Source organism: Streptosporangium sp. NPDC048886 (genome assembly GCF_055586905.1).
In genome coordinates this window covers 29538-86642 of record NZ_JBVJHH010000010.1, presented here as the reverse complement: position 1 = coordinate 86642, position 57105 = coordinate 29538, and the positions used below count along the sequence as shown (strand labels likewise).

45 protein-coding genes, 1 pseudogene and 2 CRISPR repeat arrays (1 of these 48 cut by a window edge) are annotated in these 57105 nt (G+C 72.3%); of the genes and pseudogenes, 11 read left to right on the top strand and 35 right to left on the bottom strand.

The window, feature by feature from the left end; genetic code table 11:
* The 10 genes from ACZ6R6_RS14265 to ACZ6R6_RS14220 form a co-directional block, all read right to left on the bottom strand.
* Positions 1-662, bottom strand: the 5' portion of a protein-coding gene (locus ACZ6R6_RS14265; RefSeq protein WP_470093341.1) for a glycoside hydrolase family 16 protein. The gene continues 364 nt to the left of window position 1, outside the view; the window shows 662 of its 1026 coding nt (coding positions 1-662); it begins with the start codon at positions 660-662; its stop codon lies beyond the left edge, outside the window.
* Entirely contained in the window at positions 659-2032 is a 1374-nt protein-coding gene (locus tag ACZ6R6_RS14260) for a hypothetical protein (RefSeq protein ID WP_470093339.1), read from the bottom strand. Before ACZ6R6_RS14260 ends, ACZ6R6_RS14265 begins: the two co-directional genes overlap by 4 nt.
* A gap of 15 nt (positions 2033-2047) precedes the next feature.
* On the bottom strand, positions 2048-2779 hold the full coding sequence (locus tag ACZ6R6_RS14255; RefSeq protein ID WP_470093337.1) for a hypothetical protein: 732 nt from the start codon (positions 2777-2779) through the stop codon (positions 2048-2050).
* A 23-nt stretch (positions 2780-2802) separates the two neighbouring features.
* Entirely contained in the window at positions 2803-3795 is a 993-nt protein-coding gene (locus tag ACZ6R6_RS14250; RefSeq protein ID WP_470093335.1) for a MinD/ParA family ATP-binding protein, read from the bottom strand.
* Between the two features lie 49 nt (positions 3796-3844).
* Positions 3845-5881, bottom strand: coding sequence for a hypothetical protein (locus ACZ6R6_RS14245; RefSeq protein ID WP_470093333.1), 2037 nt, complete (start codon positions 5879-5881; stop codon positions 3845-3847).
* Positions 5878-7479 (bottom strand): hypothetical protein, encoded by a 1602-nt coding sequence (locus ACZ6R6_RS14240; RefSeq protein WP_470093331.1) that lies wholly within the window; start codon positions 7477-7479, stop codon positions 5878-5880. Before ACZ6R6_RS14240 ends, ACZ6R6_RS14245 begins: the two co-directional genes overlap by 4 nt.
* A 90-nt stretch (positions 7480-7569) precedes the next feature.
* A complete protein-coding gene (locus ACZ6R6_RS14235; RefSeq protein WP_470093329.1) occupies positions 7570-8496 on the bottom strand; it encodes a DUF8094 domain-containing protein in 927 nt (308 codons plus the stop codon).
* Positions 8497-9762: 1266 nt separating this feature from the next.
* Complete coding sequence (locus ACZ6R6_RS14230; RefSeq protein ID WP_470093327.1) at positions 9763-10569, bottom strand: DUF2267 domain-containing protein; 807 nt, start codon at positions 10567-10569, stop codon at positions 9763-9765.
* 336 nt (positions 10570-10905) lie between these two features.
* The gene (locus ACZ6R6_RS14225; protein ID WP_306861283.1) at positions 10906-11178 is read right to left on the bottom strand and encodes a GlsB/YeaQ/YmgE family stress response membrane protein; all 273 of its coding nucleotides are present in this window, start codon (positions 11176-11178) and stop codon (positions 10906-10908) included.
* An 89-nt stretch (positions 11179-11267) separates the two neighbouring features.
* Complete coding sequence (locus ACZ6R6_RS14220; protein ID WP_470093325.1) at positions 11268-12392, bottom strand: epoxide hydrolase family protein; 1125 nt, start codon at positions 12390-12392, stop codon at positions 11268-11270.
* Positions 12393-12629: 237 nt separating this feature from the next.
* On the opposite strand from ACZ6R6_RS14220, the gene ACZ6R6_RS14215 reads away from it, so the two are divergent.
* A complete protein-coding gene (locus ACZ6R6_RS14215; RefSeq protein ID WP_470093323.1) occupies positions 12630-13916 on the top strand; it encodes a hypothetical protein in 1287 nt (428 codons plus the stop codon).
* A 160-nt stretch (positions 13917-14076) separates the two neighbouring features.
* Here ACZ6R6_RS14215 and ACZ6R6_RS14210 read toward each other — a convergent pair whose 3' ends face one another.
* The 8 genes from ACZ6R6_RS14210 to ACZ6R6_RS14175 form a co-directional block, all read right to left on the bottom strand.
* Entirely contained in the window at positions 14077-14916 is an 840-nt protein-coding gene (locus ACZ6R6_RS14210) for a GNAT family N-acetyltransferase (protein ID WP_470093321.1), read from the bottom strand.
* Positions 14913-15704, bottom strand: a complete 792-nt coding sequence (locus ACZ6R6_RS14205; protein ID WP_470093319.1) for a methyltransferase domain-containing protein — start codon at positions 15702-15704, stop codon at positions 14913-14915. Before ACZ6R6_RS14205 ends, ACZ6R6_RS14210 begins: the two co-directional genes overlap by 4 nt.
* A gap of 73 nt (positions 15705-15777) precedes the next feature.
* Positions 15778-16749, bottom strand: coding sequence for a 3-oxoacyl-ACP synthase III family protein (locus ACZ6R6_RS14200; RefSeq protein ID WP_470093317.1), 972 nt, complete (start codon positions 16747-16749; stop codon positions 15778-15780).
* Positions 16737-17591, bottom strand: a complete 855-nt coding sequence (locus tag ACZ6R6_RS14195) for a TauD/TfdA dioxygenase family protein (RefSeq protein WP_470093315.1) — start codon at positions 17589-17591, stop codon at positions 16737-16739. Before ACZ6R6_RS14195 ends, ACZ6R6_RS14200 begins: the two co-directional genes overlap by 13 nt.
* A 15-nt stretch (positions 17592-17606) precedes the next feature.
* Entirely contained in the window at positions 17607-18809 is a 1203-nt protein-coding gene (hemA, locus tag ACZ6R6_RS14190) for a 5-aminolevulinate synthase (protein WP_470093313.1), read from the bottom strand.
* Positions 18810-18950: 141 nt separating this feature from the next.
* Positions 18951-20147 carry an MFS transporter gene (locus tag ACZ6R6_RS14185; RefSeq protein ID WP_470093311.1) on the bottom strand — a complete coding sequence of 399 codons (1197 nt, stop codon included), beginning with the start codon at positions 20145-20147 and terminating at the stop codon, positions 18951-18953.
* Positions 20148-20423: 276 nt separating this feature from the next.
* Entirely contained in the window at positions 20424-20855 is a 432-nt protein-coding gene (locus tag ACZ6R6_RS14180; RefSeq protein ID WP_470093309.1) for a glycosyltransferase, read from the bottom strand.
* A gap of 29 nt (positions 20856-20884) precedes the next feature.
* The gene (locus ACZ6R6_RS14175) at positions 20885-22192 is read right to left on the bottom strand and encodes an FAD-binding oxidoreductase (protein WP_470093307.1); all 1308 of its coding nucleotides are present in this window, start codon (positions 22190-22192) and stop codon (positions 20885-20887) included.
* Positions 22193-22288: 96 nt separating this feature from the next.
* Here ACZ6R6_RS14175 and ACZ6R6_RS14170 point away from each other — a divergent pair, with 96 nt between their 5' ends.
* Complete coding sequence (locus ACZ6R6_RS14170; protein ID WP_470093305.1) at positions 22289-25642, top strand: BTAD domain-containing putative transcriptional regulator; 3354 nt, start codon at positions 22289-22291, stop codon at positions 25640-25642.
* Positions 25643-25805: 163 nt separating this feature from the next.
* The gene (locus tag ACZ6R6_RS14165) at positions 25806-27941 is read left to right on the top strand and encodes a sensor histidine kinase (protein ID WP_470093303.1); all 2136 of its coding nucleotides are present in this window, start codon (positions 25806-25808) and stop codon (positions 27939-27941) included.
* Here the strand turns inward: ACZ6R6_RS14165 and ACZ6R6_RS14160 are convergent.
* A complete protein-coding gene (locus ACZ6R6_RS14160; RefSeq protein ID WP_470093301.1) occupies positions 27883-28491 on the bottom strand; it encodes a response regulator transcription factor in 609 nt (202 codons plus the stop codon). The two genes, ACZ6R6_RS14165 and ACZ6R6_RS14160, sit on opposite strands and share 59 nt — an antisense overlap.
* 98 nt (positions 28492-28589) lie before the next feature.
* On the opposite strand from ACZ6R6_RS14160, the gene ACZ6R6_RS14155 reads away from it, so the two are divergent.
* The 3 genes from ACZ6R6_RS14155 (at position 28590) to ACZ6R6_RS14145 (ending at position 32422) form a co-directional block, all read left to right on the top strand.
* Complete coding sequence (locus ACZ6R6_RS14155; RefSeq protein WP_451932621.1) at positions 28590-29321, top strand: ABC transporter ATP-binding protein; 732 nt, start codon at positions 28590-28592, stop codon at positions 29319-29321.
* The gene (locus ACZ6R6_RS14150) at positions 29321-31753 is read left to right on the top strand and encodes an ABC transporter permease (protein WP_470093656.1); all 2433 of its coding nucleotides are present in this window, start codon (positions 29321-29323) and stop codon (positions 31751-31753) included. The genes ACZ6R6_RS14155 and ACZ6R6_RS14150 overlap by 1 nt, the downstream gene beginning before the upstream one ends.
* A gap of 63 nt (positions 31754-31816) precedes the next feature.
* Positions 31817-32422 carry an NAD(P)H-dependent oxidoreductase gene (locus ACZ6R6_RS14145; RefSeq protein WP_470093299.1) on the top strand — a complete coding sequence of 202 codons (606 nt, stop codon included), beginning with the start codon at positions 31817-31819 and terminating at the stop codon, positions 32420-32422.
* A gap of 251 nt (positions 32423-32673) precedes the next feature.
* On the opposite strand, the gene ACZ6R6_RS14140 is transcribed toward ACZ6R6_RS14145, so the two are convergent.
* Together ACZ6R6_RS14140 and ACZ6R6_RS14135 are read right to left on the bottom strand one after the other, a co-directional pair.
* Positions 32674-32871: a hypothetical protein gene (locus tag ACZ6R6_RS14140; RefSeq protein WP_470093297.1), complete on the bottom strand. Its 198-nt coding sequence runs from the start codon at positions 32869-32871 to the stop codon at positions 32674-32676.
* A gap of 213 nt (positions 32872-33084) precedes the next feature.
* A complete protein-coding gene (locus ACZ6R6_RS14135; protein WP_470093654.1) occupies positions 33085-33564 on the bottom strand; it encodes a MarR family winged helix-turn-helix transcriptional regulator in 480 nt (159 codons plus the stop codon).
* Between the two features lie 92 nt (positions 33565-33656).
* On the opposite strand from ACZ6R6_RS14135, the gene ACZ6R6_RS14130 reads away from it, so the two are divergent.
* Both ACZ6R6_RS14130 and ACZ6R6_RS14125 read left to right on the top strand, forming a co-directional pair.
* Complete coding sequence (locus ACZ6R6_RS14130; RefSeq protein ID WP_470093295.1) at positions 33657-33950, top strand: antibiotic biosynthesis monooxygenase; 294 nt, start codon at positions 33657-33659, stop codon at positions 33948-33950.
* Between the two features lie 125 nt (positions 33951-34075).
* Entirely contained in the window at positions 34076-34927 is an 852-nt protein-coding gene (locus ACZ6R6_RS14125) for an SDR family oxidoreductase (RefSeq protein ID WP_470093293.1), read from the top strand.
* Between the two features lie 11 nt (positions 34928-34938).
* On the opposite strand, the gene ACZ6R6_RS14120 is transcribed toward ACZ6R6_RS14125, so the two are convergent.
* Positions 34939-37104, bottom strand: coding sequence for an MMPL family transporter (locus ACZ6R6_RS14120; protein WP_470093291.1), 2166 nt, complete (start codon positions 37102-37104; stop codon positions 34939-34941).
* A 474-nt stretch (positions 37105-37578) separates the two neighbouring features.
* On the opposite strand from ACZ6R6_RS14120, the gene ACZ6R6_RS14115 reads away from it, so the two are divergent.
* On the top strand, positions 37579-38235 hold the full coding sequence (locus ACZ6R6_RS14115) for a lysoplasmalogenase (RefSeq protein WP_470093289.1): 657 nt from the start codon (positions 37579-37581) through the stop codon (positions 38233-38235).
* On the top strand, positions 38232-38396 hold the full coding sequence (locus tag ACZ6R6_RS14110; protein WP_470093287.1) for a hypothetical protein: 165 nt from the start codon (positions 38232-38234) through the stop codon (positions 38394-38396). The genes ACZ6R6_RS14115 and ACZ6R6_RS14110 overlap by 4 nt, the downstream gene beginning before the upstream one ends.
* Before the next feature lie 119 nt (positions 38397-38515).
* Here the strand turns inward: ACZ6R6_RS14110 and ACZ6R6_RS14105 are convergent, their stop codons facing one another.
* The 5 genes from ACZ6R6_RS14105 to ACZ6R6_RS14085 all read right to left on the bottom strand — a co-directional run bounded on the left by ACZ6R6_RS14105 (position 38516) and on the right by ACZ6R6_RS14085 (position 42711).
* Positions 38516-39175, bottom strand: a complete 660-nt coding sequence (locus tag ACZ6R6_RS14105; protein WP_470093285.1) for an HNH endonuclease family protein — start codon at positions 39173-39175, stop codon at positions 38516-38518.
* Positions 39163-39954, bottom strand: coding sequence for a hypothetical protein (locus ACZ6R6_RS14100; protein WP_470093283.1), 792 nt, complete (start codon positions 39952-39954; stop codon positions 39163-39165). Before ACZ6R6_RS14100 ends, ACZ6R6_RS14105 begins: the two co-directional genes overlap by 13 nt.
* 354 nt (positions 39955-40308) lie before the next feature.
* Positions 40309-41082, bottom strand: a complete 774-nt coding sequence (locus ACZ6R6_RS14095) for an ABC transporter permease (RefSeq protein WP_470093281.1) — start codon at positions 41080-41082, stop codon at positions 40309-40311.
* Entirely contained in the window at positions 41079-42017 is a 939-nt protein-coding gene (locus ACZ6R6_RS14090) for an ATP-binding cassette domain-containing protein (RefSeq protein WP_470093280.1), read from the bottom strand. Before ACZ6R6_RS14090 ends, ACZ6R6_RS14095 begins: the two co-directional genes overlap by 4 nt.
* A gap of 25 nt (positions 42018-42042) precedes the next feature.
* On the bottom strand, positions 42043-42711 hold the full coding sequence (locus ACZ6R6_RS14085; protein ID WP_470093278.1) for a DUF4097 family beta strand repeat-containing protein: 669 nt from the start codon (positions 42709-42711) through the stop codon (positions 42043-42045).
* Between the two features lie 223 nt (positions 42712-42934).
* Between ACZ6R6_RS14085 and ACZ6R6_RS14080 the strand changes: the two are divergent.
* A pseudogene (locus ACZ6R6_RS14080) lies at positions 42935-43054 on the top strand (MarR family transcriptional regulator); the annotation flags it as partial.
* 803 nt (positions 43055-43857) lie between these two features.
* Positions 43858-46146: direct repeats of the CRISPR family, unit length 28 nt; unit sequence GGACCATCCCCGCGGGCGCGGGGCCGAC.
* An 18-nt stretch (positions 46147-46164) separates the two neighbouring features.
* Here ACZ6R6_RS14080 and cas2e read toward each other — a convergent pair.
* The 8 genes from cas2e to cas3 all read right to left on the bottom strand — a co-directional run bounded on the left by cas2e (position 46165) and on the right by cas3 (position 55735).
* Positions 46165-46443 (bottom strand): type I-E CRISPR-associated endoribonuclease Cas2e, encoded by a 279-nt coding sequence (gene cas2e / locus ACZ6R6_RS14075; RefSeq protein ID WP_470093276.1) that lies wholly within the window; start codon positions 46441-46443, stop codon positions 46165-46167.
* Positions 46440-47489: a type I-E CRISPR-associated endonuclease Cas1e gene (gene cas1e / locus ACZ6R6_RS14070; RefSeq protein ID WP_470093274.1), complete on the bottom strand. Its 1050-nt coding sequence runs from the start codon at positions 47487-47489 to the stop codon at positions 46440-46442. The genes cas2e and cas1e overlap by 4 nt, the downstream gene beginning before the upstream one ends.
* Entirely contained in the window at positions 47489-48283 is a 795-nt protein-coding gene (gene cas6e, locus ACZ6R6_RS14065; protein WP_470093272.1) for a type I-E CRISPR-associated protein Cas6/Cse3/CasE, read from the bottom strand. Before cas6e ends, cas1e begins: the two co-directional genes overlap by 1 nt.
* Before the next feature lie 5 nt (positions 48284-48288).
* Positions 48289-49074 (bottom strand): type I-E CRISPR-associated protein Cas5/CasD, encoded by a 786-nt coding sequence (gene cas5e, locus ACZ6R6_RS14060; protein WP_470093270.1) that lies wholly within the window; start codon positions 49072-49074, stop codon positions 48289-48291.
* Entirely contained in the window at positions 49071-50222 is a 1152-nt protein-coding gene (gene cas7e / locus ACZ6R6_RS14055) for a type I-E CRISPR-associated protein Cas7/Cse4/CasC (protein WP_470093268.1), read from the bottom strand. Before cas7e ends, cas5e begins: the two co-directional genes overlap by 4 nt.
* A 60-nt stretch (positions 50223-50282) precedes the next feature.
* Entirely contained in the window at positions 50283-50900 is a 618-nt protein-coding gene (gene casB / locus ACZ6R6_RS14050) for a type I-E CRISPR-associated protein Cse2/CasB (protein WP_470093266.1), read from the bottom strand.
* Between the two features lie 14 nt (positions 50901-50914).
* Positions 50915-52591 carry a type I-E CRISPR-associated protein Cse1/CasA gene (casA, locus tag ACZ6R6_RS14045; RefSeq protein WP_470093264.1) on the bottom strand — a complete coding sequence of 559 codons (1677 nt, stop codon included), beginning with the start codon at positions 52589-52591 and terminating at the stop codon, positions 50915-50917.
* Positions 52592-52861: 270 nt separating this feature from the next.
* Positions 52862-55735, bottom strand: coding sequence for a CRISPR-associated helicase Cas3' (gene cas3, locus ACZ6R6_RS14040; protein WP_470093262.1), 2874 nt, complete (start codon positions 55733-55735; stop codon positions 52862-52864).
* Between the two features lie 207 nt (positions 55736-55942).
* Positions 55943-57068: a CRISPR direct-repeat array (repeat unit 28 nt; unit sequence GTCGGCCCCGCACCCGCGGGGATGGTCC).
* Positions 57069-57105: the final 37 nt, after the last annotated feature.

Genomic DNA, 57105 nt, shown 5'->3' with positions numbered 1-57105 from the left:
CACAGCAGGGCGATGGGGTGGTAGGAGTCCGCCCCCTCGTACATCCGGACGCGGGTCTCCCATCGCCCGTACGCCGCGCTGTGCCGGCGGCCCAGCCCGGCCGTGGTGCCGTCGGCGCGGCCGTACAGGTAGAGCGATCCGTTCCCGATGAAGAGCTGGTCGGGAGAGCGGCGGCCCTTGTTGTCGTGTCCGGGCGAGTCGTAGATCACCCAGTCGGCCGGATCGAGGTAGTCGTCGAACTCCGCGCACCAGGCCGGTGCCCCCCAGCCGTGGACCGCGGCGGCGCTGGAATCGCCGGCCGAGCCGGCCGAGCCGGTGGGATCGGCCGAGCCGGGGGACTCGGTGGAACCGGTCGAGTCGGTCGAGCCCGCGGGATCGGTGGAGTCGGTGGAACCGGCCGAGTCGGTCGAGTCGGTGAAGTCGGTCCAACTGGTGGAGTCGGAGGGACCGACCGAGTCGGCCGAGGTGGTGGGGTCGGCCGAGTCGGTGGAGTCGGTCCAGCTGGTTGAGCCGGTGGGGTCGGTGGGGCCGGTCGAGGGAGCGCACGGAGCCGCCTCGGCCGTGCCGGAGACCACCTCGCCCTGGGCGGAGCCGAGGGCGCTCACCGTCAGCATGGCCACCATGCTGAACACGGCCAGCCGCACGTGCGATCGAGTGATCATGACTGCTGCTCCCAGGATTTCGCGCAGAGCGCCGAGGGGGTGAAACTCCAGCAGCCGGCCCTGACGGGGGCCGGGGCCCACGGGGCGGAGACGCCCGGCGCGGAGGCGAGGGAGAAGGGCGGCGGCGCGAAGGCCCACAGGGGGGCCGCCTGCCGCCTGGCGGTCAGCGGGTTGCCGGGCAGTTCCCAGGTGCGGCCGCGCCAGGGCGCGAGGCTCCAGCACGAGGCGTCCTGGGGACGGCAGAAATCCGTGGCGGAGGTGCGCGCCAGCGGTGGCAGCGGGAGGACGGCCCGGAGCGGCAGGGGCGAGGTCGGCGCCACGAGAGGCCGACGGTCTCCGGGTCCCCCGGTCGCCTCCTCGGCGGGGGTGTCCGGGACGAAGGAGGTCGTCGGGCTGGCCACCGGCTCGGCCGTCCGTGCCGGCGGGACCGGTTCCGGAGCGGTGGGCTGCTGAGCCGTCGAGGTGGCGCGGGGCGCCGAGGTGGCCGTGGTGCCGGTCGTCGGGCTCGGCGTGGACCTGGCCTTCTCCCTCTCCCTCTCCTCCCCCTTCCCCTTCGGCGGGGCCGGTCTGGAGGTGGGGCGTGCGGTGGCCGGCCGGGAGGTCGTGGGCTTCGCGCTGGCGGCCGGCTCCGGCGCGGGCTTGGCGGGCCTGTCCGGCGGGTCCGGTCGGGTGGTCCGGCCCGGCCCGGCCGTATGCGCGGAGGTGGGTTCGGCGGTGGCGCCCGGTCCGGGCGTGCCGCCGGGCTCGGCCGTGGTGGCCGGGCTCGACGTAGGGGCGGGCTCGGCAGACCCGCCGCCGGGCCTGTCGCTCCTGTCCGGGGCCGGCGCGCCGTTCTTGGCCGGAGCCGGTGACGCGCCGGCTTCGGGGAGTTTCGCCAGGTACATCTCCGGGTCGGTGCCCTTCGAACGCGCTGAGGCGCTCCCGCTCCCGCTCCGGGGACGCCTGTGTGCCGGCGGCTCCGAGGAGCGTGCGGCCTCGCGGTCCGGTGGCCTGCTGGAGGCGTGCGGCGCGGGCGCTTGCCCGCCGTCCGGCGTGGGGTCCTCCCCGCCGTCCGGCGCGGGGTCTCCGGTGTCCTCCGAGGGGGGGTCCTCCGTGCCGTCCGGCGTCCCTCCCCCAGGACCGGAGGGTTCGATCTCGGACGGGCTCTCCGTCTCCGCGGACGGCGGCTCCGGCTCCGGCTGCGGGGGCTGCCCGGCGGCGACGGGAGGGTCGACCACCGGCGCCGTCGTCGGTGGCGCGGCGGCGGACCCGCCGGGAGCCGCCATGGCGGACCACGGCTGGGCGACGACCGCGCCGGCCGTCGCGGACACCCCTGCCAGGAGGAGGCCGGAGACCAAGGTGACGCGCCGAGACGAGTTACGTGGGGGCATGGGTGCCTCCTCGGTCTATGAGGTGGGCTCGGGGCCGGAGATGGGTTTCCAGCCCGCGGCGGTGAACTCGGGGGTGCCCGGCAGGGCGACCTCGGGCACCGCGGTGGAGACGGGATCGGGGATGTTGACCCAGTCGCCCCGGCCCCGCATGCCGGGATGCCACGCCATGAGCAGGCTCATGGCGTACGGGCTGGAGTAGGTCGGGTCGGTGTCCTGGGCGCCCTTGGTCGCGGTCACCTGGACCAGGACGGACACCTGGATCTGGTCCTTGGCACGGGCCCGCCACTGGACCCCGATCGTCCTCGTCCGCATGGCGGCCCCGTCGGGGAGCTTGCCGGCCTTGGGGAGGCCGAGGGTCTCGCGCCATCCGGCGACGGCGGCCCGCGCGCCGGCCCGGGCCGCCTCCTGCTGCTCCGGCGGGGCGTACAGGACCGCCGCCTGCTCGGCCTGCTCGATGTCCAGCGTCCACGCCGCCTCCAACGTGGCGGCCGCCGCCGAGACCGCCCCCAGCTCGGTGTGGGGGAACCCGACGGGATAGCCGGCGTCGCCCTCGTAGCCGGAGGGCGGGGCGAGCGCGACGGTGCCGGCGGCGGCCGGGCCCGCGGTCCGGGCCGTCGAGGTGACGGGCTCGGGCCGCAGGAACTGCCACGCGCCGACCATCAGCAGGATCGCCCCCACGATGGAGACGACCACGACGACCATCCGCCGGGAGTTGTGGGGCGGGGGGCCCAGATCCCAGTCGAGCACGGGGTCCTCGGCGGCTGGCCCCACTACTTGCCCCGATCGGGACGCTGGCCGAACGCCTGGCCGGCGGCGGCGGCCAGGCGCAGGTAGGCGCCCCGGGTGGTGGGCCGGAGGCGGGCCAGGTCGACCTCGGCGCCCTCCTTGAGGTGCGGGTCGTAGGGGACGCGGATGACGGTGCGGCAGCGGGAGCCGAAATGGCGTTCCAGCAGCTCCACGTCCACGTCGGACTTGGGCTCCACGGCGTTCAGCACGACGATGGCGTTCTTGACCAGGTCCGCGTACCCGTGGGCGGTGAGCCAGTCCAGTGTCGCGGCGGCCGAGCTCGCCCCGTCCACCGCGACCAGGCTGACCAGCACGATCTGGTCGGCCAGCTCCAGCGTCGCCCCCATGGCCCCGTGGAGCAGCCCGGTCCCGCAGTCGGTGATGCAGATCGAGTAGTAGCGCTCGATGAGCCCGGCGACCGTGCGGTAGTCCTCGGCGTTGAACGCCTCGCTCACGGCGGGATCGGTGTCGGAGGCGAGGACCTCCAGCCGGGCGGTCGACTGGGAGGTGAAGGCGCGCGCGTCGGCGTAGCGGACGATGTGGGGGGCTTCGGCGAGCAGCGTGCGGATGGTCGCCGCCGTCTCGGACTTGACCTTGATCCCGAGGGTCCCCCGGTCGGGGTTGGCGTCGATCGCGATGACCCGGTCTCCCCGCAGGGAGGCCAGGGTGTTGCCCAGGGCGGCGGTCGTCGTGGTCTTGCCGACCCCGCCCTTGAGGCTCATGACCGCGATCCGGTGGTGCCCGCTCGCCACGGGGGTCTGGGCCTGGGCTATCAGCGTGCGACGCTCCACCTCCGTGGCCGACTCCGCCGGAATGATCTTCCCGCCGGAGAGCTGCCAGATGAGACGCCGCCACCCGCCGGTGGGCTCGGGACGCCGGTTGATGAGCAGGTGTTCGGCGGTGAGGGGGACCGTCTCCTGGAACTGCTCCGCCGGAGCGGACGGCGAGCCCTGGATCCGGGGGGACGTCTCCGTCATGGCCAAGGTCCTTTCAGAGAACTTTCGCAGAGCAGGTGGGACGGGGCTGTCAGCAGGTGAGCCAGCGCACCGTCGTGGTGATCGAGTCGTCGGGTCCGTGGACGGTCAGGGGGGCGGTGACGGAGGAGGGGACGCCGCACCATTGGCGGATCCGATGGGCGCGCAGCGTGATCACACTGGTCCGTCCCTGCTCCAGGGTGCCGTTGGACGGGCTCACGGCCAGCCCGGGCGCCGTTATCCGCCAGTCGAGGGCGGCCCCGGAGATGGCGAGGACCAGGCTGCCCTGGCCGAACTCGTCCAGGGTCACCACGGGGGGGATCCGCAGCCGTGCGGCGAGCCCGCTCCGGGGGGCGGGGGCGGCGCCGGCCGTGGTGTCCTGGACGGCGGAGGACTGCAGGGAGCCGGCGGGCCGCTCGGTCCCGATGGCGGGCCCGAGGAGGTTCATGCCCGTCAGGGTGCCCGCAGCCCCGGCGACCACGATGATGACGATCTTGATGGTGGTGCTCCGGACCCGTTCCCCCGCCCATGCGAGCGCCTCCACGAACCGGACGCCGGGGCCGAAGCGCACTCCCTCGGGCTCACCGGTCGCTCGGGCGTAGGCCCGGACCGCCGGCGCCCGCCTGTCGCCGGACCTGCCGGCGGCCGACTGGCCGGTGATGGCGGGGATGGCGGGGTTGGTGGCGGTCATGTCGTTCTCGCGCACCCGCGTCTGCGAGAGCAGCGCGTCGTACAGGGGGGTGTCCTGTGAGGACGGAGACGGAGACGGGGACGGGGGCGGGGACAGGGCGGAGCGCGGCCGGGTCGGGCGGGCCTGCAGCGCCGGCAGGGACGGAAGGGTGGGGCGCTCCGGCAGCACGGGAAGGTACGGAAGCGTGGAGCGGTCCGAACGGCCCGCGCGGTCCCCCCGGTCCGAACGGTCCGCGTGCTCCACCTGGCCCACCCGGCCCGCGTGGTCCCCCCGGTCCGCCCGGTCCATCCGGTCCGCCTGGTCCGGACGATCTGAACGGTCCGGACGGTCCGCGCGTTCTGGGCGGTCCGCGCGATCCGTGCGATCTGCACGGTCGGGGCGGTCCGCGCGGTCGGGTCGGGGGGGACGGGCAGGACGGCGGGGTGTGGAACGGTCCGGGCGGACGGGGAGATACGGGAGGGTGGAGCGCTCCGGTCTGGCCGTACGGCCCGGCCGTACGGCCAGACCGGGCCGGGTCTCCTCCCGCGGCGGCGTGCGCGCTCCGGGGTCCGCCGCCTCGGCGGGCGCGGGTGCGCTCTTCGGTTCGGGCGGTTCCGTGGGGGGCGGAAGGGAGTCGAGGAGCCGCCGCCTCACCTCGGTGGTGAGGGGCGGGATCCGCGGGTGGGAGATCATCTGTGGGACCGTGTAGCGGATGTTGATCGGCCGCGTGCACGCGGAGCACTTGATCATGTGAGACAGCAGGTCCGTACGGGCCTCTTCGAACTCGGCGGGAGAGAGCGTCCGCCGCTCGTCGAGTCCGTCGAACTCGTCGAACCCGTCGGGTCCGTCGAACCGGTCGGGGCCGGCGGGCTCACCGAGCCCGCCGGGGAACAGGGCCTCGACCAACGGGGGGAACTCCGGGCAGGTGCCGCGGCCGTGTTGGAGGGCGTCCAGGCCGCTCACGAGGGTCTCGATCAGGTCCTGGGTGCGTGTCGCCAGCCTGCCGACCTCCTCCACCGGCATCGCCAGCATGTGGGACAGGTCGAGGGTGGCCAGCTCGTGGCGGTACATCAACCTGAGCGTCTCGGTGCCCAGCGGGTCGACGATCGTCCAGACGCGCTCGATCAGCCGGGCGTCCGGCATGCCCGGCCCGGCCTCCGGGACGTACTGCTCCCGGTAGCCGGGCGCGGCGCGGCAGTCACGCCGGAGCACGGCGAGCAACCACCCCCGGGCGGTGATGTCCCGGGGTGCCGACTGGGCCTGGCAGGCGGCCAGCGTGGAGGTGACCGCCGCCAGCGCCCGGTCGGGGGCGAGGTGGTAGGCGGCGTAGTCCATCAGGTGCGCGCCGTGCTCGCCCACCCAGGTCGCCCCCTGGCCAGGACCGAGCACGGCGCGCCCAGCTCGGGGGGGAGTGCTCATGGGCCGGTGTATCCGAACGGGTCCGGGTGGACCTGACCGGTATCGGACTGGACGGCCGGGTCCGGCTGGATCTGGCCGGGGCCGGTGCCGGGCTGGACCTGGCGGGTGTCGGGCTGGACCCGGCGGGTGTCGGGCAGGACGGCCTGGTCCGGCTGGTCCGGCTGGACCTGACCGTTGTCCGGCTGGACCTGGCCGCTGTCGGGCTGGACCTGGCCGCTGTCGGGCCGGGCGGGCCGGGCGGGCGGGGCGGTGGAGGGATCGGTCACCACGAGCTCAAGGTTCCGCTCGGGCAGACCGGTGAACTTGGTCCAGTTGCTGACCTCCCCGGGCGCCGGCTCCGCGTAGAGCCAGCGGATGAAGGCGGGCCACTGACAGGAGTCGCGGGGGATGGCCGGGCCGCCGTCCTGGGGCGCGCCCAGCCGCTGAAGCTCGGCGGCCGAGTAGTCCCGGCACGGAGGGGTGCCCGGCGGGGCGATGTTGAGGTCCCACACGCCGTTCTCGTCCGTGTAGCGCATGTTCTTGTCCAGCCCCAGGGCCTCCTGGGCCCGCCGGAGCAGCTCCGGGTCCCGGAAGATCGGCAGGGAGTCGCCGTCTCCGGAGACCTCACCGTCCGGAAGCGGCGTGGCGGGCTGCAGCACGCTCCCGTCGGGAGCCTGGGACGGGTTCTGGGCCGTGCGCCGGTCGGGCTGGGGGAGCTGCGTGTCCTGGGACGGCTCCGCCGGTGGGAGGCTCTCCTGGGCCGGCTGGGAGGGTCCGGCCGGCTCGGGAGTGGGAGTGGGAGTCCCCGGAGGGCGGGTGTCCGAGGGGCCGGGGGTCGCCGTGGGCGTGGCCTGCTCACCGGCGCTCGCCGACGGGGTGGGCGTCGCCGAGGGTTTAGGCGTCTCCGCGGCGTCCGTGGGCTTGGCGGGGGCCGTGGGGCGGGCCGGCGTGCGGGTGCCCGAGGGCTGGGCGGGCTTGGGGGTCGGCTGCTCCTTCTCCCTCTCGACGCCGACCTTCTTCTCGGTCTTCTTCTCGGCCTGCTCGATCCGGCTGCCGCTCTCCGAGATGTCACCGGCGATCTTCTTCGTCGGTGCCGGCGCGGGGGGAGGCGTGGAGCGGCCCGACTTCACCGGTGGCGGCTGTGCCGCCGTCGAGCGGCGGGTCTCCGGGGCGGGCTGCAGCGGCGCCGACGAGCGGCGGGGCTCCGGAGCGGGCTGCGCCGCCGTCGAGCGGCGGGGCTCCGGGGCCGAGGACTCCCGCTTGGGCGGCGACGACGCCGTGCTCTTGGGGTTTCCGGGCCGCTGCAGGGCGGAGGCGGCACTCGCCAGGACGGCGAGCGAGACGCAGTCTCCCCCGCCGCCTCCGACCGCGTGCCCGTCGGTGGTGGTGGTCAGGCAGACCCGGGGGGATTCCGTGGAACCGTCGCCGGTGATGGTGCTGCCCTCGTCGGCGCCGGAGAGCGGGAGGGTCGGGTCCCCGTCGGCCGAGCCACGGGACTTCCACGCCTGCTCGCCGTCGTCGAGGTGGTAGGTGCCGGCCGCCAGGCGCATCACCTTCTCCTCGACGGGATGCGAACGGGCGGCGATGACGGTTCCCAGCCCGGCACCGGCCCCGAACACGCCGATCGCAATACTTGCAGTGATCACCGTCGCGCGTGAGGCCTTACGTGAGGGTGTCATCATGGATGTTCCTCTTCTTCCAGGGGGGTGTCAGTCGCCGTGGCTCTCCAGGACGTCGCTCCACTCGCCCAGCACGCGGACGGGCTCGATGGAACCGGCGGGAGGGACATGGGCTACGTACATGCGTCCGTAGGTCGCGCTCACCGAGCGGGTGAAGGACCGGTTCCCGGTGCGGACGGCGGCCGACCCCTTCAGGGTGACCTTCGCTCCCACGCGCTCAGCCTTGCGCGCGTCGACGGAGCGGGCCCCGTACCAGATCAGGGCGCCCCCGTCGCTGGTCCTCAGCGAGCGCACCGGGCCTTCGAGCTGGTATGACAGCCTGAGCGACCAGCCTGCCTCCTCCAACTGGGCGCGTTCCTGCTGCCAGAACTCCACGGTCTCGCTCGTCCACGGCCCGTCGGCGAAGGTCGGGTCCAGCTCGGCGTTCGCCAGGCTCGCCAGGTGGGCGCCGGCGACCTCACGCGGGGTCGCGAGCAGCTCGGAGGTGTTCTCGGGCAGGCTCGTGGCGTAGCCGTCGGCGTCGGTCGCGATCTTGGGGAACCGGGCGGGGGTGGCCCGTGTGTCCGCCGCCGACGCCACCAGCCGCCATCCGGCGGGGGTGGAGCTCATCACATCGGTGATCCGGGCGACCCCCGGTTCGTAGGAGACCGCCACGAACCAGTCGGGGGTGCCCTCGACATGGCGGGGGATCCACACCTTCGGATTGGGCCAGATCCCCGAGGCCACCGACTCGCCCTCCAGCCGGGCGGTCTTGAAGCTCGCCCGCGTCATCTCCAGCGCGAGCCCGTGCTCCAGCTTGCCCATCGCGGTCTGGTCCAGGGTGGCCTGGGCCGTTGACAGCCCCCGCTGGTAGCGGCCGTGGATGCGGTAGACCTCCTTGGCGGAGAGCTGGGACGAGCGGGCTCTGGCCGGAGGGGCGGCGGACGGGGAGCCGACGGTCGGCGGGGGCAGGGGCACGGGGGTGACGGACGGCGGGACGGTGACCCTGGCCCTGATCCGTGCCTGCTCGGTGCCGGCGGCCTTGGGCCTGGGGGACGGCGCGGCCGTGCCCTCGCCGTCGGGAGCCGGTGCGGAGGGTGTCGGTGTGCGGCCGCCGTCGGGGGCGGAGGGGGCCGCTGTGCCCTTCCCACCGGGGGCCGGTGCGGAGGGCGCCGGTGTGCGCTCGCCGTCGGGGGCGGAGGGCGCCGGTGTGGCCTTCCCGCTCGGGGCCGGTGTGGGTGTGGAGGGAGCCGGTGTCGGGGGTGGAGGGACCGCCGCCTCCCAACCCGTCTCGGAGGGCCGGGGGGTCGGGTTGGCGACCAGGGCCTGCGGCCCGGAGGTGTCTCTCGTGGTGAGCCAGACCCCCGCCCCGGCGAAGATCGATAAAATCGCCCCGGACAGAATGACCTTCCGCCAATCGAATGCGGCGAGTCGCTCGGGATGCCAGTCGGACGAGTGGTCCGATTCGTGCTGGGCGGAAGCGTCACCGCGGCCAGAGGGCCCAGGCTGCCTATCTGGGAAATCTGATGCGCGCCATGACATAGGTCCAAATATTAGACTGACCGTGATCTATTGGGAAGGTAAAGGGGCTGAGTAATTGGCACTTATGGCTATTGGTTTATAAATAACACATAAGCCACGATAGGGCCTGTCCGAAATAGATGCCATACTGACCTGCCGATCTCGCGCCAACAGGTCATATCGACACTTCTCTAGAGATTTCCCTGCATCCTCTGCGCTCAGCCGGCACTCCGGCTTTCCCGTTGATCTGTTATTTCCCTGGGGTGGGCTTGATGTTCGCCCTATGTTGAGTTTCCGGTTCCCTGGCGGGGTGTCAAGAGGGGGGATCCACCGAGGCGGCGTCGTTTTCGCGGAACGGATTGCCGCGGGCGCTTGCCGGGATCCGATATGAATGGCCTTCACGTATTCGGCCCGTCCGGCCGGACCACCGGATCGAGGAATCGGGTCACCGTCTTTCCGGTCCGGAACGGCGATCGAACTCGATTTCGGATGACCTCTCCGTCGACTCCACCGGTCGCCCGCCATACCCGTCCGCGCTCACCTGTACCCGCTCGCTTCCGTGTTCACTCGCGCCGGCCCACGCCCGCCTGGAGCGGCTACCGGAGCGCGGCGGGCCCGTCCCGCGTGCCCGCCCGCCGGGTCGGCGCGGATCCGCCGGAGCGGGGTGCGTGTCCTCCGCGTCTGTACGGCGGGCCCGTCCGCCGGGCGGCCGGTCCCGGCCTGTCACCCCTGCCTCATCAGCGGCCGGTATTCGCCGGGGAGCTGGGCGACCGTGTCGTGGTACTCCCTGTCGCCGATGGCCTCGCGCAGCGCCGCGAACACGGCCCGCACGTCTCTGGCGGCCTCCGCCCGGTCGGCCCCGGCGCGCACGGCGACGTCGTGCAGGAAGACGTCGGGCGACAGCGGCACGGTGCCGCCGCGCCCCCTGGCCCGGCCCCGCCGCAGGGCGGGGCGGAGCGGCAGGGGCAGGAGCGGCGTCAGATCGTCGGCCTGGCCCGCCGGCAGCCGCAGACCCAGCATCTCCAGCACCGCCTCGGTGGCGCGGCGAGCGCGGGCACGGTCGGTCGCGGCGCCTTCCGCGACGCGGTCGAGGAGCTCCTCGCCGGACAGGCGGCCCGTGAACGGCGGCTCGTCCTGGGCCGGCGGGGGCGCCGCGGCCACCGCGGTGTCCATGAGCGGGTAGAAGTCCGGGGGCAGCTCGGCGCGGAGGTCCTCGAACCCGTCGGGACCCACCGCCCGCCACAGCGCGGCCAGCACGCCGCGCGCCTGCTCCGCGACCGCCTCGGCGTCGAGCCCGGTGTGCTCCGCGATGCGCCGGACGAACTCGTCGACGTGGAACCGCTCGGGCGGACCGGTGGGTTCGACGGACGGGCGCAGCGGTCCCGGAAGGCGCCGGCCGAGCCGCTCGGCCTCCCCGGGGGTGACGCGCCGGGCGAGCGTGCGGAGGGTCAGGCGGGCGACGCTCTCCGCCTCCTCGTCCGAGATGTCGGCGACCTGGCCGACGATCGTGACGAACTCCTGGTAGTCCATGTCGTCCTGCCTCGGCCGCGGGGCGGCTGTCAGGCGGGGCCGGCCGACGGCGGCGGCCGGTGCCGCTGGATCCGGGACCGCAGGGCCCTGCCCGCACCGGTGTGGGGAGCGGGCCACCGCGAGGCCCCCCGCGGCGCGACCACCTGCCGGCGCACGCGACGACCTCTCACCACGAGGTCGTGCGGCGCCTCATCCAGTTAACCCCTCTCCTCGACGCGGAGGCAAGCGGACGGGCGGCGGCCCCGGCCCGGGAGCAGATCGCTCCTGGACCGGGGCCGCCGGATGCCCGCCGGTCGGTGTCACCGTCCCGCGGTCGCCCCTGTCGAGGCGGACTCTCTAATGGACGCGGCGCCTGCCGTACATGCTCACGGCCAGGATCACGCCGACCGCCGCCAGACCGATCTGCAGGAGCAGCTCGATCCAGTCGATGCCGCCGGTCGAGGCCACTCCCAGCGCCCCCGCGAGGGCGGTGCCGATGAGGGCGGCGACGATTCCGATCACGATGGTCAGCCAGATCGGGATGTTCTGCTTGCCCGGGACCACCAGACGGCCCAGGGCCCCGATGATGGCTCCGATGACTATGGCGGTGATGATGCCGGTAACCGTCATGTTCACGCTCCCTGTAGGTCGGGTGACAGACGAGTGCCCCGGGAAAGGCGGCTGACACGTAACAGATCGGTTGCGACCGGATCCGGAGGTCAGCCGAGCTTGCCGAAGAACTCGCGGACGTCGCCGACCAGCAGCTCAGGCTGCTCCAGCGAGAGGAAGTTGCCGCCGCGCTCGAACTCGGTCCAGTGGACGACGTTGCTGTCGCGCTCGGCGAAGCGGCGGATGGCGACGTCGGTGCCGAGGGCGACGGCCACCCCGGTGGGGACGGTGCCGCGCTCCTTGGGAGCCCACGCGCCCGGGTCGTGGGCCATCTCGTAGTAGAGGTTGGCCGAGGAGCCCGCGGTGCCGGTGAACCAGTAGACGCTGACGTTGGTCAGCAGGTGGTCGCGGCCCACGGCCTCCTCGGGCAGCTCGGCGGCCGGGTCGGTCCACTCCTTGAACTTCTCGGTGATCCAGGCGAGCTGCCCGACCGGCGAGTCGTGCAGGCCGTAGGCGAGGGTCTGCGGGCGGGTGGACTGGATGACGTTGAAGCCCATCATGTCGTCCCGGAAGTTCTGCAGCCGGGCCAGGCGCTCCTGCTCGCCTCCGGTCAGGCCGGCGAAGTCGGCCGGGTCCTCGGAGGGGAAGGTGACCAGACCGTTGACGTGGACGCCGATGACGCGGTCGGGGGCCTGGCGGCCCATCTCGATCGCGATCCAGGCGCCCCCGCCGCCGCCCTGGACGCCGTAGCGCTCGTAGCCGAGGCGGGCCATCAGCTCGACGAACGCGCTCGCGATCTTCCCGGTGTTCCAGCCGGGGCCGCTGAGCGGGCCGGAGAAACCGACCCCGGGCGTCGAGGTGACGATCACGTGGAAGTCCCGCGACAGCGGCTCGATCACCTCGGTGAACTGCGTGAACGAACCGGGCCAGTCGTGCATGAGCAGCAGCGGCGTGGCGTCGGCGTTGGCCGAGCGCACGTGCGCGAAGTGGATGTTCTGCCCGTCGACCTCGGTGGTGAACTGCGGGAACCTGTTCAGCCGGGCCTCGGCCTCGCGCCAGTCGTAGCCGTCGGCCCAGTAGTCGGCCAGCCCCTTCAGGTAGTCCACCGGCACGCCCCGGCTCCAGCCGGTGCCGGGGATCTCGCCGCTCCAGCGGGTGCGGCCGAGGCGCTCACGCAGATCGTCGAGGTCGGCCTGGGAGATCTCGATGCGGAAGGGGCGGATCTCGGTGCTCATGGAATGTTCCCTTCGAGGCGTTCTTACTGACCTCAGTCTATCAGAACGGAATGCTTCATTCCACGAATTTGGGCCACCGGTGGGGGCGGATGGCGGCGGGGAGGTGCTGCTGTACGCGCGGGGATCGCGTAATCTATACTAAACCAGTAGGTTGTGTCTGATATGGTGGACGTGGATCAGGCTCCGATGTGACAGCAGTGGGTAAAGCCGGCAGCAGCGCAGAAGGAGGCGGCTTCCGTGTGCGCTACCACGCAGCTCCAAGGTTTCCTCGACAGGCTCGGCTGGTCGCCTGAGCAGCTCGCGCGAGAGATCAACCACATCCGCGGCAGCGAGGGCATCAGCCCGAAGGCGCCCTACCACTGGCTCAGGGGGGCCTACCCGCGGCGCGACATACCCCACGCGGTGGCCAGGGTCCTGTCCGAGCGCCTCGGTGAGCCGATCGACGTCAGCATGATCTGGCCTGACCGGTCCATGCCGAACATCGGTTCCCGGGTGATCGCCCCGGCCGGAGCCGCCCCGGACCTCTCCGCCGGCCATTCCGACCTCACGCCCCTGATCCGGGACTCCTGCGACTCGATCAGGCTGGCCAGACGCGTGTCGGTGACCAATATGGACGAGGCCGCCCTGGAGCGGGTGAACAGCGAGCTCGTCGCGATCTCCGTCTCCTGCTTCCACGTGCCGCCCGGCTCCCTCATCCACCGGGCCGTGCTCCTACGCGACCGCATAGCCACGTCGCTGGCAGGTCCCCAGCGGCCGTCACAGAAGAGGAAGCTGCTCTCGCTCGGGGCGAAGTGCTGTGCGCTGCTGGCGTGGATGGCCGACGACCTCGGAGACCCGCGGGCCGCCCAGAACCACGCCTCGGCCGCCTGGGAGCTGGCGGAGCTGGCCGACCACCATGAGGCGCGGCGCTGGGTCCGTCTCGCCCAGGCCAGGCAGGCGTTCTGGATGGGCGACTTCATGGAGGCGGCCCAGCGCACCGGGGAGGCGCTGACATACCGGGCGGACGACGGCCTCGACGCCTTCCTCACGCTCCTGCGGGCCCGGTCGTGGGCCGCCATCGGGTTGGAGAAGGACGCGCAGCAGGCCGTGTCCGGCTGGCTGGACGGCCCGCGCGACGCCCCGGCGCGGGACGGCGGCGTCTTCGTCCTGCAGCGGGACCGGCAGTCCTATCTCGTCGGCGCCACCTACCTCGCGCTGGACCAGCCGGACCGGGCGCTGCAGGAGTTCCGCGGGTTCTTCGACCACTTCGAGGCGCTCGCGCCGGGCCGGCGCTTCTACGGGGTCGAGGCTCTCACCCGCATCGACACCCTCCGCGCCCACCTGCGGTACGGGGAGGTCGACGAGGCGGCCGGGGCGATCGGGCCCGTCTTCGACCTGCGGCCCGAGAAGGCCGTCAACATGATCCAGATCGCGCTGCGGGAGGCGCTCGGCGAGCTCAGGCGGTATCCGGACGCGGACGCGCGCGTCCGTGACCTCGCCGAGCGGACGGAGCGGTTCCTGTCCCGCACCGGCCCGGCCCGCTGACGCCCACCGGCCCGGCGCGCCGGCGTCCTCCGGTACGGCGGGCCGGCGTCCTCCGGTACGGCGGGCCGGCGGCTCCCCGCACGGGCGCGCCGACGTCCGCCGGTACGGCGGGGCCGGCGCCGGCTCGGCACGGGCCCCGGGACGTCTCCCGGGGCCCCGGTCAGCCGATCGCCCCTGTGACCGGCGTGAACAGCCGGGTGCGGTCGCCGGGGAGGTCGTCGCCGTGGACCATGACCGCCGTGCCGCCCGTCTCCCGGAGGCCGTGCTCCTCCAGCCAGGCGCGCAGCTCCGGCCGGTGGCCGTCGAGGTCGATCCGTACCGGGCCGTCGACGGCCGGGGCCAGGCCGGACAGCAGCGCCGCCGCGGTGCCGGAGTCCTCGGCGACCAGCGGCCCGACGACGGGGCCGTCGACCCCGCGCCAGAGGCCCGCGAACCCGCGGACGCCCGCCGGCCCCTCGACCAGGCGGATCTGCTCGGCGGCGGAGAACAGGCGGGTGAACAGCTCGGTACGGTCGGCGCCGAAGACCTCGGCGTCCAGGGCGACCACCGCGGGGAGGTCGGACAGGTCCGCCTCGCGGGACGGTCCCCCCGGCCGGCCGCCGGAGCGCAGGCGGCCGGCATACCTGGTGCACGTGCCGGTCACCCGGAAGCCGAGGTCCGCGTACATCCGCCGCCCGTACTCGGTCGCGGTCAGCCAGATGCTCGCGGCCTCGGCGCGCTCCGTCGCGTATCTCATCAGCCCGCAGCCGAGGCCGCGGCGGCCGTGCCGGCGGGCGACCAGCAGCCCGCCGACCGTGGTGAGCGCGCCGCCGTACCGGGCCAGCGCCACCGTCGCGGCCAGCCCTCCGGCGGGGTCGTCGATCCCGTACACCTCACCGAGCGCGAACAGCAGGTCCCACGCACGGTACTCGGCGGGCCAGCCGCGATCCTGGGCCAGCCGGAGGCAGTCGGCGAAATCCTCATAACCCAGCCGCCGGACCGCCTCCCGCGGGACCGTCACGGCCGGCGGCCCACGACCGACGCCACCACGCCGAACCACTCGGCCATGTGCGGGCCGTCCTCGGAGGCGAGGAAGCGCTCGACCTCCTCCGCGGTGACATAGCCCTTCTCCACCAGGGTCGGCCCCGTCTGCCGGATCGTCGGGCGGATCCACCGGTGGAACTGCTCGCCCCAGCCCTCCCAGCCCGCGAGCGAGGGCGTCAGCCGTACGTCGACCTCGGTCAGTCCCAGCCGGGCGACGAGCCCGGGCAGCCGCCGGGTCCAGCGCATGTCGCCACCTTGCGAGTTCATCTGCTCGACGATCGCCCGCAGGACCCCGCCCCACTCCGGGTGGGCCGTGTCGTCGGAGGGGAACCAGTAGCCGTCCACGACCGCCAGCCATCCGCCCGGCGCCAGCCAGTCGGCGAGGCGGGCCAGCACGTCCTCGCGCTCGGGCAGGTGCTTGAGCACGGACCGGGCGTGGATGAGGTCGAAGGAGCCCTCGGGGAAATCCTCCTCACGTATGTCGAAGGTGCGCACCGTCAGGTTCGGCGCGCGCTCCGCGTCGAGGTAGCGCGGGTCGATGTCCGCCGACACCACGCTCCCGCCCGGGTAGCGGTCCGCCAGCCAGTAGGACATGGAGCCGGCTCCCGAGGCCATGTCCAGGATCCTCGGGGTGGAGCCCAGGGGGAGCTTCTCGACGGCCGCGATGCTCAGCGGGTCCAGGGCGTTCTCCAGCAGCTGGAGCCGTCGCAGTTCGGTGGGGATGTCCTTGCTCAGGACGCCCGAACCATAGGGATCGTGTCTCATGTCCAACCCTTCCCTGTCATGGGAGACGGGACCGCCCGCCGCTCGCGGCGGGCGGCCGCCGTCCCCGCGGAGATCACACCTGGCCGTCCGGCCGGTACCGCAGGGCCGTGACGCCCCAGCTGAAGCCCATGGCGCTGGTGGCGAGCAGGATCAGGTCGCCGTGCCGGATCCCGCCGCCGTCCAGCAGCCCGCGGAGGGCGATCATGGTGTCCGCGCCGCCCATGTGGCCCAGCCGGTCGTAGTTGAAGACGCTGCGGTCCGCCGGGATGCCGGTCTCCCGCAGGAGCCGCTCGTGCATGGACCTGTCCCCCTGGTTGATCAGGAAGTGGGACACGTCCGACGCCCGTGCGCCGAGCGCGCCCAGCGTCTCGCCGACGAGCGCGGTGAAGTTCTCCACGTAGGCCGCCGCGAGCCCGCCGCGGTGCCCGTTGCGGCGGATCACGACCCGGTCCGGCCGGTGCTCGCCGGTGTAGTAGTCCGACCAGCTCGGATCGGTCCGCATGGCCGAGTGCAGCACCTCGAAGGCGTAGTCCTCACGCGCCAGGAGCATCGCGGCGGCGGCGTCGCCCAGGTTGAACAGCGCCTTGGAGCCGGGATCGCGGTAGTCGACCATCGTGCCCAGCCGGTCGCCGACGAGCACCAGCACGTACTCGGCGCGGCCCGCCGCGATCCCGTCCAGCCCGGTCCGGACCGCCGTCATCCCGGCGTTGCAGAAGTTGCCGATCTCGAAGCAGTGGGCACGCTCGATGCCGAGTCCGAGGGCCACCCTGGCCGCCGGCGACCAGAACGGGACGTCCCACTCGCCGGAGCCGGCGAATATCACCTGCCGGATGGCGCCGGGCTCCACCTGCGTGCGCTTCAGGACGGCTCTGGCCGCTTCGAGCGCCAGCTCCCACGACCGCTCGTCCGGGCCGAGGACCGGGAAGCTCCTGGAATGGGTGATCTCCAGGATCTCGGGGACCGGGACCCCCGACATGGCGGACATGTGCCGCACGCTGACGCGCGAGGTGGGGAAGGCGACCTCCAGATCGGCTATTCCGCCCACGGCTGCTCGGCTTCGATGCTGACCCGGTGCACGGTCCGGGCCACCCCGGGCTCGACGTCGGTCGCCGCGTGCAGGGTCGTGGCGGTCTTCCACACCACGAGGTCGTCAGGGGTCCAGCGGTGGGTGTAGACGTGGTCCGGGTCCTGGATGAGGCTGTCGAGCAGGGTGAAGAACGCCTCGTTCTCGTTGGCGTCGAAGCCCTGCACCGAGTCCATGTACTCCGGGGCGCCGTACAGATACGTCTGCTTGGTGAAGGGGTCCTGCCGCACCAGCGGGTGCTCGACCTTCGGGTGCTTCTCCTCGATCCAGGCCCTGTACTCGGCCGTCGACAGTCCCACGTGCTCGCTGCGGATGCGCAGGCGCTTGGCCACGGTGTGCCATGCCTTGCGGTCGTCGATCTTCTTCTTCCAGTCGTCGGGCAGCCGGTCGTAGACGTCGACGGCGCTGGCGAACAGGGTGTGGCCGCTGGTCTGCGGGACGTTCACCCCGTGCAGCATGGTGTATTCGGCGGGCTTGGCGACGAAGGACGAGTCCTGGTGCCAGAAGTTGCCGACCCGGGCCACGCCGATGGACTTGTTGTCCCGCACCTCGTTGGAGGAGATCATGATCTCCGGCAGCTCCGGGTAGCGGTACTGCTCCAGCACGAAGGGGATGGGCCTGCCGATGCGGGCCGCGAGGTCCACCTGCTGCCGGGGCGTCACCTCGATCCCACGGATGATCACGAGTTCGCGCTGGTGGAGAGCGGTGACCAGTTCGTCGAAGACGTCGTCCCGCCGCAGGTCCTCGTAGGTGACGCCGGTCAGTTCCGCGCCGATGAAGGGGGTCAGGTCGAGCTTGTCCATTGCCGTCTCCTTGGTTCACACGCGGGCGAGGCTGTCTTCCAGGGCGTACGCGAAGTGTTCGATCTGTTCGGCCGTCCGGTACGGGGCGACGGTGACACGCAGCCGCTCCGTCCCGAGCGGGACGGACGGGAAGTTGATCGGCTGGACGTAGATGAGGTGGTCCTCCAGGAGGAGGTCGGCCACCTTGCGGACGCGGTCGCTGCCGGGCACCATCACCGGGATGATGTGGTGCTCCCCGTCGATGAAGGGGATGCCGGCCGACCGCAGGGCGGCTTTCATGCGCAGCGAGTTGTCGGTCAGCGCCCGGCGCAGGTCGTCGCCGCGCCGTACGAGGTCCAGGCCCTTCATCGTGGCGTCCATGCAGGCCTGCGGAAGGGAGGTGGTGAAGATGAAGCCGGGCGCGTAGGAGCGCACGTAGTCCAGGGCCGCGTCGGGACCCGCGACGTATCCGCCGACCGTCCCGATGGCCTTGCCGAAGACGCCCTGGACGAAGGTCGGCCGCGTCTCGCCGATCTCCTCGCAGATCCCCGCGCCGGTCGGTCCCTTGACCCCGATGGCGTGCGTCTCGTCGAGATAGGTCAGGGCGCCGTACTGCTCGGCCAGGTCGCATATCGCGCTGATCGGGGACGCGTCCGCGTCCATCGAGTACACCGACTCGAAGACGATCATCTTGGGCCGCGACCTGTCGTGCTCGGCCAGGCAGCGCTCAAGCTCGACCAGGTCATTATGCCGAAATATCCGCTTTTCGCATTTCGCCCGGCGGATCCCCTCGATGAGGGAGCGATGATTGTTCTCATCCGAGATGACCACCATGTCCGGGACCGCCGACAGCAGCACGCTGAGCGTTTCGAAGTTCGCCACGTAGCCGCTGGAGAATATGAGCGCGCGCTCCTTCCCGTGCCAGCCGGCCAGCTCTGACTCCAGCTCGACATGGGTGACGCTCGTCCCGCCGATGTTGCGCGAACCGCCCATGCTGGTGCCGTGCAGCGCGGTCGACTCGATCTGTGCCTTGATGAGATCCGGGTGCTGGCTCAGGCCGAGATAGTCATTGCTGCACCACACCTGGACCTCATGACCCATACGGAGGGTCTGCCCCGGGCTGGCGGCCGTGTGCGCGGTGGAGAAATAGTGCCGGTAAAGGCCGTTGCTCCGGAGCTCCTGGAGCTTTTTCTCAAATGTTTCGAATACGTGGGGCCGGGTGGGGACTTTTGTGGGCATGCGCATCCTTCGCTGATTGTCCTCCGCCCTCACCGTGATGGTGTCCCGCCACCGGGGCGGTCGGGCGGACGTCTTCGGAGCCGGGCTCGCTGTGGCTGGCGAACGCATGTGACTGGACAAGCGTCGGAACAGTCCTGACCGTCAGGACCGATGTCCGCGAGAGGGGACGGGGGTGTTGATCCCGCGTGTGGGTCCGCCGCGCGTCTCCAGCGCGCCGGAGGCGATGGTCAGCGCGAGCGCGGCGGCCGCCATGATCGCGCCGATCCAGTTGGGCGAGGTGTAGCCGTATCCGGCGTCGATGCTCAGGCCCCCGAGGTAGGCGCCCAGCGCGATGCCGACGTTGGAGGCCGAGACCGTGACGACCGCCGCGAGGGTCGGCGCCCCCTCGGCCTTGCTGATCACCCGGGTCATCAGCCCCGGGACGGTGGCGAACCCGGCGACGCCGAGCAGCGCGAAGGTGATCGCCGCCGGCACCGGGGAGCCGGCGGTGAAGGCGAACACGGCCAGCACGGCCGTGAGCGCGGCCAGCGCGGTCGCGAGGGTGGGCATCAGCGCGCGGTCGGCGTACCGGCCGCCGAGCGTGTTGCCCACGACCAGGCCGACGCCGAAGAGGGCGAGCAGGGGGGTGAGCGCCTCCTCCGAGTAACCCGTCACCTCGGTCAGCATCGGCGCTACGTAGCTGAAGGAGGCGAACAGCGCGCCGAGGCTCAGCGCGGTCATGGCCAGCGCCAGCCCCACCTGCGGCCGGCGCAGGACCGCCAACTCCCGGCCCAGCCGGGCATCGGCCTGCGACCGCTGCGCGGGGATCAGCCGGGCGATGCCGGCGAGGCCGACCAACCCGATGCCGACGAGCATCCAGAAGGTGACACGCCAGCCGAAGTTCTGCCCGACCCAGGTGCCCAGCGGCGCTCCGACGACGTTGGCGGCGGCGCCCCCGGTGAAGACCATCGCGATCGCGCGGGCTTTCCTGCTCTCCTCGACCAGGTCGGCGGCCACGACGGAGGCGACGCCCAGGAAGGCGCCGTGACAGATCGCGGTCGTGACCCGTCCCAGCATCAGCAGCGCGTAGCCGGGCGCCAGGGCCGACAGCAGATTGCCGCAGATGAAAATCACCATGAGGATGAGGAGCATGTTCTTGCGGGGCATCCGGATGCCGGCCGCGACCAGCAGCGGGCCGCCCACGACGACGCCCAGCGCGTATCCGGATATGAGGAAACCGGCTGTCGTGATGCTGACCGAAAGGTCGCCGGCGACATTGGGCAGCAGCCCCATGACCACGAATTCGGTGGTCCCGATCCCGAAAGAACTCAATGTGAGCGCGAGCAGGGCGAGCGGCATTCCAGTGGGCTCCCTTAATGCATATGACGGCTGATGGGCGGCACCGGACATCATTTGAACGGACGTCTTCGCATCGGGCACGTGAATGAGGGGAGAACGGAGGCCGCTCTCACCGGGAAAACCTTTTCGGCTACGGTGCCGATCCGGTCGCCGGCCATATTGATTTCCCGCCGGCTCATTCAGAGCACCCTCAAGAAGTGAACCCCACCCGCGCGCTCCCCCGCAATCTGTGCTGCGGTCAGTTTGGTCAGAACGCGGTCAGAATGGTCAGAACTGTTAACTTCGGGTTTTCGCGGCCGTGCCGCCCCGCAGGAGGTCCGCGAACAGCCGCTCCCACATGGGGGTGACCGCCTCGGGGGCGTGGTCCCGCGCCGTCCGCAAGGCCGCCGCGCCCATCCGCAACTCCCGGTCGGCGACGAGACGGTTGACGGCGGCGGCCAGCGCGTCGGCGTCCTGGGCCGGGGCGAGCAGCCCGTCGACCCCGTCGGTGATGACGTCGCGCGGGCCGGTGCCGTAGATGCGCAGCCGCCAGTCCGGATGGCGGCGCACGACCTGCTTGAACGCCGGGATGAGCAGGTCGAACCCCTTCTGCGGGACGAGACGCCCGGCGGCGATCACGAGCCGGTTCTCCTGCCGCGACGGGACCTGGTCGAGGGGGTGGACCGCGTTCGGGATCCGCCCGACGGGTGTGCCGGGCCACACCGTCACCGCGTGCCGCCGTGCCGTCGCTCCGGCCGCTAGCCGAGGACCGGGTAGTTGCTGCGGAAGACGCCGTGGGGGTCGCGGGCGTGCTTGAGGTCGCGGAGCCGGGTGACGGTGTCGCCGGTGAAGGCCGCCGCGGCCCGCTCGCCCGGGGCGAGATAGGTGTACGGCTTGCGCCCGCTGGTGTGCGGCACGAGCGCGGCCGCGATCTCGCTCTGGCGTTCCCCGACGGCCGCCGCGGTCTCGGGCGTCGAGGGGATGCCGAACATGTAGAGCGAGTACGGCTCGGTCAGGTGCCCGCAGGCGCCGCCGCCCTCCGCCGGGCGGGCCAGCGCACCGCCCAGGTGCCGGATCTGCACGCTGAGCAGCGGGTCGATGGGCCGCGACAGCAGCACCTGGGCCACCGCGTCGTCGAGGCCGGTCAGCAGCTCCCCGCGCGACAGGCCCGCCCCGGGGGCGGTCGGCTCGGCGCAGATGCCGCCCAGCTCGGCCACCGGCAGGACGCCCCGGCTGTCCATGACGGCCCCGTCGATCTTGTCCAGGCGGCGCAGCAGGTCCTGCCCCTCACCGGCCTCGCCCAGGAAGGTCGAGTCCAGGGCGACGAAGGGCGGGGATCCGGGGAAGCTCAGCAGGTCGAACCAGACGGTGAGCTCCTCGGGCGCGCCGGCGGTGATCTCCCGGAAGGCCTCCAGCACCTCCGCCGCCCGCTCGGCCGGCCACATGACCCGCCCGCCGTACAGCCGCGGCACCGGATGCAGGTCGAACTCCACCGCCGTCACCAGCGCGAAGTCACCACCGCCGCCGCGCAGCGCCCAGAACAGCTCCGGATCGGATCCGGCGCTCACCCGCGCCCGGCGCCCCTCGGCGTCCACCACCTCGAAGGCCCGCACGCTGTCGGCGGCGAAACCGTGACGGCGGCCGAACCAGCTCAGCCCGCCGCCGAGGGTGTAGCCGGTCACGCTGACCACCGGCGAGCTGCCCGCCAGCCCGGTCAGGCCGTGCGGGCCCGCCGCGGCCAGCACCTGCCCCCACTGCACGCCCGCGCCCACCCGGGCCACCCGCTCCGCCGGCCGCACCTCGAGGTCGCCGAGCCGCCCGGTGCGCAGCAGGATCACCCCGTCGGCCGAACCGCTGGCGCCGTGCCCGCTGGGCTGGGCCGCCACCGCCAGCCCCGCCAGCCGGGCGTAGCCGACCACCGCGGCCACGTCGTCGGCGTCCTCGGCCTCCACCACGGCCCGGACCGGCTGCTCCACCGCCAGGTTCCACGGCCGCCCGGCCTGCTCGAACCCCTCGTCGCCCGCCACCAGGACCCGGCCCCGGACCGCGTTCCTCAGCTCGTTCATGACCTCTCCTTCCGTTGGATCTACTGTGGACCAGCCGGTATGGGATCGAGCTGGGGTCGAGTTGAGGTACCGATGTAAGACGATGAAAGAGGATGTATGCCGACCGATATGACCTTCCGGCTGTTCGGTCCGCTTGAGGTGGCCGACGGCTCGGGCCGGCCGCTCGACCTGGGCACCCGCAAGCAGCGCGCGCTGGTGGCGATGCTGGCCCTGGAGCCCGGCCGGGTGGTCTCACTCGACCGGCTGATCGAGGAGCTGTGGACCGGCGAGCCGCCCGCGGGCGCGACCAGGACGCTCCAGGCCTACATCGCGCACCTGCGCAAGGTGCTGGAGCCGGACCGGCCGCCCCGCACGCCGCCCCGGGTCCTGCTCACCCGAGAACCCGGCTACCTGCTGGCCGTCGCTCCCGGCCAGGTCGACCTGACCTGCTTCACCGCCTGGACCGACGAGGGCCGCAGGGCGCTGGCGCGGGGCGCGCACGCCGAGGCGCTCCGGGTGCTGGAGCGGGCGCTGGGCCTGTGGCGGGGGGACCCGCTGGGGGAGTTCGCCGACCAGGAGTTCGCCCAGCCGGTCGTGGCGCGGCTGAGCGAGCTGCGTGACACCGCCGTCGAGGACAGGTTCGAGGCCAGGCTGGCGCTGGGCGAGAGCGGCACGTGCGTGCCGGACCTGGAGGCGCTGGTGGAGACGCACCCCTACCGGGAGCGGCTGTGGGGGCTGCTGGTGCTGGCGCTGTACCGGGCGGGCCGGCAGGCCGACGCGCTGGCCGCGCTCCGCAGGGTCCGCGCCAGGCTCGCCGGCGACCTCGGCATCGAGCCGGGCCCCGAGCTGCGGCGGCTGGAACAGGCGGTGTTCGAGCAGGCGAGCGGGCTTGAGGCGCGGCCCGCCACCCCCGCCGTCCTCGGCACGCCCGCCACCCCCGCCGGCTCCGGCACGTCCACCGTCCTCGGCACGCCCGCCGGCTCCGGTACGTCCACCGTCCCCGCCCCGCCGCCCGTCGTGGCACGGGCGCGGGAGGGGCTGGTGGCACGGCAGGAGCAGCTCCTGCGGCTGGAGGAGCGGCTGGCGGAGGTACGGCGCGGCCACGGCGGCACCATGCTGATCACCGGGGAGGCGGGGATCGGTAAGACCCGGCTCGCCCAGGCCGCGGCCGACCAGGCTGCCGCGCGCGGTTTCGGAACGGCCTGGGGCCGCTCCGTCGACGGCACGGCCCCCGCCTTCTGGCCCTGGACCCAGGTGCTGCGCGAGCTCGGGGCCGACGCGGGCCTGCTCACGGGTGAGACGCCGCGCGGCCAGGACCCCGACGTGGCGCTGTTCGAGCTGTACGGGCGGGTCGCGTCCGCGCTGACCTCGACCGGCGGACCGCTGCTGGTGCTCCTGGAGGACCTGCACTGGGCCGACGTCTCCTCGCTCAAACTGCTGAGCTTCGTCGCCGGCGAGCTGGCCGGCCACCCGGTGCTGGTGGTGGCCACGCTCCGCCCCGAGCCCGGCGAGCACCCCGGGCAGCTGCGCGACACCCTCGCCGCGCTGTCCAGGGAGCAGGCGACCGAGCGGGTGGCGCTGGACCCGTTCGACGCCGACGGCGTCTCGTCCTACCTGCGCTCGCGGCGGATCGACGGGGCGCCGGAGCTGGTCGCCCTGCTGCTGGAGCGGACCGGCGGGAACCCCTTCTACCTCGGCGAGCTGCTGCGCCTGCGGGAGAGCGAGCACGGCCTGCCGGACGCCGTCCCCCCGGGCGCGCGCGACGTCATCGAACGCCGGGTCGCCCGGCTCCCGGAGGAGACGCGCGAGCTGCTGCGCGCCGCCGCGGTGACCGGCCGCGAGGTGGACGTCGACCTGCTCGGCGCCATCACCGGCCTCCCCGCCGAGCCGGTGATGTCGCTGCTGGAACCGGCGGTGGCGACCGGCCTGCTGGCCGAGACGCCCGGCGGCTTCGACTACCGCTTCTCCCACGCGCTGGTACGCGACGCGCTGTATGCCGGGCTGAGCCGCCTGGAGCGGGCCCGGCTGCACCTCAGGGCGGGCCGGGCACTGGAGCCCCTGCTGCCCGAGGCCGAGTCGGCCACGCTGGCCCACCACTTCGCCCTGGCCGCGAAGGTGGGCGGCGCGGCCAAGGCGGTGGAGCACGCCTCCCGGGCGGCCCGGCACGCGGCGGCGCAGCTCGCCTACACCGAGGCCGTGGAGTTCTGGGAGCTCGCGCTGGCGGCGCTGCCGCCGGGTGACGGCGTGGCCAGGTCCACGCTGCTGGCCAGGCTGGGAGAGGCCCGCCGTACCGTGGGCCAGGCCGAGGCGGCCCACCGCGACCTGGAGGAGGCGGTCGAGCTGGCCCTGCGGGCGGGGGACCGGGCGGCGCTGGTCTCCGCGATCACCGTGTTCGGCGGGCTGGCCATATGGCACTGGCGTTCCTACGGCGAGGTGGACGGGCGGATGGTCGAGGTGATCGAGGACCTGCTGGCCGGGCCGCTGGCCGAGCGCGACCGGGCGGCGCTGCTGGGCACGCTCGCCCTGGAGCTGTACTACGGGCCGCGCCGCGCCGAGGGGGAACGGCACGCGGCCGAGGCGGTGGAGATCGCCCGCCGGGTGGGGGACACCGCGCTGCTCGCCCGCACCCTCAACAACTACATGGCCGCGGTCTGGGTCCCCGGCGGCACTCCGGAGCGGCTGCGGGCGGCCGAGGAGATGCTCGCCCTGCCGGGCCTGCCACGGGCGGCCGAGCTGGTGGCCAGGATCTCCCGGATGACGTGCCTGCTGCGCATGGGGGACCTGGCCGGATGGGACCGCGACCTGGCCCGCTGCCAGCGGCTGCTGGGCCAGGCGCCCCGGCCGGAGCTTGAGGGGATGGTGCGCATCGCCGAGACCGCCCGCCGTACCCTCGACGGGCGGTGGGAGGAGGCGGAGTCGCTGCTGGGCAGGTTCGGCGCGATGCGGTTCGGCTCCAGCCGCTGGGGTGAGCGCTTCCGCCTGCTGGTGACGACCTACACGTGCAGGCGGGGGCAGGGCCGGGCCGCCGAGGTCGTCGACGAGCTGGTCGCCGCGGCCGAGGATCCGCAGCTGGTCCCGCTCCGGCCGGTCGCGGTCCTGGCCGCCCTTGAGGCGGGCCGGCCCGATCTGGCCCGTGAGCTCGTCGGGCGCTGGGGCACCGAGGTCGGGGAGGACTGGATCGCCGACTTCCTCATCCCCGTCTGGGGGCTGGTCGCCGCCAGGCTGGGGGTCCCCGATCCCGGGGAGTGCTACGACAGGCTCCTGCCGTACGCCGACCAGCTGATCGTCGCCGGGATGGGCAGCGCGGGCTGGGGCTCCACCCACCTGGTCCTCGCCGAGCTGGCCGGGCGGCTGGGCCGTACGGCGGCGGCCCGCGACCACGCCCGCGCCGCACTCGAGACGCACCGCGACCTCGGTCTCACGTATCTGGAGGAGGAGAGCCGGGCGCTCCTGGCCCGCCTCACCGGGTGAGCCCCGGACCCGCGGCCGTCCACGTCCGTCCGGCCGGTCGGCCGCGGGTCGCGCCCCCTCCCGCCCCGACCGCTCTGACCGTCCTGACCGCTTGACCGGCTGTCCGTCACCATCGTGCCGAGCACTAGGCTTCTGCCCTGGTCTGCGCACTTGGGGGAGCCGGATGACTGGTCTGGCACGGGGGATCGTCACCGTGGTGCTGGCGGGGTTCGCGGCTGTCTACGTCTTCGCCGGCTCGCTGCTCGCGATCGTGGTCTTCGGGCTCCAGCTCTGCTACGTGTTCCCCTCCCTGCGGAGGTTCAGGGGATGGTGGCTGCTCGCCGTACAGTCCGCGGCCGTCTACGCCGCGACGCTCGGCTCCGGCACGTCCGTCGGGATCCTCGGCTTCCTGGGCGGATCGCTGCTGCTGACGCCGTGGTGGCCGCTCGTCCTGCCCGTCGTGCTCAGCGCCGCCCTGATCGGGCCCGCGGACTCCGCGATCAGCATGGTGCTGATCAGCCTGGTCGTCTACGGCCTCACCAGGCTCACCGAGCGGGTCGACGAGGTGCACGCCGCCCGGCTCGCCCTGGCGATGGCCGCGGTCGCGCAGGAGCGGCTGCGGATCGCCGCCGGGCTCAGCGACGGTCTCGGCAGGGGGCTCGCCGAGATCACCAGGGGCGTCCGGCTGGCCCTTGAGGAGCCGGACCGCGTGGCGGAGGTGCTCGGCGAGGTCGTCGGCACCGCCCGCGCCTGCCTGGCCGACGCCAGGAACGCCGCGGCCGGCTACCGGGCCATGTCGCTGGCGCCCGAGGTGGCCACCGCCCGCGCGATGCTGGCCGCCGCGGGGGTGCCGGTGGAGGTGCGCATCGGTCACGCGGAGCCGCTGGGGCCCGCGGGCGCGCTGCTGGCCACCGTGCTGCGGGAGGCCGTGACCGAGATCGTGCGGCGGGGCACGGCCAGGACGTGCCTGATCCAGACGGTCGCCGAGGAGGGGAGGGCGGGGCTCCGCGTCGTCAGCGACGACGCGCCCACCGCCGAGGACGAGAACCTGGGCGACCTGCCCGCCCAGGTCGCCGCCGCGGGCGGCACCCTGTCCACCGGGCTCACTCCCGAGGGCCGGCTGGTCGTCGACGTCATGCTCCCCGACGTCCGCAGGCCCGTGGAGGCGGCCGAGGACCGCAGCGCCTACGGGCTCTCCGTCGCCCTGCTGGGCACCGTGCTGGTGGGTTTCTCGATCAAGGCGCTGCTGGCCGTCCCCGCGGACCTGGCCCTGCCCGCCGCCGCCTGCCTCGCCGTGATCGTCGTCATGCAGCTCCGCTCGGTCAACGGGCGGCACACGGTGGCGCTCATCCTGATGGCGCTGCTCACCTACCTGCCGGTCGCCGTGTTCGGGCGCGCGTGGCTGGGCGTGGCGGGCTTCCTCGCCGGGCCGCTCCTGCTCGCCCTCCCCTGGGCGGTGGCCGTGCCGCTGGTCGTCTGCGTGACGGCGAGTGTCGGGGTGATGGCCGTACTGCTCGGCCTGCCGCTCCCGCTGACGGTCAACTACGTCGTGAGCACGCTGGTGACCGGCCTGGTCGTCTACAGCCTGCAGCGCCTGGCCCAGCTCGTGAAGGAGCTCCAGGCCGCCCGGGAGGAGCTCGCCCGTTCGGCGGTCGTCGAGGAACGCCTGCGCGCCGCCCGTGACCTCCACGACCTGCTCGGGCACAGCCTGGCCGCGATCCTGCTCAAGTGCGAGCTCGCCCGCCGCCTGGGCCCCGGACCGGCCCGCGCCGAACTGGAGGACGTGCTGACCATGGCCGGGCGGGCCGAGGCGGACGTGCGGGCCGTCTCCGGCGACGCGCACGGCATGTCCCTGGCCGTGGAGGCGGAGTCGGCGCGGTCGGTGCTGGCCGCCGCGGGCATCGAGACAGAGGTCGACCTGGCGCACGGCGCGCTCCCCGCCGAGGTCGAGACCGTGCTGAGCGCGGTGCTCCGGGAGGCGGTGACCAACGTGCTGCGGCACAGCGCCGCCCGCTCCTGCACGATCTCGACGGAGCCGGGGGGCGGTGGGGTACGGCTCCGCGTCCGGAACGACGGGGCGCCCCCCTCCACCGGCAGGAGGGGGTCGTCGGGGATCGGCAACCTGACGACCCGCCTGGCGGTCCTGGACGGGACGCTCACGGCCGGAGCGGGCGACGGCTGGTTCGAGCTGGACGCCTGGGCGCCCCACGGGCCCGCCGGAGCGCCTCTCCCCGGCCGGACCGGCCGGCCTCCGGAGCCGGTCAGATCCAGCCGGCCTCGGAGGCGATGCGGACGGCGTCGGTACGGTTGCGGGCGTTGAGCTTGGTGACGATCGTGGTGAGGTAGTTGCGCACCGTCCCCGCGCTCAGATGGAGCCGCCCGGCGATCTCGGTGGCCTCCGCCCCCTCGGCCGCCAGCCGGAGCACGTCGGCCTCGCGGGGGGTGAGCGGGTTGTCGGCCAGATCCCACGCGGTGACCGCGAGCGAGGGATCGAGCACTCGCTCCCCGCCCGCCACCTTGCGGATCCCGGAGACCAGCTCCTCGGGCGGCGCGGTCTTCAGCAGGAATCCGTCCACCTGCGCGCCGAGCGCCCGGCGCAGGTGCCCGGGCTTGCCGTACCCGGTCAGCATGAGCACCCGGCAGCCGGGCAGCTCGGCGCGGAGCACGGCCGCGGCGGCCAGGCCGTCCAGGGTGCCGGGCATGTCGATGTCGAGCACCGCGACGTCCGGACGGTGGATCAGGGCCGAGGGGACGACGGCGTCGCCGGACTCGACCGCGGCGACGACCTCAAGGTCCGGTTCGAGGCCGAGCAGCGCGACCAGGGCTCCCCTGATGACGTGCTGATCCTCTGCCAGAAGCACGCGAATCACAGGCATATGTCTATCAGTGTCCGGATCATGATGACGTCATGGTGCACGCGTGATCGCGTCTCTGGCCCGCGTCACAGCAGGTCGGCAGGGTTGGAGCCATGACGGATGCGGTGCGCTTGGACGCGGTGAGCAAGGTGTACGGGAAAGGGCAGGGGGCCGTGGCCGCCCTGCGCGAGGTGTCGGCGGCCTTCGCCCGGGGGAGCTTCACCGCGGTGATGGGCCCCTCCGGCTCGGGCAAGAGCACGTTCCTGCACTGCGCCGCCGGGCTGGACGTGCCCTCCTCCGGCTCGGTACGGCTGGGCGGCACCGAACTGGCCGGGATGGACGAGACGGCGCTGACGGTGCTGCGCAGGCAGCGGGTCGGGTTCGTGTTCCAGGCGTTCAACCTGGTCTCGTCGCTCACCGTGCTCGACAACGTCACGCTCCCCCTGCGGCTGGCCGGCGTCCGCGTGGACAGCGCGTGGCTGGCCGAGGTCGTGCGGCGGGTCGGCCTGGAGGGCCGGACCGGCCACCTGCCGGCCCAGCTCTCCGGCGGCCAGCAGCAGCGGGTGGCGATCGCGCGGGCGCTGGTCACCAGGCCCGAGGTGGTGTTCGGCGACGAGCCGACGGGCGCGCTCGACACGATGACCGCCCGCGACGTGCTGACGCTGCTGCGCGAGGTCGTCGACGGGATGGGCCAGACGGTGGTCATGGTGACGCACGACCCGGTGGCGGCGTCGTACGCCGACACCGTCCTGTTCCTGGCCGACGGCCGGATCGTGGACGCCATGGCGGCGCCGACCTCCGAGAAGGTCGCCGAGCGGATGACGAGGCTGGGGGCGTGGAAGTGATGATCGGTTTCGCGTTGCGGACACTCCGGCACCGCAAGGCCGGGTTCGCGGGCGCCTTCGTGGCCCTGCTCTGCGCCGCCGCGCTGGTCTGCGCCTGCGGGATGCTGCTGGAGACCGGGCTGCGCGGCGCCGTCGCGCCCGAGCGCTACGCGGGCGCCCCGGTGATCGTGGCCGGTGACCAGTCCGTCCGCCAGACGGTCGGCGGATCCAAGGGGAAGTCGAAGACCAAGGCCAAGCCGCTGGCCGAACGGGCGTGGATCCCCGCCTCGCTGGCCGAGCGGCTGCGCCGGGTCCCCGGGGTCGAGCGGGTGGTCACCGAAGTGATCTTCCCCGTCTACACCGGGGCGGGCCGGGCACAGGGACACGGCTGGGAGTCGGCCGCGCTCACCCCGTTCACGCTGCGTTCGGGCCGCGGACCGCGGGCCGGTGACGAGGTGGTCGTGGACGCCCGTTCGGGCCTGGCCGTGGGCGCCCGGCTGGACGTGGTGACCGGGGAGGGAGCGCGGAGCTACCGGGTGGCGGGCGTCACCGCGCAGGCCCTGCCCGGCCAGGCCACGCTCTTCTTCGCTCCCGCCGAGGCCCGCCGGCTGGCCGGCCGGCCGGGGCAGGTCAGCGCCATCGGCGTCTTCCCGCAGGTGGACGTGTCCGCCGCGCTGAAGGACGTCAAGGCGCTCGCCCACACCGGGGACGGCCGAGGCACGGTCGAGTTCCTCGACGCCGAGAAGGCGCGGGCGACGCTGGTCAGCCTGGGCGGCGCGCTGGGCGGCACGTCGCTGCTCGTCGCGGTCCTCGTCGTGACCGGCACGTTCTCCCTGTCCATCCAGCAGCGCCGGCGGGAGATCGCCCTGCTGCGCGCCGTCGCGGCCACCCCCGGGCAGGTGCGCAGGCTGCTCGGCGGCGAGGCCCTGCTGGTCGCCGGCGTCGCCGGGCTCATCGGTTCCGGCGCGGGTGTCGGGCTGGGCTTCTGGCTGCGCTCCAGGTTCGTGGCGCTGGGCGCGATGCCCGAGCACCTGCGGCTGGTGGTCAGCCCGTTCCCGGTGATCGTCGCGCTGGCGGCCACCGTGCTGGCCGCGTGGGCCGCGGCGCTCCTGTCCGCCCGGCGGGTCATCAGGATCCGGCCCGTGGAGGCGCTCGGCGAGGCGGCCCTGCCGGCGGCGCGGCTGCCCCGGGCCCGGACGGTCGCCGGTCTGCTCCTCACCGGCGGCGGCGTCGCGCTGACCCTCCTGCTGTCGGCGCTGTCGACCGAGGCGGCCTCCAGCCCGGTCACCATGCTCACCGCGCTGGTGTGGACGGCCGCCGTGGCGCTGCTCGGCCCGGTCGTCGCGCGGGCGGCGACGGCCGTGCTCGGGCCGCTGCTGCGGGCGGCCGGGGCCGGCGGTCACCTGGCTGCGGCCAACCTGCGCGCCGGCTCCGCGCGGCTGGCGTCCGTCGTCACGTCGCTCGGCCTGATGACCGCGATGACCTGTACGATCCTGTCCGTCCAGGCCACGATGGGACACGCCGCGCAGGAGCAGGCCGGCGCGGGCAGCCGCGCCGACTACGTCCTCGGCCCGCGGGTCCCGGGCGTCGTCGCGCAGGCGCTGCGGGAGGTGCCCGGCGTCGAGGCGGTCACCGAGGTGCTGCACACTTCGGTGCGGGTCGGCCTCGACAAGTACGGCGCGCAGGCGGTGACCGCCGACGGCCTGGACCGGACGGTCGACCTGGACGTGGTGTCGGGCTCGCTCGACCGTCTCGGCCAGGAGGACATCGCGGTCAGCGAGAACGCGGCCGGGCGGCTCGGCGCCGTCGTCGGCGGCCGGGTGAGCCTCACGCTGGGCGACGGCACCCCGGTCACGCTCGGGGTCGTCGCGATCTACGCCCGCGGCCTGGGCTTCGGCGAGCTCACCCTCCCCCACGCGCTGGTGGCCCAGCACGTGGACGACCCGCTCGGGGCCCTGCTCGTCTCGGCGCCCTCCGTGTCCCGCGCCGCGATCGCCGGGGCGGCCCCCGGGGCCGTCGTGCTCGACCGGGCCCAGGCGGTCGAGGCGGGGGCGTCCAACGCCGGGGTCAACTACGTGGCGATGGGCCTGATCGTCGCCTTCACCGCCATCGCCGTGGTCAACACGCTGGCCATGTCGACCTCGGACAGGTCCCGCGAACTGGCTCTGCTCCGCCTGGTCGGCACCACGCGGCGGCAGGTGCTGCGGATGCTCCGGCTGGAGACGCTCGTGGCGGTCGTGGTCGCGGTGGTCCTCGGCACGGGGATCGCGCTGGTCACGCTGGCGGCGTTCAGCCTGGGCATGACCGGATCGGCCGTGCCGTACGTCGACCCGCTCGGCTATGTCGCGGTGGTCGCCGCCGCGGCGGCCCTCGCCCTGGTGGCGACCGTGCTCCCGGCCCGGCTCCTCCTGCGGCGCCGCTCCTCTCTCGCGATCAGGACGGCCCTCTCGTGATCAGGCAGGTGGGAGCGGGGGAAGAGGATCCAGGGAGTCCATGAGCGCGCGAGAATGGGGTGCGTGACTCATGTCCACATCGTCTACGCGCATCCGAGTGAGCGGAGCTTCACTCGCGAGGTTCTCGACGCGTTCCTCGGCGGGCTCGACGACGCCGGCCACACGTGCACGGTCTCGGATCTCTACGCGATGGAGTTCCGCTCAGAACTCACACGCGACGAGTACGAGCGCGAATCCGGCTACCGCGCCGACGCGCCCGTTCCCGACGACGTCGCCGCCGAGCATGCCAAGCTCGACGCCGCCGACGTGTGGGCGTTCGTCTACCCGGTGTGGTGGACCGACTGCCCGGCACGGCTCAAGGGCTGGTTCGACCGCGTGTGGACGGCGGGATTCGCCTACAAGCCCGCAACCCTCCGCGCGGCCCAGAAGGCGTTCGTACTGTGCACGGCCGGGTACAGCGTCGCCGAGCTCGACTCGTCGGGTTGCTACCAGGCGATGAGGACCACCATGATCACCGATCGCATCGGCGGGCGGGCGCGGTCGAGCGAGTTCGTCGTGTTCGGTGGTTCGGTGCTGCGCGGTGGCGAGAGCTCCGGCGGCCCTGGGGGCTGGGCGGACGTCAGAGCCGAGCACCTGGCACGGGCAGCCGAGTTGGCGCGATCGATCTGACCGGCGGTCGATCAGGACGCCTTCGGGACGCCTTCGGGGCGCGGCCGGTGCGGAGCGGCCCGGCCGGCTGACGGCCATGCCGGGCCGCACCGCGCACTCGTCCAGGTGACCGCCGAGGCCGGCGGGGAGATCGTCATCCGGTGGTGTCCCCGGCCGCCGGCGCCCATGGGCCGCGGTGGTCGCCCTGGTGTGCCCTGGGGCGCCTTGGTCGACCCGCGCGCGCCTTGACGGCCGGTCTGGCCACGGGCCACTCAGGCGTTGCACAGCTCCAGGCCCCGGCGCCCGAGGGGCGCGTGGTCCTCCCCGTCGAGCCCGCGCAGGAGCTCGGCCGCGAGGGCCCGCCGCTGGGCGGGATCAAGGGTCATGGGCATGACGATCGGCATCAGCTCGACCACGCCGCCGGGCAGGTGCCGGACGTGACAGGGAAGGAGGGAGGAAGTGTGAACCACCCTCCGACTATCCCAGCCGCCACCGACAATCCCGCAATCCGGGCGGTCGGACGGGACGGGCGGGGGCGGCGTCGCGCTGATCTTCCCGCCGCCGGCGTCGCGGGCGCTGTCGGCCGAGGGTGCTGCCGGCGGAGGCGGCCTCCGGGCCGGTGACCATGCCGCCGCGGGCGGCCCCCGCCCACTCCTCCCGGCCCGGTGGTCGCGGGCCGCGGATCAGCGGTCGGCCGCGTCGGCGCCACTCGCGCGCCAGCCGATCTGGAGCCGGGCGACCTCCTGGAGAACGTGTTTGAAGTCGGCGTAGACCCGCTCGCCGACGGCCGCCGCGTGGCGCCGCTCGATGGCCGCCATGATGGCGTCCGAACGGGCCATCTCGTCCAGTCCGAGCGCGGTGGGGACCACCAGCTTGGCCCGGCGGTCCTCCGGGTCGGGCTCACGGCGCACGTAGCCCAGCTCGACCAGCTCGTCGACGAGGGTGCCGATCACCTGCTTGTGCTGGCCGGACAGCCGGGACAGCTCCGTCGCGCGGCTGCCCTCCGCGTCGAGATAGGCCAGCACGGCGCCGTGCCGCGGCCGCAGCCGGGGGTGCCCCTGCTCGGCGAGAGTCTCGAACAGCTCCTTCTGCATGGCGAACAGGACCTGGCCGGCCAGGATGCCGAGGTCGGGCTCCGCCTGCTTGCGCGCGCTCCGCGTCATCTCCACCCTCTCACTCTAATTTAGTCACCAATCTTGATGGTCACTAAATTTTACTATATGGTCGAGCCGTACCACCGAGACAGGAGAGAGCGATGACGGCAACCGTGGAGATCACTCGTTTCCGGGTGGCGCCGGAGCGCGCCGGGGCACTGCTGGAAGCGCGGCCCGCCATGCTGGCGGACTTCCGCGCCGACCGCGCCGGGTTCCTCGGCGCCCGGCTGGTCCGCCTGGCCGGGGACGAGTGGCTGGACATCGTCGACTGGCGCTCGTCGGAGGACTTCGCGGCCTCACGCGCCAAGGGGGCCGACCTGCCGGGGATCGCGGCCTTCTTCGCCGCGATCGACGCACTGGTCAGCTCCGAGGAAGGCGTCGAGGAAGGCGCCTGACCGCCGGGAGCGGCGCCGCCGCCCACCGCGGCCCGGCCACCGGCCGGGCTGCCACCGGACCGCAGAACAACACCACGGACCGGGCCGTAACCCGACCGCAGAACACCATGAAAGGGACCACTGCCATGACCATCCTGATCACCGGCGCCAACGGCAACGTCTCCGGAGCCCTGCTCCGGTCCCTGAGCGCCGTCCCCGACGTCAAGCTACGCGCCCTGGTCCGCGACCCGGTCAAGGCTCCGGCGCTGCCCGGCGTCGAGGTGGCGGTCGGCGACCTGGACCGGCCCGACACGCTGACCGAGGCGTTCTCCGGCGTCGACACCCTGTGGCTGCTCACCGCGATGGGCCCGCAGGCGCCGCACGCCAGCATGAACGCCGTCTGGGCCGCCCGTCAGGCCGGGGTCGGGCACATTGTGCGCCTGTCGGCCGTCGGCGCCGCCCACGACGCCCCCACCCGCAACGGCCGCCTGCACGCCCTGTCCGACGACGAGCTGCGGGCCTCCGGCATCGACTGGACGATCGTCAAACCGCACTTCTTCATGCAGAACCTGCTCGGTTCGGTGAACGGCGACGTCCTGTACGGTGGGCTCGGCGAGGGGCGCCTGGGCCTGATCGACGTCCGTGACATCGCCGACTTCGGGGCGCGCGTCCTGACCGACCCGCGGGCCCACGCGGGCAAGACCTACACCCTCACCGGCCCGGCCGCGATCTCCCTGCACGAGGCCGCCGCCGCCCTGGGACCGGTGCTCGGCGCCCCCGTCGCCTACCAGTCCCTCCCGGACGAGCAGGTCTACGAGTCCATGGTCGGATCCGGTGTGCCCGAGTGGATCGCCGCGGTCAGCGTCGAGTACGGCAGGGCCTACGCGGGCGGCTGGGGCGACTTCACCACCACGGACTTCCCCGACGTCGTCGGCCGCGAGGCCCGCGCCTTCGCCGAGTTCGCCCGCGATCACGCCGCCCATCTCCGCGCGGCGTGACCCCGGCCTGGTCAGGCGGGCAGCCGGACCCCGGTCCCGGCCGCCGCGCCGATCCCGCCCGCACCGGCCGCGGGAGACCGGGGCCACCATGCCCGGTGGCCGAGCAGCCCCAGGACGGCGGGCAGCAGCAGCGCCCGGACGAGGAAGACGTCGATCGCGACGGCCAGGACCAGCCCGACGCCGATCATCTTCATGAAGATGATGGACGAAGCGGCGAACCCGCCGACCACCACGGCCAGCAGCAGGCCGGCACTGGTGATCACGGAGGCGGTCCGCTGCGCGCCCACCGCCACCGCCTCCACGGGGTCGCCGGTGGCCTCGTAGTGCTCGCGTACGCGGGAGAGCATGAACACCTGGTAGTCCATGGCCAGACCGAAGGCGATGGCCACGATCAGCACGGGGAAGTTCGCGTCGATCGCGCCGATCGGCTCGAACCCCAGCAGCGCCGCCCCGACGCCGTCCTGGAAGATCAGCGTGACCACGCCGAAGGCGGCCAGCAGGGACAGCCCGCTCATGAGCACGGTGACCAGGGGCAGCGCCGCCGAGCGGAACGCCAGGAACAGCACGGCGGCCGAGACCAGGCTGACGAACAGGGCCATCCACGGCGCCCGCGCACCGATCATGTCCACGATGTCCACCCGGGAGACGGGCATCCCGGTGAACAGCACCTCGGCGTCCACGGGCGGGCCCTGCGCCCGGAGCCGGGCGACCATGTCACGGGCCTGGGGGGACATCGGGTCCATGGTGTAGGAGAGGGTGAGGCGGGCCAGCGATCCATGGGTCCCGGTCACGGCCGCGCCCCCGACGCCGTCCACCGCGCCGAGCCGCCGGGCGTAGGCGTCCAGCCGCTGACGGGCGTCCTGCCCGCCGGCGGCCTCACGCATCGTCACCACGGCGGTGACCACCTTGGCCGGATCGCGGTCGAAGCGCTGCTGGAGCTGCGCGGTGACGGCGCGCGCGTCGGCGTCCGCGGGCAGCACCCAGTCGGCCGGACGCGCCCAGTTCGCCCCGAGCGCCGGTGCGCCCAGCCCCACCAGCACGAGCACGAGCGCGGCGGCGGCCGGCGCGGGGCGGCGCGTCACGGTGCGCGCCATCCGGTACCAGCGCCCGCGCTCGGAGACCGCGGCCCGGGCCCTGGGGCGTGGCAGCGGGACGCGCCAGGCGTCGATGCGGTGCCCGGCGAACCGCAGCAGGGCGGGCAGCAGCGTCAGGGAGCCGATCACCGCGAAGACCACCACCGAGACCGCCGCAAACCCCATGGAGCTGAGGAAACGCGAGGGGAACAGGGCCAGACCGGCGAAGGAGATCGCCACGGCCAGGCCGGAGAAGGCCACCGTCCGCCCGGCGGTCGCGGTGGTGCGCTCCACGGCCTCGTCCACGCCGGCCCCCGCGGCCAGCTCCTCCCGGAACCGGCCGACCATGAACAGCGCGTAGTCGATGGCCAGCCCCAGCCCGAGAATGGTGATCACGTTGATCACTGAGCTGGACAGTTCGGTGAACGCGGTCAGGACCCGCAGGACGGCCAGCGAGCCGAGCGCCACCGTCGTGCCCACCGCGAGCGGCAGGGCGGCCGCCACGGCGCTGCGGAAGACGACCAGCAGCAGCACCAGGAGGACCGGCACGGAGAGAATCTCGGCCCGCGCGATGTCGCCCCCGGTCCGCGCGTTGACCTGCTCGGTCATGGCCACGGTGCCGCCGAACCTGACGGTGATCCCGGACGCGGCGGGCACCTGGAACCGCGCCTTGATCCTGGCCAGCTCGGCGACCTGCTCCCGGTCGCCGTCCTCGGCGAACTGAACGGTGACGTAGGTGGCGTGGCGGTCATGGGAGACGTACTGCTCGATTTTCGCCGGCCAGTATGACTCCAGGCGCGCGACGCCCTCGCGTGGCACGTTGTCCAGGGCCCTGCGGACGGGGCCGGCGAACTCGGGGTCGTCGACGGTGGCGTTCTCGCTGTCGTAGAGCACGACGAGATCGGCGGACCACCGGCCCAGGGGGCCCGCCAGCAGCTCGTCGGCGCGGACCGACTCACTGCTCGGGTCGTCGAACCCGGCCCCGCCGGTCAGCGCGCCGAAGGTCCCCGTCCCCCAGAGGCCGCCCAGCAGTGCCAACAGCACCGCGGCGGTGACGACCCACCAGCGGCGCCGTCCCGCCAGCCGTCCCAACGCTGCAAGCATCCCTGTTCCCCTAAATAGATAGTGGATAGTTTCGCTATCGGTATGAGAACTATCTACTCTGCGGGCCGTACGGCGCAAGCGGGGATCGGGAAGTCACCGGGGCGGGATCGGGAAGTCACCGGGGCCGTGCCGGCGTCGGCGGCCTTCGGCGAGGCCGACCCGCTGGTCGGCGGCGCCGGCCGCTCCGCCGTCCCGGGGTCGCCGACGGCTCCGGAAGGGAGGCGGGGCGACTCTTACCGGATCGATAAGTTACTCGTTAGTATCCCGCCATGCCCAATATCCCGGATGTCGTTCTGCGGGCCGTACCCGGATCCGTCCCGCGCCCAGCGCTGGAGATTCCTTCCTGCCGCTTGCATCCGGGCGGCGGACCCGGCCGCTCCACCCAGGACGTCGCGGCAAGTGTGACCACGGGAATCGGCGGACCCGCGTCCGACATCCTGTCGGGCCTCGTGCCCGCGGCCGAGGGGTCCGACCGTGTCCCGTAATCTGCTGACCGCTTTCTGGACCTGCTCGGCGCTCCATCTGCTGTCCCTGGTCACGGGCCTGACCACGGTCGAGTGGGTGAGCAAGGCGCTGCTGATGCCGCTGCTGGCGGCCTGGCTGCTGAGCCGGAGCGGCCCACGGCTGGTCGCGGCGGGCCTGCTCGCCTCCGCCGCGGGAGACGTCGCGCTCGAGATCGACGGGCTCTTCGTCGCGGGCATGGCCTGTTTCGCCGTCGCGCATGTGTGCTACGTGACGTTCTTCCTGCGGGGAGGCGACGGACGGCGGTGGACGGTCCTCATCGGGTACGGCGTGCTCTGGCTGCTCCTCATCGCCGCCCTCTGGCCGCGTCTGGGCGACCTGCGGATCCCCGTGGGCGTCTACTCCCTGATCCTCACCGCGACCGCCGTCACCTCCGCCTGGCACGGCCTGCGGACCGGAGCCGGCGGCGCGCTGTTCCTGCTCTCGGACGGACTGATCGCGCTGGGGCTGGCCGGGATCGACCTCCCGCTGCACGGTCCGCTGGTGATGACCACCTACATCGCCGCCCAGTACCTCCTGGCCTCAGGCGCGCTCCGGCGGCAGGCCCTCCTGGAGGAGGGGCGTCCAGCGCCGCCACGGACGGTGCCCGGGGGAACCGCGGCCGGTTGACCCGGACCGACGGCTCGGGCTGCGGCTCCGTAGAACTCTTCCTGCAGGCCCAGCGCCGCCCCGAGCTGAGCGCCCAGCTCGCCGAAGGGGCCAGGGAAGGACGGCGCGGGATGGCGGCGATCCCGGAAGGCGTGCCGGAGAGCGAGGCGTCGCAGAAGTGATCACCCGGGCCCGGGCTCCGGGTGACCGGGGCGGGGGCCACTCCACGAGTGCGCGCATGTCCATGAGACGACACGGCCCGGCACCCACACGACCGGGGAGGCGTGAGCGGCGGGAATCCCTACCCTCGGCAGGTGCGGAGCATGTTGAGCAGGGCCACCTTCTCCTCCCGGGTCACGAAGAGCCGGTAGTGATGCTTCACGGTGATCCATGAGGTCGCATAGCGGCACCAGTGGCCGCGGCGTGGCGGACGCCAGCTCTGCGGCCCTTGGGCGCCCTTGGCGATGTTGACGGAGTGGCTGACCACCACCAGCTCGGGGCGGGTGAGGTCGTTGGCGAAGGCGCGCCGCCGCGCCTGGCTCCATCTGCTGGCGCCGGAGCGCCAGGCGTACGCCAGCGGCACGACGTGGTCGACGTCGACCTGCTTCTCGCTTTTCAGCCACTTGCCGTCGTACGGGCTGTACCAGACCCCCTTGACCGGGTGGCAGGCCGCGTTCCTGCGCACCCGTCGCCCGTCGCGGGCCAGGACCATCTCTCGTGCGTCACACCTGCCCCTGTGGTGCGCCCAGCGGGGCTGGAACCGCCGGTGGCTGTAACCGCGGATCGACAATGGACCGGCGACTTTCAACTGGGCCAGCATGCGGCGGGCCGGCGTCCCGGCATCGGCCTGTGGCCGCTTGCGCGCGTCGGCCGCCGCCTGCGAGGCAGTGGTGACGGCGATGATCGGGGTGACCAGAAGGATAAGTACGGCGACGCGGACCGTCCGCCTCAAGAAGACCATGGTTCCACCCATACCAGGCATTCCCCGCCGGCGGGGGACGCCCTCGACGGCAGCCGCCCGCCGGCCCGCAGCCGTCCGGGCCGGATCGCCGCACGCAGCGCCCCCGCAGCTGCGTGCCGAGCGTGCCGCCGCCTCCTGCGGCCTGCCCGCCGCCGGCTCACGCCTTCCCCGCCCGGCCGGTTCCTCGAACCGGTGCGTGCCCACATCCTCGGCTCGTACGGACAACCGGCGGCCCCCGCCACCGAGTCCACCGCGCCGGTGCCGAGCAGGACCTTGCGCGGCCGGGAGAGCAGGGCCCGCGGTGCGTCGGCCGCCTCCGCCGGCGGCTCCGCACCCCGTCGGCCGCCTCCGCCGGCGGCTCCGCACCCCGTCGGCCTCCCGCTCCCCGCCCAGAGCGCGACCAGCACACCCAGCACCAGGATCGAGCCGCCGATCACCACGACGTGCCGGATGTTCTGCGGGATGGGCATCACCCACCGGGGGAAGCCACGCTCGGCCGCCTTCAACAGGGCCCGCACATCGACGCGCGCCAGCACCGGCAGGTTCAGTACGGTCAGCGCCGAAATCACCAGGGTGACCGTGACCGGGACGGCTGTTTCGTGACCGCTGGCGTCGAAGCTGAGCTTGTTCTGCTCCAGCACGGTTACGGGGATGCCCTGACGGGTCGGCTCCGCCTCCGCGTCCGCCTTCGCGTCGCCCCCGTAGCGGTGACGCACCAGCGGGATGCTCAGGAAGGCCAGTGCGATGAGCAGTTGCAGCGCCGCGGCGAATGCGATCACGACGGGGTTCTCCTTGTCAGGTGGCCTCGGGCGGTCCGTCCCTCCCGATGGGCAAGACGATGCCGGTGACCGCTGACACCGCGCGCATCACGGGCTGACACACGCTCTCAGCGCCTGTCAGAGCCGATCCGGCGGGTCCTCAAGACACGACGGCGGTCTCAAGGGGGCGACGTATCGCCGCGCAATGACCTTGACCACCAGTGGAGGCGCGTGTGCGGGGCCCCGGCGGGTGTAGGCGTCGGCGCACCAGGTGTCGACAGCGGCCTGGCGGCAGTCGGCGAGGATCTCCGGCCGGGAAAAGGCTCAGGGCCGTCAGACCAGCTGGTCCGACGGCCCTGTTCGGCCGGTTCATGGTCAGGCCTTGTTGAAGGTGTTCTTGGCCCAGAGGTAGGAGACGGCGGCGATGCCGGCGCACCAGGCGGTGGCGATGGCGGCGCTGTTGCCGATCGGGGTGCCGAGGAGGAGGCCGCGGACGGTTTCCATGATCGGGGTGAAGGGCTGGTATTCGGCGAACCAGCGCAGGGCGGTGGGCATGGAGTCGGTGGGGACGAAGCCGCTGCCGAGGAAGGGCAGCAGGATCAGGGGCATCGGGGCGTTGCTGGCGGCCTCGGGGGTCGGGGCCTTCAGTCCGAGGGCGACCGCGAGCCAGGTGACGGCCACGGCGAACAGGGTGAGCAGGCCGGCGGCGGCCAGCCATTCGGCGGCGGTGGCGTTCGGGCTGAAGCCGATCGCGAGGGCGATGCCGATGAGGACGGCCATGCCGAGCAGCTGCTGGATGACGCTGCCGACGACGTGGCCGGTGAGGACCGAGGCCCGGGAGATCCGCATGGTGCGGAAACGGGCGATGATGCCTTCGGTCATGTCGGTGGCAACCATGACGGCGGTTCCGGTCGCGGCGGTGGCCGCCGCCATGAGCAGGATGCCGGGGACGACGTAGTTGACGTAGGTGTCGCGGCCGCCGCCGAGTCCGGTGCCGAGAGTGCCGCCGAGGACGTAGACGAACAGGAGCAGGAGGACGACGGGCGTGGCGACCAGCTGCACGGTCATGGACGGGTAGCGGAGCAGGCGCTTGAGCTGGCGCCGGATCATGGTGGAGGAGTCGCGCACGGCGAGGGGGAGGGTGCTCATCGGGTGGCCTCCTTCTGCTGGCCGGTGAGGGTGAGGAAGACGTCGTCGAGGTCGGGGGTGTGGATGTTCATGTCGGCGACGTCGATCGAGCGTCCGTCCAGGACGACGAGCAGTTCGCGGATCGCGCGGACGCCGCCGTCGCTCGGCACCTGCAGGGTGAGCGCCTCGGGGTCGGCGACCCCCGCGCCGATGAGGTGGCGGGCGGAGTCGAGCAGGTGCGTGTCGGCGAAGGTGAGCTTGATGTGGCCGCCGGGGATGAGCCGCTTGAGCTCTTCGGCGGTGCCCTCGGCGATCAGCCGTCCGTGGTCGAGGAGGGCGATGCGGTCGGCGAGCTCGTCTGCCTCCTCCAGGTACTGGGTGGTGAGGAAGATGGTGACGCCGCTCGCGACGAGTTCGCGCACGATCTGCCACATGGAGCGGCGGCTGCGCGGGTCGAGGCCGGTGGTGGGCTCGTCCAGGAAGATCAGGCGGGGGTCGCCGACCAGGGTCATCGCCAGGTCGAGCCGGCGTTGCATGCCGCCGGAGTAGGTTCCGGCCGGCTTGCGCGCCGCGTCGACCAGGTCGAAGCGGGCGAGCAGTTCGGCGGCCCGGCGCTTGCCGTCCCTGCGGGACAGGTGCTTGAGGTCGGCCATGAGGAGCAGGTTCTCCTCGCCGGTGAGCAGCTTGTCGACGGCCGAGTACTGGCCGGTGACGCCGATCGCGCCGCGCACGTCGTCCGGCCTGCGGGCCAGGTCATGGCCGGCGACCTGGACGGCACCGTCGTCGGCGGGGATCAGGGTGGACAGGATCTGGACGGTGGTGGTCTTGCCCGCGCCGTTCGGGCCGAGCAGGGAGAAGATCGTCCCTTCGGGGACGGTCAGGTCGACGCCGTCGAGCACGACCTTGTCGCCGTAGGACTTGCGCAGCCCGTTCGCCGCGATGGCCAGGTTCCTCATGCTGGTGCTCCTCAGAGGCTGTGGGTCAGAGGCTGCGGGCGATGATGTCGCCGTAGGCGGTGGTCGCGTGGATGGCGAGCTGGGCGGCGGCGCCGTCGGTGTTGTTGAGCGCGTTGTGGATGCGGCCGTAGGAGGTGCCGGCGTCCAGGGAGGCCGAGACGCCGGGGGCGGTGTCGACCGAGATCTGGCCGGCCTCGGTGCGCAGCACGAGCGTGCCGCGCACGGCCTCGGTGATGCGGATGTCGCCCTTGGCGGTGCTGATCTGCGCGGGGCCGCCCAGGCGGCCGACGGTGACGTCCCCGGCGGCGGTGGTGAGGTGGACGCCGGCGGCCTCGTCGATCTCGATCGGACCGTGCGCGCCCTCGAAGGTGACGTCGCCGAACCGGCCGACGGCCCGGAAGTCGGCACTGGCCGCCTTGGCCTCGATCCGGGAGCCGGCGGGCAGCTGGACCGTCACCTCGATGGATCCGGAGGGGCCGAGCATCTGGTTCTTGGCCGTGGCCTTGATCCGCAGGACGCCGTCGGTGCAGTCGATCGTGGTCTGCTCGGCGACCTTGACGTCGCGGCTCTTGGAGGGGTCGGCGGGCAGGATCTCGACGGTGGTGTCGGTCCGGTCGGCGGCGACGAAGCGAATGCGGCCGGCGGGGATGTCCAGGGTGGCGGTGATCGGGGTGGGGGTGGCGAACTTCTGCATGGTGTGCTCCTGCGCTTGTTGTTTCTGACACCGGAAACGCTACGTTGCCTTCAACTATCCCGCAAGAGCAATGTTGCGAACAATAAGTATTTATGCAGGTAGAAGCCGTAGAATCGTTGCGATGGCGGTGAACGTAATGCAACGCAACCCCTCGTTGCGTGTTGCAATGAAATGGGAGTGAACGCTATCGTGGCGGGCGCCCGGGCACGCGAAGGAGAACCCGATACCGGGAGGCGGGCTCACCCGGCGAGACCGCCAGCAGATCGCGCTGGGACCGGCCGACGGCCTCGCCTACGCCGAGATCGCCCGCCGCCTCGACTGCCTCACCGAGATCCTCACCCGCGCCGCACAACAGGCCCGCGAGGTCCTCCGCGCCAACGCCGAACCCCCGACCCCAACAACCAATGACCACAAGCGCAGCCCGACTCCGCCGCGTCCCGACGACACCCCTCATGACCGTTACACAGCGATTGCGAGGCCGAGACGGCTCAACAGGGAAAGGCCGACGACACCCCGGATGATGTCGACCCCACATCCACAGGAACGGTCCCGGCGGCCGGTCCCCCGGCCGGCCGTGAGCCGCCGTTCACGAGGCCAGGACCCGCGAGTAGGTCCGTGGGGGTGAGCCGCGGGGCGGAAGGCGAAGATCTACGCAGGATTGGGCCTGCGGCTGGTCTATCACCCGGAAAAGAGAAAGGTGCTGGTCGGCTCAAGAGCCGACCAGCACCTCACAGGTGAATCAAGTGTGTCCGAGGGGGGACTTGAACCCTTCGCCCATCTCCTGGCCTCCCAGGACACCCCCTGGCTGGACGTCGAATGACGTGCTCCGCCCGTTTCCGTAGACCATCCCCGTGGACACGGGGCCGACCTCGCCCGTCTGGGCGGAGACGAGTTCATGGTGGGATCATCCCTGCGCATACGGGGCCGACTGCCTCACCTATCCTGACCGCGATCATCGGCCAGGACCACCTCCGCAGACACGGGGCCGACAGGGGCGACGGCGCCCCGCCTAGGCCCAAGGGGGGACCATCCCCGCGGGCGCGGGGCCGACGCCCGCAGGGGTTCGGCTACCGCCCCTGCTAGGGGACCATCCCGCGCAGGTGCGGGGCCGACGAAGCGGCTAAGGTGTGGTCCGCCTACCGGACGGGACCATCCCCGCGGGCGCGGGGCCGACCATGTGCGGATGTCGGCCTGGCTGGGCATCTGCGGACCATCCCCGCAGGCGCGGGGCCGACTACAGGCAGTCGATGCTGACCACGTCCTGCTTCGGACCATCCCCGCGGGCGCGGGGCCGACCACTGCGCCGGGTTCTGGTCACCCTTGGACCTAGGACCATCCCCGCGGGCGCAGGGCCGACTCAACCACCCCTGCACAACACGTAGAGGGGGTGGGACCATCCCCGTGTGCGTGGGGCCGACGTCCGTCAGACCCTCCTGCCTGAGGAGGCCCAGGGACCATCCCCGCGTGCGCGGGGCTGACCGGATCCGTCACCGGGTCGGCGTCCGCGGCGAGGGACCATCCCCGCGTGCGCGGGGCCGTCTCGAAGGGCTTCAGGGCGATCTCACCGCAGGGGGGACCATCCCCGCGGGCGCGGGGCCGACCCGTCTACTCCGTCCTGCGTATCGCGACACACGGGACCATCCCCGCGGGCGCGGGGCCGACTCCGTGCTGCTGGGCGCGGCGGCGCCGTTCCAGGGACCATCCCCGCGGGCGCGGGGCCGACAGGACGATGGAGCCAGGCGAGATCCCAAGAGCCGGACCATCCCCGCGGGCGCGGGGCCGACGGGTTCACGGAGATGCCCCCGTGTTTGTTCGCAGGACCATCCCCGCGGGCGCGGGGCCGACCCTTGAAGATCCCGCCCAGGAAGGTGCCGACGTGGACCATCCCCGCGGGCGCGGGGCCGACCGAGGACGCTCGGAAGGTCGTCGCGCTCGACGCGGACCATCCCCGCGGGCGCGGGGCCGACATCGGGTCGCCGTTCTTGTCGCTCCCGCCGCCGGGACCATCCCCGCGGGCGCGGGGCCGACGTGCGCACGGAACTGGCCGACATCAGAGACGGCGGACCATCCCCGCGGGCGCGGGGCCGACGTGCGCACGGAACTGGCCGACATCAGAGACGGCGGACCATCCCCGCGGGCGCGGGGCCGACGGCGCTTGATAGCCCTTGGACAGGATGCGCAGCGGACCATCCCCGCGGGCGCGGGGCCGACTACCACTGCTCAGCCTCCTGCACCTGCCCAGACGGACCATCCCCGCGGGCGCGGGGCCGACCTCTTGCCACTCCTCCGGCACGCAGTGTTGATAGGACCATCCCCGCGGGCGCGGGGCCGACGGTGAGGTGTTCGTCTGATGCCGAGCATGTCCAGGACCATCCCCGCGGGCGCGGGGCCGACTGCACCCGGGGCGGGATCGGCATGCGGTCGACCGGACCATCCCCGCGGGCGCGGGGCCGACAAGCCGATGACCTTCTCCTCGCCGGTGTCGGGGGGACCATCCCCGCGGGCGCGGGGCCGACTCGGCCGCGGCCGGGCGTCGGATGTCGGCCCGGGGACCATCCCCGCGGGCGCGGGGCCGACCCCGCCGTGGACATCAGCCTGGCAGTCACCCCGTGGACCATCCCCGCGGGCGCGGGGCCGACTCAACGTCGGCCGCATGACCACCAACCAGGGGACCATCCCCGCGGGCGCGGGGCCGACTCCCGGAGACCGTTCAAGACCTCCTGAAGACCCGGACCATCCCCGCGGGCGCGGGGCCGACCGCTACCGCGGCCTCGGTCTCGGTCTCGGCCTCGGCCTGGGACCATCCCCGCGGGCGCGGGGCCGACCGCGACCCGCTTCGGATCGGACGCCCTCAGACCGGACCATCCCCGCGGGCGCGGGGCCGACCTCATCGGGCCGCCCCCGATCGCACTAGCACGGGGACCATCCCCGCGGGCGCGGGGCCGACATACCTGCGGAAGGGTGAATAGCCGTGCCGAAAGGACCATCCCCGCGGGCGCGGGGCCGACGTACGGCGCGGGCCCCCCTCATTCGCGGTCGGAGGACCATCCCCGCGGGCGCGGGGCCGACGTCCAGATCATGGATAAGGCGGACCCCTCGGGAGGACCATCCCCGCGGGCGCGGGGCCGACCGCTGCTCAGCTCGGACGGCTGTACCTACCCGGGGACCATCCCCGCGGGCGCGGGGCCGACCCCGACGTTCCGGCCTGCAAGGTGAGGCCGAGAGGACCATCCCCGCGGGCGCGGGGCCGACGCGGGCCATGTCCGCGAAGCGGCTGTAGTGGAGGGACCATCCCCGCGGGCGCGGGGCCGACCGCCTCCTCGGCCACAGCCCCGTTCATCAGCGAGGACCATCCCCGCGGGCGCGGGGCCGACCGTGGCGGTTGCCGTAGTAGGGGGCGAGCAGGGGGACCATCCCCGCGGGCGCGGGGCCGACGCTTGATGACCTGGCACTTTATCGGCGAGGACGGGCGGAAAGAATCAGTCCGTCGAAGTCCACGGGGTACCACCGGTCCTTGCCGGCTGTCCGTATCGCCCACCCTTGCTCGTTGGCGGCAGGTTCGACGAGGACGGCCTGGCCGTCGCCGATGCGGGCGGCGAGCAGTTCCCAGAGGCGGTCTCGGACGCGTCTGCTGGGGTTGCCGACGAAGACTCCCGCGTTGACTTCGACCATCCAGCGGGTGAGGTGGCCGCGCAGTCCTTCGGGGGCGGCGATGAGGACGATGACGGTCATGGGCCGGTCGCTTCGGGTTGTTCACCGGTTTGTTCTTCGAACTCTGGGCCGATGACCGCGATGTGCTCTTCACCCATGGTGGCCGGGATGAGACCTTGAGGCGTGATCTCGGGAGGCTCACCTGTGCCAGCCCAGTTGACGCCTCCGGCGACGGTGCCGAGCTTCTCGTCCCACAGCTCGTTGACCTCGATGTCGGGGATCTCCACGCCGTCGGGGCTCAGCAGGCTCTTGATGTCGCGGACGATGCGGCCGAGGAGTTTGTCCTCGGCGATCCGGTCACGTAGGCCCAGACGCGCGTCGCGCTCGTCGGTCAGGCCCTTGGCCATCAGGTCGAAGGCGAGCGGGATGGTGTATTCGGCCTTGTAGAGGTCTGCGATGTCCATGACGAAGGAGGTCGCGGCCCCGGTGTGGACGAAGCCGAGTCCGGGGCTGGCACCGAGACCGACGATGACGGCGTGGCAGATGCCGTACAGAGCGGTGTTGCCGGCCGACAGCAGACGGTTGAGGTCGTCGCCGGTGGCGAAGGCGTCACCGGGGCGGTAGTCGCGCCCGGTCCATGGCACGCCGGTGCGGCGGGAGTGCAGCTGGTACTGCTTGCGGACGCGGGCGCCCTCACGTCCACGCAGCTGCTGCATGGTCATCGTGGAGACGTCTTCACCGGGGAAGCGCATCCCGTACATGGCGCGGGCGACGCCCAGGCGCTCTTTGGGCCGGGTGACGAGCCAGGCCTGGCGGTGGAGCAGGCCGGAGCCTCGGCTGGGGCCGAGGCCGGAGGCGTACATGCGTACTCCCTGTTCGCCGACCCAGCACACCGCCGTGCCGGAGTCGGCGAGCAGGCGGATGGCGCCGTGGGTGACCCGGGTACCGGGGCCGAGGAGCATGACGGCGACCATGGCGGCCGGCACCCGGACGGTGTCCCGCTTGTTGATGATCACGACTGCGTTCTCGTCGCGATCGATGTGGCTGCGCTCGACGTAGACGCTGGAGACGCGGTCGGTGATGCGGTGCAGGTCGTGCGGATGGGCCTTCCACCAAATGTCGGCCATTACCTGCTCTCCGTGGGCTGGTGGCCGTTCAAGGCGGTGACCCGGAGCGGGGCGAGGGTGAGCAGGCCGCAGCCGTATGACTTGGCGGGGCCGATGCCGCCCAGCAGCCTTTCGGTGAACACTGCCGGCTCGGTGATGCGGAGCCGGCCCTCGAAGGTCGCGGTGTGCAGGACGACCGGTTTCGCGTCGCCGTGCTTCTTCTTGAAGGAGCGACGGTTGCGGGCCGTGATCCGGACCTCGCGGGCCGGGGGAACGTCAGAGCCTTCCTGCGGCTCCAGACCGGGGACCAGTGAGTCAATGTGAGCCTCTGGGACCGTGAAGCCCCAGCGTTCGGTCCTGGTGAGGAACCAGTCGAGCTGCTGGGCAGCGGTGCGGTGCCCGATGCGGAAGGAGCGTTGCCTGCCGTCCGCTGCCTGCTTGGCCTGCGTCGTGCTGGGTTTGATCGGGTTGGAGGTGTTCTGCACGGGGTTGGCGGTGAGCCGGAAGGCGAACTCCCGGCCGGTGGCGATCTGGGCGAGCAGCGGAGCGTAGTCCCGGACTGCGGCGTGCTCGCCGTCGGCCTCGGGCCAGCCGGCCTGCTCGACCAGATGGGACCAGTCGGGCCTGGTCTTGGTGAGCGCAAAGAGGAAAGGCCGGTGAGGGTTGTCGGCGTCCAGCCGCCACAGGATGCGCTCGTCCGCCGGGTCGTCGGGGATGGCGTGCATGACGGCGCCGTGCATGACGTGCGGGCTGGCGAGGAGCAGCCGGCTCTTCTCGCGGAGCGGGTTGATGCGGATACGGGACAGATAGGTCATGGGAGTCACCAGCCCAGGAGGGCGAACGGGTCGTGGCCGTCGGCGGCGGTGTCAGGCTCGGGGAAACCGGTCGGCAGGGTCACCCAGGTGTGGCGGATACGGCGGCTGACGAACCGGCGGTCGCGCGGCGCGAAGGACTGCGGAACATCGTTGAGGGAATCGTCGCCGTCGGGGTCGTCCAGGGTCGCGGACAGGTCGACGGTGGCTGGGCGTGCTCGCCGGCGACGGGCGTAGAGCTCCTTGGCCGTCTCGCTGGCCTGCCACGGTTCGGTGTGCAGGACCTCCTCCAGCGGAGCCTCTCGGACGGCCAGGAAGAGCGGCTGGGTGGGGACACAGGAGCGGCGGCCGAGGGCGAGAGGGAAGGCCGGGTGCTTGACGGCGTCGGCGAGCGCCCGTACGAGCGCGACAGGCCCTTGGAGGGCGGCGAGGAAGACCGCGTCCTGGAGGTAGAAGCGCTGGGTGACATGGGTGAGCTTGGCGGGCGAGGTGGGTTTCTGCACACCCTTGGTGGTCACCCCGGCCTGTGGGAGTGGGCGTCCGCGGTAGTCGCTGACCGTGTGGTAATCACGCAGCAGGGTGCCCGGCTGGTCGACCCGCACTCCCATCCGCAGGCCGAGCAGCTCGCCCGGCGGTTCCTCACGCGGTCTGCCGGCCGCGGCGGCGAGCAGGCCGAGCACGCCGGACTTGGTGGGCTCAGGCCGGGTGTCGCGGCGGTTGAACACGCTGCGGTCGCCCCATGACTGCATCGGGCCGCCCAGGCGCAGCACCAGCGTGGTCTCGGGGCCGCTCATCCGGCCTGCTTGACGAGCTCGACGAGCGTGCCGCGCAGGCCGGCGACCAGCTCGGGGAAGGTCTGCTGCGTGCCGAACGCCGAGTCGAGCTGAGTGGTGGCCTTGCTTCCAGGCTCGAAGGTGTGGCAGACGGCGGCGTGGACGGGCGCGTCACCCCACTGCTGGGTGGCGCGCTCGTATTCGACCGCCAGGCGCAGGGCCGACAGCTCGGCGATGCCTTCCTCATGGTCGGCAGGTCTGACGACGGGCTTCTCGTAGGCGGAGACGAGGTTGACCGGCTGGTCGTCGCGGACCACGACCGCGACGAGGCTGGGCAGGGTGCGGTGGGCGAAGGAGTTCTGGTGGCCCGACGGAATGGAGCGGGCGAAATGCTGGACGAACGCCTCCACCGCGTCGAGAGCGGCGTCGGCGTCGCCGAGGTTGGCGGCCAGCTGGTGCAGACCGATCGTGGCGTAGCGGTACAGGGTCGCGGAGTTGAAGCCGATCGTGCCGATCATGCCGGCACCGGTCTCCTCTTTGAGGTTCTCGTCGTCCACGGCCGTGTAGTAGTCGAACTCCAGCTCCACGGCGTGCGTGGACAGCGCGTGCGCGACCTGCGTGGCGGCGTCGACGTTGAGGGAGGGGATGTCGGCGACCATGCGGCCGAACAGCGCCACGTCCATCGGGTGCCCACTCTGGAGCTTCTGCGCCACCGGCAGGTCCTTTGTCGCGGCGGACAGCTGCCCGTCGTCCAGGGCCGCGAGGTCGGCGGCCTGGTCGGCCACCAGGTCGACGATGTCCTCCAGCTGCCGATAGCCGAAGAACAGCAGATAGGCGGTATCGCCGGCCTTCTTGCCCTCCTTGATGCCCAGCTGCTCCAGGAGCTTCGCCGCCAGCCGGGCCGCCTGCTCGGCGTCCAGCGCGGTGCGGGCGGCCAGGCGCTTGGCGAGCTCGGCGACGATCCGCTTGGTGCGGGTGGCGTGGTCCTGCTCGGGCGCGTGCCGGGCGAAGGCGGTGCGGGTGGCGCGCTTCCACGCCTGGGAGGAGACCCGGGCACGGCGCACGCCGCCGAAGTACGCCTCCTTGGGATTGCCCTGGTCGTCGCGGTTGAGGTTGGCGGGCGGGACGGTCTGCACGATGTGGACGTCGATGTAGAGACGCTTGTCCATGGGGAACTCCAAAGGAGAAGGAAGAGGGAAAGGGAGCGACGGAATCCGTACGGGCAATGGTCAGGGACGGGGCGCGCCCGTGGTCGCGTCGGATGTGGACGGCACCTGGGCGTCTGAGGACGACCACCCGTAGTAGTCCAGGCCCCAGCGGCGGCGGGCCCGCTGCCGGCTGTCAGGCCGCTGCCAGTCGCGGATGTCGTCGAGCAGTCGGTCGTAGTCGAGCGGTTGACCGATGGTGCGCAGCTGGGTGACGAGTCCGCGCAGGTGAGTGAGCAGGGCGGAGACCTGGGTGGCGGAAGCGGCCGCGTTCACCCGGCGGTCCACGGCCTCCTGCGTGAACTTGCCACTCTGGTGCAGCCGGCGCAGCGCCTGACCGAGGCGGACCTCCTGCCGGTGCATGGGCTCGGAGCGGGCCTGTTGATGCAGGCCGTACAGGGCGAGTGCGGCGTGCTCGGCCTTCTGCTCGTTGGAGACCTCGCCCTTCCGGGCGAGCCGGTCGTCCACTTGGGAGCGGTAGTGCGGCCACATGGCCGGCACGGTCCCGGCCTCGCGGCCGAGCCCCGCGCGCAGCGCGGCCAGCTCCTCGCCGGGGGGACGGCCTTCCTTCCTGCGCCAGGTCCCGTCCGCGGCGATGTAGCGGGTCCAGTAGCGGGCAGGCCGGTCATTCGGAACGGGCATGTGAGTCCTCGCCTTCAGGGAGTCCGGGCTGCGGGTGCGGAGGTGACCGGGGCGGTGTCCTCCATGAGGTCGTCTGCCGCGTGCGCGCAGAGGGGCAGGATGGCGTTGAGCTGCCGGCGGAAGTTCTGCTCGGCCGTGGCCAGCCGGTAGGTGAGCTGGCGGCCGTCCTTCTCGATGGCACGCCCACCGAACTCGCCATGAGTGGCGGTGGCCAGGATCTTCTCCGCGACGTCCCAGGTCCGGTCGCGGGCGGCCTTCTCCCAGGCGGTACGGCCCCGCTCCAGCATGTCCGCGTCATCGGCACACGTCCGGACGCCGACGAGGAACCGGCGGACGAGCGGGTCGAGCGCGTGCAGCACGAACTCGCCGGGGCGCTGCCCTTTGTCCCAGGGGATGGGGTCGGCCCCCGTGGCCCGGCGGAGATCGGCGGAGAGGTTGTTCACGGCCCTGGCGAGGTCCTCGGCCTGCCTGGCGACCTCCAGCAGAACCGTGTAGGCGTCCTCCTCCGCACGTAGAGCGGCCACCGGCAGGGGGATCGAGTCGAACAGGATGTCCTCGACGACCGCGGACTGGGTGCCGTAGGTGATGCCGATCGCCTCCACCTGGAGCGGGTAGTCGTAGCCGAGCACCCCCTCGGCCTGGAGTTCGGCGAGCTGGCGCAGTAGCACCGAGGTCTCGAAAGCGCCGTCGCCGTCCTGCCGCTCCGACGCCAGCAGGGCGTCCAGCCCGCGCCAGACCGCCTTGCCGGGCACATGCCTCCGCGGCCTCCGGAGCGTTCCAGTGGCGCTCTTGGGTGCCTTCTGGAAGGTCCACGTCGTGTGCGGCTCCCACTCCGGCAGCTCCTCCAGCCGGTCTCCGGCGCACAGGACGACCCGGGAGACCACCGTGCCGCCGTCGACCTCCTCCGGGATCAGGCGGACGCGCCGCGACTGCCAGGTCCACAGGTCGAGCAGACCGGTAGCGGCTCGGACCTTCCACTCCGGCCCCAGAGGATCACGCCGCCAGTGGGGACGGTCGTCGTCGGGCTGGACACCGAAGGGGATGTTGAGCAGCAGCGTCTCGTACAGGTTCCGCCCGGCCGGGACGACCACGCCCAAGGCTCCCAGCGGACCGGTGGGGTTGCCCATCGTCTTGCCCGCCTTGACCTGCGGGTCCTCGGCGGCCCCGGATTTGATCGCCGCCGTGTCCCAGCAGTGCGCGTGCAGCAGCCACCGGGCTGCCTGGGCCGGCGTCAGGGGCAGCGGGTCGCCGTCGGTACGGCTGGCGAAGAGCGGGACGTTGTTGCCGGAGGCCGCCGTGGCGACCAGCAGGGCGGACCCCTTGGTCTCGTCCTTGGCCGTGCGTAATCTCCCCACCTGGGCGAAGGGGGCCTCAGCATCGAACAGGTCGAAGCGTGTCCGGTGTCCGTCCAGGTAGGCGCAGAGCCTGTCCTGCTCCTCCCGGGTGAAGCGGCCGGCTCCGAACCTCCGCGCCCACTCCGCTCGATCGCGGGGGCGTCCCAGCGCATCCATCACGACGGGCAGCAGAACCTGTCGTAGTAGAGCCGGAGTGTGAGTGGGGAGGTCGACCACGAGGGAGTCGAATTCCTGTGCGCGGAGCAGCGCCTCACGGAGTGAAAACTTCCGGGTGGTCTGGCTCCCTTTTGGCCTTAAAAGCAGCCAAGGTGAGTCAATTAGGTCGTACACGGACATGAGAAATCCTCGAATTAGCCGTGTTTAGAAAATTCATCGGGAGCAAAGAGTGTCAGATGTCACGCCCCTTTGGGATGGAAATGCTTAGAGTGATTCCGCCTCGCGACCTCAGGATGCAGAGAGGGAACTATGCGGGGATGGCCCGTAGCCGTGTTTTGGGCAACCGTCGGCCCCGCTCTGCGGGGATATCCCACTCTGTGGGGGGCTTTTCACTGCCACGACACTCTGCAGGCGTTGACAGTGTGAAGCCCGTCTGGGCGGCTCTCGCTTTCACCGTCTGCCCCGCCACTGCGGGCCGCCCTCGACGACCAAGCCGAGCTGCTCGCCGTACCGCAGCGCGTACTCGCCGAGCGCGCCGTCCCCCTTCCCATCCAGGACGAGGGCGCGAGTGTGCTTGAGCCAGGGATGGCCCCGCCACCCGTCGAGCGGTGACAGCTCGCGCTCGGCTGACTCGGTGAGCCTGGACGGCAACCGCACGGTAGCTCCCAGCACCTCTTCGAGCAGTTCTTCCGAGAGCGCCTCGCCGTTCACGCCGAGCCATCTACCGCTCAGTGTGCGGTAACCGCGATCGTCGCGGCACACCAAGACGACCTCCAGGCTGGGATCGCCGTCGCGGACGACCGCTTGCAGCTTCTCCTCGGCCACGCTGCCGTGGATCGCGCCGTAGTGGAGACCGTCCAGCGTCGGACGGGTGTGCTCGTTACGCCGGGTGAGCAGATAATGCTCCGCGCTCCTGGTGCGCTTCTCCTGTCCGGCCTGCCACATGGCACACGCGGCCTGCTCATCCTCGGCCCAGTCCTGCGGCATGATTCCGGGCTTACCGCCATAGACCTGCCCCACCAGCCGCGGCACGTCGCCTGGAACGGACCAGTGACCGCCATCGGCCTGACAGACCACGGCGGCGGTGCGCAGCAACAGATAGCGACCGTAGATGCCCTCACTCGCCGGAAGGATCCACGGGGATTGACCCCCTTGCGGGGCGAATCCCGTGACGACGACCTCCGGCCGACTGACCCGTTCCGGCCGGTGAACGCCCTTATGACGGTGGACCCGCCCCAGGCGTTGGAGCAGGAGGTCGATGGTCGTCAGATCGGTGACCAGCAGGTCGGCGTCCACGTCGAAGGACTGCTCGGCGAGTTGCGTGGCCACAAGGATGAGGCGACCGGGACGCTTGGGCCCGTTTCGGGTGGGCGGGCCGAGCAGTTTCAGGCACTCCTCGGTCTTCTCCGCCCGATCGTGCGCGGTCATCCGCCCGTGCAGCAGCCGCACGTCGTCGCCGAAACGCGTGCGCAACGCCTCGTATGTGGCCTGAGCACGGGGAACGGTGTTACGGATCACAAGCGCGCAGCCGCCCTGCGCGAGCCGCTCCTCGACAAGGTCGGCGACCAGGCCGGCGGCGGTCGACTCTTGTTCCTTGCCCCGGACAGGCGGCTCCGGCAGAACCGTGACCGACACCCGCAGATCCTCACGCCACTGCTCCACGTGATCCACGTCGTAGACCGCCCGGCCATCGACCAGGCAGGCAGCGGTGACATTGGGATACCCCTGAGGTTCGGGCAGATCACGCACGTCGAACTCCTCCTCGGAGGCGGCGCCCGCCAGGTAGGCCGCGACGAGCTCCTGACGTTGCGCCGGAGGCAGGGTGGCTGACAGCAGCACCACCGGCACCTGTGCCTGACCCAGCCAGCGCAGCCCTTCGTTGAGGAACTGCGACATGTAGACGTCCGCCGCGTGCACCTCGTCGAGGATGACGACCTTGCCCATGAGTCCGGCAGTCCGCAGCATCACGTGTTTGGTCCGGGTGGCCGCGTAGAGCAGCTGGTCGATCGTGCCGACGACGAACGGGCTCAGCAGCCCACGCATCCGTCCGAGGAACCACGCCGCCGGCGCCTTGCGCTCCGGCTCGTCATCCTCGCAGAAGGACCATTCGGCCATGCCGAACTCGTCCTCCGCGACGCTGCCGAAGTGGCTGTCCGGATCGGCGTCGATCTCTCCGAGGAGGGCGCGCCATTCCCTGTTGAACCTCCGCTTGCCGTGCAACAGAGTCACCTGTTCGGCGAGATCATCATCCATCTTCGCCAGCCAGGACCGCACCTGGCTGAACATCGGGTCGCTCGTCGCCTGCGTCGGCATGCCGACATAGACGCCGTCGGCTCCGAATCGCGCCGCCAGCACCTCAGCCGCCAGCAGTGATGCCTTCGTCTTGCCCTCGCCCATCGGAGCTTCGACGATCAACAGGCCGGGCCCCGGCATCCGCTGGGCCACCCGCATGACGAGGTCCTGTGACGCACGCGCAGCCTGCCCGAATCGCTGCTGGAAGGCATCTGGGCCAGGGAGGCCGACAACGCCCCAGCCGCCCCTCAGTCCGAGCTTCTCCCATGCCTTGGCCGCTCGGGCTCTTGCTGTGCGCAGGTCGACGTTGGCCAGGTCGTCGATCCCACGGAAGTGACGCTCATCGCTGGCGATCCAGTCAGCCATGACGACAAGGCCGCTGAGCTGTAGCTGCACCGCGCGGCTGGGAGCCGCCTTGGGCTGGACCTCGGCCAGGCTCTCGTAACCAAGCAGCCGGGTGAACACCTCCACGAGCGCCCGCTGGACCTTCGCCCAGGCCGGTCCCCTGCCCTGTGGCTCGCCGCGTGCTGTGGTGCGTCCCGCGAACACGCCCACCGAAGGAAACGACCCATGGTGCCCCGCCACCAGCGGCCACATCCAGGCGATCTGCTGAGCATCCCAGCCGGCCTCGCTGAGAACGGTGCGCACGATCATCCCGCCGGCCTTGTCGTGCCGCCACGGATTGCGCTTGACGTCGTGCGCCTTCCAGGTCAACCCTGCTCGGCGCACCGCCTCGGCGCCCTCGTCCACGCTCTGAAACGCGGGTGTGGCCTTGCCGCAGTCGTGCACGCCGCACAGCCAGGCGAAGAACAACCGCCCTCGCCCTCCCGAGATGTCGTGCAAGCGCTGCTTGGCCGAGGGGGCGAGGTAGTGGTCCCAGATCAGCTCCGCTACAGCAGCTGTGTCCAATAAGTGCGATAAAAGAAGATTTGTCGTACCTCCCGCTTTCTTTCGCGACTTACCCCACAAAGCTCCCAGCTGTCGAATAACGACAGATTCGTAGCCGAAGTCGTCACGCCAGTCTGTCGACATGTGCCCTCCCGCTGCTCTGAGGGCGAATCGTAGGGACTGCGACTGACAAAACCGCGCAGCAGGCCGCGCCCGATATTGTCGACTCTTGTGCGGAGCTATGACCTAGATCATTTTCAGTGGATGGGCAAGCTGGCAACGGGGCGACTGCCCGCTGAGCAACTAAATGATTTCGTGGCCTTCCGCTGCTAAAGTCGCAGGTCAGCAAGTGTCGGCCCCGCACCCGCGGGGATGGTCCCAGGAAGTTGAGCATGACGGCCCCCTTTGGGCAGTCGGCCCCGCACCCGCGGGGATGGTCCCACGACCAGGACGAGCCCGGGGAATGGGAACGGGTCGGCCCCGCACCCGCGGGGATGGTCCGTCCATCCTCCGCCCAGGTGGGCGGTTCGTGTTGTCGGCCCCGCACCCGCGGGGATGGTCCCCCGATGTTCACGAACTTCAAGATCGACCAGGCGTCGGCCCCGCACCCGCGGGGATGGTCCTTGATCAAGAACCTTGCGACGGCTCTGGGCAATGTCGGCCCCGCACCCGCGGGGATGGTCCCTGGGACGCCGAGAGCCCTTTCGATGGCCTCGGGTCGGCCCCGCACCCGCGGGGATGGTCCCCTGAACGTCGAACGACCGTCCAGGCACGGGGCGTCGGCCCCGCACCCGCGGGGATGGTCCGTCGATGATCGAGTCGAGCCTCAACGTCCTGATGTCGGCCCCGCACCCGCGGGGATGGTCCGTCGATCTGATCCGACAACCGCACCGACGCCACGTCGGCCCCGCACCCGCGGGGATGGTCCCCCGCCGCCCTGAGGGGCGGGCGCGGCATTGGCGTCGGCCCCGCACCCGCGGGGATGGTCCGCCGTATGGGACGCAGTTCGAGCCGGTAGCGCGGTCGGCCCCGCACCCGCGGGGATGGTCCGTACAAGATTCCCGTCCGGAAGCTCACGCAGGCGTCGGCCCCGCACCCGCGGGGATGGTCCTCGATACGGGCGCTGGCGTCGGGTTCCGGCTGGGTCGGCCCCGCACCCGCGGGGATGGTCCCCCACGCCGACGCGCTCGCCGAGCGCGCCGCGGGTCGGCCCCGCACCCGCGGGGATGGTCCTGTGGTTCTAGTCCCTTCGCGGGACATGGGAAAGTCGGCCCCGCACCCGCGGGGATGGTCCCGGGACGGGCAGGTCTACGTTGGCCCAGGGGTCGTCGGCCCCGCACCCGCGGGGATGGTCCCAGGGAGGAACGATGACCGGGCCGTACGAGAGCGTCGGCCCCGCACCCGCGGGGATGGTCCGTTCTATGCCCACGTGGCACACCGGGAGATGGGGTCGGCCCCGCACCCGCGGGGATGGTCCCTCGCGCGTCTCCGCACGGGGGTATGGACCACGTACG

What these genes read in the sequence shown, in the direction of transcription:
- ACZ6R6_RS14260 (WP_470093339.1), bottom strand. Translation starts at nt 2,032, where the DNA reads ATGCCCCCACGTAACTCGTCTCGGCGCGTCACCTTGGTCTCCGGCCTC.
- ACZ6R6_RS14250 (WP_470093335.1), bottom strand. Translation starts at nt 3,795, where the DNA reads ATGACGGAGACGTCCCCCCGGATCCAGGGCTCGCCGTCCGCTCCGGCG.
- ACZ6R6_RS14245 (WP_470093333.1), bottom strand. Translation starts at nt 5,881, where the DNA reads ATGAGCACTCCCCCCCGAGCTGGGCGCGCCGTGCTCGGTCCTGGCCAG.
- ACZ6R6_RS14230 (WP_470093327.1), bottom strand. Translation starts at nt 10,569, where the DNA reads ATGGACTACCAGGAGTTCGTCACGATCGTCGGCCAGGTCGCCGACATC.
- ACZ6R6_RS14225 (WP_306861283.1), bottom strand. Translation starts at nt 11,178, where the DNA reads ATGACGGTTACCGGCATCATCACCGCCATAGTCATCGGAGCCATCATC.
- ACZ6R6_RS14220 (WP_470093325.1), bottom strand. Translation starts at nt 12,392, where the DNA reads ATGAGCACCGAGATCCGCCCCTTCCGCATCGAGATCTCCCAGGCCGAC.
- ACZ6R6_RS14205 (WP_470093319.1), bottom strand. Translation starts at nt 15,704, where the DNA reads ATGAGACACGATCCCTATGGTTCGGGCGTCCTGAGCAAGGACATCCCC.
- ACZ6R6_RS14195 (WP_470093315.1), bottom strand. Translation starts at nt 17,591, where the DNA reads ATGGACAAGCTCGACCTGACCCCCTTCATCGGCGCGGAACTGACCGGC.
- hemA (WP_470093313.1), bottom strand. Translation starts at nt 18,809, where the DNA reads ATGCCCACAAAAGTCCCCACCCGGCCCCACGTATTCGAAACATTTGAG.
- ACZ6R6_RS14185 (WP_470093311.1), bottom strand. Translation starts at nt 20,147, where the DNA reads ATGCCGCTCGCCCTGCTCGCGCTCACATTGAGTTCTTTCGGGATCGGG.
- ACZ6R6_RS14175 (WP_470093307.1), bottom strand. Translation starts at nt 22,192, where the DNA reads ATGAACGAGCTGAGGAACGCGGTCCGGGGCCGGGTCCTGGTGGCGGGC.
- ACZ6R6_RS14170 (WP_470093305.1), top strand. Translation starts at nt 22,289, where the DNA reads ATGCCGACCGATATGACCTTCCGGCTGTTCGGTCCGCTTGAGGTGGCC.
- ACZ6R6_RS14165 (WP_470093303.1), top strand. Translation starts at nt 25,806, where the DNA reads ATGACTGGTCTGGCACGGGGGATCGTCACCGTGGTGCTGGCGGGGTTC.
- ACZ6R6_RS14155 (WP_451932621.1), top strand. Translation starts at nt 28,590, where the DNA reads ATGACGGATGCGGTGCGCTTGGACGCGGTGAGCAAGGTGTACGGGAAA.
- ACZ6R6_RS14150 (WP_470093656.1), top strand. Translation starts at nt 29,321, where the DNA reads ATGATCGGTTTCGCGTTGCGGACACTCCGGCACCGCAAGGCCGGGTTC.
- ACZ6R6_RS14135 (WP_470093654.1), bottom strand. Translation starts at nt 33,564, where the DNA reads ATGACGCGGAGCGCGCGCAAGCAGGCGGAGCCCGACCTCGGCATCCTG.
- ACZ6R6_RS14130 (WP_470093295.1), top strand. Translation starts at nt 33,657, where the DNA reads ATGACGGCAACCGTGGAGATCACTCGTTTCCGGGTGGCGCCGGAGCGC.
- ACZ6R6_RS14125 (WP_470093293.1), top strand. Translation starts at nt 34,076, where the DNA reads ATGACCATCCTGATCACCGGCGCCAACGGCAACGTCTCCGGAGCCCTG.
- ACZ6R6_RS14120 (WP_470093291.1), bottom strand. Translation starts at nt 37,104, where the DNA reads ATGCTTGCAGCGTTGGGACGGCTGGCGGGACGGCGCCGCTGGTGGGTC.
- ACZ6R6_RS14105 (WP_470093285.1), bottom strand. Translation starts at nt 39,175, where the DNA reads ATGGTCTTCTTGAGGCGGACGGTCCGCGTCGCCGTACTTATCCTTCTG.
- ACZ6R6_RS14095 (WP_470093281.1), bottom strand. Translation starts at nt 41,082, where the DNA reads ATGAGCACCCTCCCCCTCGCCGTGCGCGACTCCTCCACCATGATCCGG.
- ACZ6R6_RS14090 (WP_470093280.1), bottom strand. Translation starts at nt 42,017, where the DNA reads ATGAGGAACCTGGCCATCGCGGCGAACGGGCTGCGCAAGTCCTACGGC.
- ACZ6R6_RS14085 (WP_470093278.1), bottom strand. Translation starts at nt 42,711, where the DNA reads ATGCAGAAGTTCGCCACCCCCACCCCGATCACCGCCACCCTGGACATC.
- cas2e (WP_470093276.1), bottom strand. Translation starts at nt 46,443, where the DNA reads ATGACCGTCATCGTCCTCATCGCCGCCCCCGAAGGACTGCGCGGCCAC.
- cas1e (WP_470093274.1), bottom strand. Translation starts at nt 47,489, where the DNA reads ATGGCCGACATTTGGTGGAAGGCCCATCCGCACGACCTGCACCGCATC.
- cas6e (WP_470093272.1), bottom strand. Translation starts at nt 48,283, where the DNA reads ATGACCTATCTGTCCCGTATCCGCATCAACCCGCTCCGCGAGAAGAGC.
- cas5e (WP_470093270.1), bottom strand. Translation starts at nt 49,074, where the DNA reads ATGAGCGGCCCCGAGACCACGCTGGTGCTGCGCCTGGGCGGCCCGATG.
- cas7e (WP_470093268.1), bottom strand. Translation starts at nt 50,222, where the DNA reads ATGGACAAGCGTCTCTACATCGACGTCCACATCGTGCAGACCGTCCCG.
- casB (WP_470093266.1), bottom strand. Translation starts at nt 50,900, where the DNA reads ATGCCCGTTCCGAATGACCGGCCTGCCCGCTACTGGACCCGCTACATC.
- casA (WP_470093264.1), bottom strand. Translation starts at nt 52,591, where the DNA reads ATGTCCGTGTACGACCTAATTGACTCACCTTGGCTGCTTTTAAGGCCA.
- cas3 (WP_470093262.1), bottom strand. Translation starts at nt 55,735, where the DNA reads ATGTCGACAGACTGGCGTGACGACTTCGGCTACGAATCTGTCGTTATT.